The organism is Saccharopolyspora sp. 7B (assembly GCF_020177435.1).
Lineage (GTDB): Bacteria > Actinomycetota > Actinomycetes > Mycobacteriales > Pseudonocardiaceae > Saccharopolyspora_C > Saccharopolyspora_C gregorii.
This window is the reverse complement of the sequence record NZ_JAIUKC010000068.1, coordinates 1-49,180: the sequence shown is the minus strand read 5'-3', so window position 1 is coordinate 49,180 and position 49,180 is coordinate 1. Positions and strand designations below refer to the sequence as shown.

The window sequence follows — 49,180 nt, the reverse complement described above, 5'->3', positions numbered from 1 at the left end:
CCCCCGAGCAGAACGACCACGCCCCCCAGCAATAGAAAGCGCCCCCGCGCTCGACCGGCCTGGGGGTCACCGGGAGCGCGAGGGCGCTTCGTGGTCCACCCCTGGGGGTCAGGTGGACGAAGAACACCTTACCAACTACATCGGGATATTCCTACTCCGCCCGGCCGGTGTCGTAATCGAATCGGAATCAAGCTGCGCCGGCGGTGGTGCCGCGGGCGGCGCGGACGACTCCGGCGACGGCGTCGGCGGAGAGCTCGTCGAGCCGCAGGCAGGCCCCGCCGAGCGCGGTCGCGACCTTGGCGGCGAGGCCGAGCCGCACCACGCCCTGCTCGCAGTCGACGACGACGGAGGCGACGCCGAGCCCGGCGAGCAGTCCGGCGGCGCGCATGGAGTCCTGCACCGCCCGCTTCGCGCGAGCGCGCCCGGTTCCGCCGTCACCGGCGGGAACGGTGGCCTTGCCGTCGGTGAGCAGCACCAGCAGCGGGCGCCGCCGCGGGTCCCGGGTGCGTTCGGTGCCGATGACCTGGTGGACCTTGAGCAGGCCGGTGGCGAGCGGGGTGCGGCCGCCGGTGCGCAGGTCGCGCATCCGGGTGGCGGCGATCTCCACGGAGGAGGTGGGCGGCAGCGCGAGTTCGGCCTGGTCGCCGCGGAAGGTGACCACGCCGACCTTGTCCCGGCGCTGGTAGGCGTCGCGCAGCAGCGAGAGCACGGCGCCGCTGACGGCGGACATGCGTTCGCGGGCGGCCATGGAGCCGGAGGCGTCGACGGCGAAGAGCACCAGGTTGCCTTCGCGTCCTTCGCGGACGGAGCGCCGGACGTCGTCGCGGTGCAGCACCAGGCCGGGGCCGCTGCGGCCGCGGGTGCGCTGGTGCGGGGCGGCGGCGATCAGGGTGGCGGGCAGGTGCACGCCATGACCGTCCACTGTGGATGATCGAACGGTCTGCCCGCTGCGGGAGCGGGCGCGGGACCGCCGGCCGGGGGCGCCTTCGCCGACGCCGGGGACTTCGAGCAGCCGGGCGCGGAACGCGGGCGCGGGCGCGGCCGGGGGCTTGTTCGCGGGAGCCTGGCCGGGGCCGTCCTCGCGCCGGGAACCGCCGTCGCCGTTCGGCGCGGGCGATTCCGGCGGGGTGGGGGCTTCGCCGCCGCCGGGCCCGTCGGGTCCGTCGTCCGGTCCGCCGTCGGGCGCGCCACCGCCGCCTCCGCCGGGGCCGTCGTCGGGACCTTCCGGCGGCTCTTCACCGGAGTCCTGGTCGTCGGCGGAGCCCTGGTCGTCGGCGGAGCCCTGGTCGTCACCGGCGTTCCGGTCGTCGGCCGGTTCCTGCTCGGCGTGCTGGGCGGCGTCCTCGAGCGCCTGCTGCAGCTGGTCCTCCTCGACGCCGGGTTCGTCGAACGGGTCGCGGCGGCGCCGGTGCGGCAGCGCGAGCCGGGCCGCGGCCTCCACGTCGGCTTCGGCGACCTCGTCGGCGCCGCGCCACGCGGCGTGCGCCACGGCGGTGCGGGCCAGCACCAGGTCGGCGCGCATCCCGTCCACGTCGAACGCGGCGCACAGCGCGGAGATCCGCCGGAGCTCGGCGTCGGGCAGCCGCACCGATTCCACTGTGGACCGGGCGTCGGCGATGCGGCGGGCGAGCGCGGCGTCCTCGGCGGCCCACCGCTCGGCGAAGCCGGCCGGGTCCGCTTCGAAGGCGAGGCGCCTGCGCACCACTTCGGTGCGGGTGGTGACGTCGCGGGAGGCGGCGACCTGCACGGTGAGGCCGAACCGGTCGAGCAGCTGCGGGCGCAGCTCGCCCTCCTCCGGGTTCATGGTGCCGACGAGCAGGAACGAGGCGGCGTGCGTCACCGACACGCCTTCCCGCTCCACGTGCGCGCGGCCCATCGCGGCGGCGTCCAGCAGCAGGTCCACCAGGTGGTCGTGCAGCAGGTTGACCTCGTCCACGTAGAGCACGCCGCGGTGCGCCGCGGCCAGCAGCCCGGGCTGGTAGGCGCTGACGCCTTCGGTGAGCGCGCGTTCCAGGTCGAGTGAACCGACGAGCCGGTCCTCGGTGGCGCCGACCGGAAGTTCCACGAGTTCCGCGGGGCGCGTCGTCCCGGAGACCTCGGCGTGCGGGCCGTCCGGGCACCGCGGGTCGGGTCGCCGCGGTTCGCAGCCGAAGCGGCAACCGGGCACGACGTCCAGCGCGGGCAGCAGCGAAGCGAGCGCGCGCACCACCGTCGATTTCGCGGTGCCCTTCTCACCCCGCACCAGCACCCCGCCGATGCGCGGGTGCACCGCGTTGAGCAGCAGCGCCAGCCGCATGTCGTCGTGCCCGACCACGGCCGTGAACGGGTACCGCGGGCTCGCGGGAGCAGTCATGCCAGGTGTTCCTTCCTCGGGTCTCGGACGCCCCGATGTCGGCTGCGCCTGGGCGAGGCAGTGTCCTGGCTCCCGGATCAGCGCGGAACTCCGGCCTTCCCAGGCGGCAGCGCCCGGTGGCTCGCGGGGGAGATCCGCTCCCCGGTCACAGTGGCGCCGACCGCACCGGTGTCGCACCGGTTTCCTGACCTGCCCTGGCTGGGACCAGCGAGCATCGTCGCATCCCCGCGACGGGCGAGGAACCGGCGCGGCTCGCTCAGCGCGGCGAACCCGGGTATCGGTGCATGTCGACGTGCGGGATGCCGTCTTCGAGATACTCCTCACCCGAGGGTTCGAACCCGAATCCGCGGTAGAACTCCAGCGCGTAGGTCTGCGCGGACAGCGTCGCCGGCGCGCGCTGGATCTCGGCGAGCGCGGCGCGCATCAGCTTGCGCCCGAGCCCGAGGCCGCGGGCGTCCTTGGCGGTGGCGACGCGGCCGATGCGGAAGGTGCCGTCGGGGTCTTCGAGCAGGCGCAGGTAGCCGAGCACGTAGCCGTCGGCGGAGTCGATCCAGAAGTGCCTGGTGGTGGTCTCCAGGTCCCGGCCGTCCAGTTCCGGGTAGGCGCACTGCTGCTCGACCACGAACACGTCCACGCGCAAGCGGAGCATGCGGTAGAAGTCCTCGGCGTCGAGGTCGGCCGTGTAGGCGCGGTGGACGGCGGTGGCGAGCGGTTGCAGGGTCACCCCAACGGGATATCACATTCCGGCTACGACACCCGGGGTCACCTGCGGTGGAAGTAGCGCACACCACGTCCCGCGCGCCCGGGCGCGCGGGCCTCGGGGCGGGTCGGTGCTGCGCACGGCGACCGGTGCACCGCCGCGGCGCGAGCACCGGGTGGCACCGGCTCGTCCCGCGGTGCGGGACGCCGGGTTCAGAGCCGCGCGGCGACGTCGTCGGCGACCCCGGAGATCCGGGTGTACACGCCGGGTGTTCCGGGACGTCCGCAGCCGGTGCCGTAGGAGACGACGCCGATCAGCCTGCCGTCGGCGACGAGCGGTCCGCCGGAGTCCCCGGCGCACGCGTCCCGGCCGCCTTCGGGCGGGCCCGCGCAGACCCGCGTCCCCGACTCGTAGCCCGGGTAGGCGGCGCGGCAGTCGGCGTCCGCGCTGATCGGCACCTCGACGGACTGCAGCGTCGCCGAGGTGGGCCCGTTCTCGGTGGTGCGCCCCCAGCCGTGCACCCGCGCCGGGGTGCCGGGCCGGTAGCGGGCGGTCTCGTCGGCCCCGGCCATCGGCAGCGGTCGTTCGCGCACCGGTGCGGCCAGGGTCAGCACCGCCACGTCGTGCCCGCCGGTGACGTCGCGGAACTCGGGATGCACCCAGACGTCGCCGACGGGCGTGTCCGCGCCGCCGGTGGTGCGCAGGTCGGGGCGGCCGGTGACGGCGCGCAGCTCCGCCGCGTCGTGGCCGTCCACGCAGTGCGCGGCGGTGACCACCTTGATCTCGGTGACGAGGGTGCCGCCGCAGAACTGGCGCCCGGCCTGGTCGGTGAGCGCGACCACCCAGGGCGCCGCGTGTTCGTCGGTGCCGCCGAGCACGCGTTCCTGCGCGGGGCCGGCGGCGGCCGGTGCGGCGAGCGCGGCGGTGGCCGCGGTGGCGGCGGCAGCACCTCCGGCGGCGATCCGGGCGAGCGGGCTGGATCGGTCGGGCACGGCTGCCTCCTGGACGTGCGGCGTCGTTCGGCGGCACACGGTAGCGGCCCGATCACGCCGGGATGACGAGGGCGAGCTCACATCGGCTCATGATAATTTTTCGTTAAGATGGACTTCGGCGGGAAAAAATCCGGATCACTGCTTCGGCAGAGGTGGTTCGTCCCGCCCACTCAGTCAAGATCTCCGGTGCCCGCGACGACGCGGAACCGAGATCACCCCCGATCCGGTGAAACCTCGACCGGTGGGCCGCGCGCTCACCGGCGCCTCCGCGCGCGCGTCGACCAGGCAAGGAGCGAACTCGTCATGCTGCTGGACCCCACGACCCTGCCGGCGTTCCTGCTCGCCAGCGCAGTGGTGGTGCTGACGCCCGGGGTGGACGCGTTCCTGATCTTGCGGACGTCGCTGCGGCAGGGGATCGGCGCCGGGCTGCGAGCGCTGGCGGGCATCCACGCGGCGAGCATCCTGCAGGTGGCGCTGGTGATCTGCGGGCTCGGCGCGGTGATCACCAGCCACCCGGCGGTGCTGGCGGCGCTGAAGTGGGCCGGCGCCGCGTACCTGGTGTACCTCGCCGCGATGATCGTGCGCGGGTTGTGGCTCACCCGCGCCGAGACCGGCGACGGCCTCTCCGGCGGCGGCGCCACGACCCGGCCGTTCTGGCAGGGCCTGCTGAGCAACATCACGAACCCGAAGATGCTGCTGTTCAGCCTGGCCTTCCTGCCGCAGTTCGTGGGTTCGGCGGCGAACCCGACGCTGCAACTGGTGCTGCTGGGCGCGGTGTTCCTGGTGCTGGCGGCGATCTGGGAGGTCACCATCGTGCTGGGCGCGGCCCGCATCGCCGACCGGCTGCGCCGCCCGCGCTTCGCCCGCTCCCTGGACGTGATCAGCGCGGCGGCCTTCCTCACCATCTCCGCGGGTCTCGTCGCGGCCTGACCCCGCAGCAGAACGGCCCGCTCGACCGCGCGGTGCGGTCGAACGGGCCGTGCGCCTCGGTGGTGGGGGGATCAGCGGAGCTGGGCCTGGACTTCGTCGTGGTAGGCGCCGAGCCTCGTGTAGACGCCGGGCTGGCCGGGGCGGGCGCAGCCGTTGCCCCAGGACACGATGCCGATCAGCTTGTCCCCGGCCACGAGCGGTCCGCCGGAGTCGCCCTGGCAGCTGTCCTCCCCGCCTTCGGGGAGCCCGGCGCACACCTGGCCTCGCGGGTCGTACTGCCCGCCGTAGGCGCGGCTGCAGTCCTGGTCGCTGGTGATCGGCGGGTGTGCCTGGCGGAGCGTGCTGGACGGCGAGCCGCCTTCGGTGGTGGTCCCCCAGCCCAGGACGGTGGTGGCTCCGCCCGGCCGGTACTCGGGGAGGTCACCCGCCGTCGCGATGGGCAGCGGGGTCGCGGTGACGTCGCGGTCCAGCGTGAGCACGGCGACGTCGGCACCGCTGCTGGCGTTCTGGAAGTCGGGGTGCACCCACACATCCCGGACGGCGGTCTCGGTGCCCTCGTCGCTGTTCTTGTCGTCGCGGCCGGAGACGACGGTGATCTCCGGCGGCGCACCCCCGGTGACGCAGTGCGCGGCGGTGATGACCTTGTTCGCGGCCGCGATGGTGCCGCCGCAGAACTGGTTGCCCGCCGAGTCGGTGAGGTACACGACCCACGGGTACTCGCTGGTGCTGGCGTACTCGCCGCCGACGATCCGGGTGCTGATCGGCGCGGCGGCGGGCTCGTCGGCGGCGGTCCCGGCCCCGGCGGGGGTCGTGATCGCGACAGTGGCCAGCGCGGCCGCGGCGAGTGTTCCGCCTGCCGACCACCACCGGGTGTGGGTCCGCCGTGTGCGTGTCATCCCGCTGCTCTCCATCCCCCGGAGCCCCTGCGGCGCGGTCGGGGTGACCGGCCCGCCTCCGGCTCGTGCCAGTGTCGCGGAGGGAGCCGATCACGGCCCGGTCATCGTCCACAACGGCCGAACGTCGTTACCTGATCAGGTGATACATCGGGAGAAAACCGCTCGGCGGCAGCATCAGACCAAGTCCACTTCGGACGGTCGCACGGGCGGCACCGGCCGGTGTTCGCGCAGCCTGCGGGCCACGGCGGCGACCCGCTCCAGCAGTTCCACCGGATCACCCGCCCCCCTTCGGCGCCCCTCTCCTCGGCCCGCCGCAGCCGGTTCGGAGTCACCCGCGCGGCGGAGAAGATCACCGGACCGGCGTAGTCCCCGGCGCCGCGCGAACCGGCAGCGGAGCGGATTTCCGGCGCACGAGCGCGGTCAGTGCTCGGCGAGGACCTCGCGGATCAGGTCGCCCGCCGCGTCGGGGGCGTGGGCGAGCCGCACGATGTCCCGCAGCACCTCCCGGTAGGAACTCACGGTCCGCTCGGAATCCAGGAATGCGGGACCGTGCTGGTTCTCCACGTACACCACGTCCGGCTCTCCGTCATATTCCAGAAGAAGGAATGACCCCTGCAATCCCGGATAGGCGCCCACGGAACGCGGCACCACTCGCAGGCAGACGTGATCGGATTCCATCATCACCAGCAGGTGCAGCAGCTGCCGCTTCATCACTCCCCGGCCGCCGATCGGGCGACGCAACGCGGATTCCTCCAGCACCGCGTGGAACAACGGCGCGCGGGAACGGCTCAGAATGATCTGCCGCGCCATCCGGGTCGCGATCAGATCGTCCAGTTCGTCCTCGCAACGCCCGGGCTCCATCCCCGAGATGACGGCCCGCGCGTATTCCGCGGTCTGCAGCAGGCCCGGGATCAGCATCGGTTCGAAACTGTGCATCCGGACCGCTTTGCTCTCGTAGTCGAGGAAATCCCGCCAGCGGGCGGGGGCCGCGGACGGCCGCTGCCACCAGGCGGAGCGGCCCGCGTTGCGCGCCAGCTCCACCAGCGCGGTGCGCTCCCGCTCTCCCACCTGGTAGAGCCGCAGCAGCGCGGTGACGTCGTCGAGCTGCACCCCGCTGGCGCCGGTCTCGATCCGGCTGATCTTGCTGCCCGAGACGCCCAGCCGGGCCCCCGCCGCCGTGCAGCTGAGCCCGGCGCGCTCGCGGTGGCGGCGGAGTTCCGCGGCCACCTGGCGCGAACGGACCGAAGTGTGGCGATTTCCCGGCATGACTGCGCTATCCCCCAGCATCGACATCCCTGGGCCGGCATCGGCGGAACCCGGACTTTTCCGGTACCGGCGACGACGGCGCATTGGACAGGTGCACCACCGGTTTCGGGGGCGGTTTCCCCTGCTGTTCCGAATCCGGCCGACCGATTCTCGCATTCGGCTTCCGAGCGGTTTCCGGTAGCCGCTCGAAGAACCGGTCATCGTCGTTGTGGGACGTCCGCCCGAAATTGTCCCGGATCCGCTCGACCGCGGTCGCCGACGTGGAGATCGGCGCGCACCGGACCATGATCCCGAGCCTGGCGGGCAGCGACAATAACTCGATCAAGTGAACGCTTGCACGGGTTGCATCAAGGGGGTGACGGAGTGGCGCGGATCGCCCCGCGCGCGAGGCCGCGCACGCGCCCGCGCAGGCCCCACTAGGCTGCGACCGGACGATCCCGAAGATCGTCCGACCCCGCCGCACCCGCCGAGGAGGAGACGAATGAGCCTGCAACGCCCGATCGACCCGGACCCGTACTCGCTGCTGCCCGAGGTCCCCGCGTTCACGCTCACCTCCAAGGACGTCGCCGCCGACGAGCAACTGGACCTCGCGCACGTCCACAGCGGGATGGGCGCGGGCGGCGGGAACCGCTCCCCGCAGCTGAGCTGGGAGGGCTTCCCCGCCGGGACGCAGAGCTTCGTGGTCACCTGCTTCGACCCGGACGCCCCGATCCCGGGCGGGTTCTGGCACTGGACGCTGGTGGACGTGCCCGCCGCGGTGACCGAGCTGGCCACCGACGCCGGTTCCGCCACCGGCTCCGGCGTGCCCGCCGGCGCGTTCCAGGTGCCGAACGACCTCGGCGAGCGCGCCTACGCGGGCGCCGCGCCGCCGCCCGGAGACCGGCCGCACCGCTACCTGTTCGCGGTGCTCGCGCTGGACGTGCCCACGCTGGGGCTGAACGACCAGGTGACGCCCGCGGTCGTCAACTTCACCGCGCTCGGCCACATCCTGGGCCGCGCGGTGCTGTCCACCACCTACGCGCACTGACCGCCGGCAGGAGGTCCCGGTGAGCATCCGGGTGCTGCCCGCGGTGGCCGCCGTCCTGGTGGCGGTGGCGCTGGTGGTGCTGCTGTTCGTGCCCTACGTGGCCCGCGAGCACCGCAAGCGCGGCGAGCTGCGGCCCGGCGCGCTGCTGCTGTTCCTGGCCGCGGTGCTCTACGCGCTCGGCCTGGTGGCGTACGTGCTGGTGCCGCTGCCGCCGATCGGCCCCGGGTTCTGCGAGGCGTTCGGCGACCTGCGGCCGCAGTGGCGGCCCTTCGCCGGGTTCGACGAGGTCCGGCGGCCCGGCGGCCTGACCGAGCTGACCGGGCTGGTCGCGGATCCCGCGGTGCAGCAGTTCGGGTTCAACGTGCTGCTGTTCGTGCCGCTGGGCATGTTCGTGCGCTACCTGCTGCGGGAGGGCTTCGGCGGCACCGCGCTCGCCGGGTTCATGGTGTCGCTGGCGGTGGAGCTCACCCAGCTCACCGGGATCTGGTTCCTGTACCCGTGCCCGTACCGGCTGTTCGACGTGGACGACCTGATCGCGAACACCTCGGGCGCGGTGCTCGGGGCGCTGCTGGCACCGGTGCTGCGGCTGGTCCCCGGTCAGCGCGGCGCCGCCGGGTCCGGGGAGCCGCGGCCGGTCGGGAGCTACCGCCGGTTGCTGGGGATGCTCTGCGACCTGCTGCTGCTGTGGTGGCTGGGCCTGGCGCTGGCCCGCGGCGCGGACCTGCTGCTGCGGGTCGCCGAGGTGCGGCCGCCCGTCGCGGCGCAGGCCTGGTCGGAGGCGGCGGCGCTGTGGTTCGCGCCCGCCGTGCTGCTCCTGATCGCCACCGCGGCGGGGCGCGGCAGCTCGCTCGGCCAGCACGCGGTGCTGCTGCGCGTCGTCGTCGACGGGCGGCGCCCCGGGTGGCGCGCGGTGCTGCGGCGCTGGCTGGTGGGCCTGGGCGGTCTGGCACTCGTCGAGGGCGTGCTCGCGGTGCTGTGGCCCGCGGCGGGGCTCCCGGTCGCGGTGGTGTGGTGCGCGGTGCACGCGCTGGCCGTGCCGCGCAGCGCGCGGTGCCGCGGGTTGAGCGGGAAGGTCGCGGGCACCGAGCTGGTGGACGCCCGCGCGCTCACCGCGACCGACCGCTGATCCGCAGCCCGCGCGGCGACGGGGGCCGCGCGGTCCACTTCGGACGGTGAACGCCGCTCCCGTGGAGCCCCGGACGACCGCTGCGCCGCCGGTCCCCCGCGTCCCCGGAGCCGGGGAGCGCGCACAGCGGCGGCGCGGTCGTGGCCGCGGGCGGTCACGCGGTGGCCTGGTCGCCGTCCAGCCGCGGCGCCGGGCCCTCCGCCGGCCGGAGCGCGTTCTTGCGGGCCTGGGAGCGGCCGATCACGAACCACAGGGCCGCGCCCAGCAGCGGCGCCATCACGACGATCAGCACCCACACCGCCTTCGTCGTGCCGTCCGCCTCGGCGCGGTACAAGCTCACCAGCGCGCCGATGACCAGCGCGGCCAGACCGAGCGCGATCAGCGCGCCGACCACCAGCACCACCCAGCCCCACACCTGCGAGGGCTGCTCGGCGGCGGTCTGGGCGAGGGAACGGGTGACCTCGGACTTCAACATCGGATTCGTCCTTCCGGGAGTGCTTCGGGAGCGGACCGCGGTCGCGGTGCCCGCCGGCTCGACTTCCGCCGTTCGCCGACGAGATCCATGGTGCGCCGCGAGGGGGCCCGCGCACGTCGTCGAACCGGCTCGTCCCGACTTGGCCCGAAGTAGTACGCCGCCCTGACCGGAAGCGGGACGCGATCGGCGGAGCCCGTCGGCCAACCTCGTCACCGGAGAGGAGCAGCATGATCGGACACCTGGTGCCGGACGACGAAGACGACGCCTACCGTGGTCGGGTGCGCGAACGAGGGAAGTGGGCCAGCCGGCTGGCCTGGTGGGACGGCAAGTTCAGATCCCTGCTGCTCGATCTGCTGATCGCGGTGGCGGCGGTGGCCATGCCCGACGATCCGGAGATCTGGCAGCAGTGGGTGCTGCTACCGGCGAACGCGGTGCTGTTCGCCGGACTGCTGGTGCGCAGGCGCTTCCCGTGGATCGCGGTGCTGGCGGCGGCCGCCATCTCGGTGCTGTCCGGGACGGCGGACCAGAGCATGGCCGTCGTGATCGCGCTGTACACGATGGCGAAGCAGCGCGGCCCGGTCGCCTCCACCTGGGGCGCGGCGGCGATCGTCGCGGTGGCGCAGCTGACCCGCATGCTGCTCATGGCCAACGAGAGCCTGTGGTCGAGCGGCATGCTGGGCGTGCTGCTGGGGTTGGGCGCGATGCTGACCGGCTTCGTCGGGATGCCGACGCTGCTGGGCTTGTGGCTGTACCAACGCCGGGACCTGCTGCGCTCGCTGCGGGAGCGGGCGGTGCAGGCCGAGCGGGAGCGGGACCTGCTGGCGGAGCGCGCGGTCGGCGCCGAACGCCGCCGGATCGCCCGCGAGATGCACGACGTGGTGGCGCACCGGGTCAGCGTCATCTCGCTGCAGGCGGGCGCGCTCACGATGACCGCCGCGGACGAGCGCACCGAGCAGGTCGCCGAGGTGATCCGGGTGTCGAGCTCGGCCGCGCTCAGCGAGCTGCGGGAGATGCTGCGCGCGCTGCGCGACGACGCCGAGAACCCGGGCGGCGACCACGCGGCCCCCACCTTGGAGGGGGTGCGCGAGCTGGTCGCGGATTCGGTCGCGGCGGGCGCGAACATCGCGCTGGACATGCCGGCGGAGCTGCCGGAGGCCTCCACCGCCGTCGGCCGCGCCGCCTACCGGGTGGTGCAGGAGGCCTTGACGAACGCGGGCAAGCACGCCCCCGGTTCGCCGGTGCGCGCGTCGGTCGCCGTCGGGCCGGACGGGCTCGCGGTGGAGGTGGTGAACGCGCGCGGCACGGGCACCACGGTGGTGGAGGGCTCCGGCTACGGCCTGATCGGCATGCGCGAGCGGGTCACCCTCGCCGGCGGCACCTTGCAGGTGGGCCGCACCGACGAGGACGGCTACCGGGTGCGGGCGGAGTTCCCGGTGCTGGAGCCCGCCGCCGCGTCCTGACGCCCCCGGTCCCGGGACACCGTGATCCGGTGCGGACCGGACTTGGATACCGTGGGCCCGGCAACGCAGTCGGGCACGGGGGAGTCACGTGGGCATCAGGGTGGTCCTGCTGGAGGACGAGGAACTGGTGCGCGGCGGGATCCGGCTCATCCTCGAATCCGACCCGGGCATCGAGGTGGCCGCGGAGGCCGCCGACGGTTCGGGGGTGGTGGAGCTGATCGCGAAGCACCGCCCGGACGTGGTGGTCACCGACATCCAGATGCCGCGGGTCGACGGCCTGGAGGTGACCAAGCGGGTCGCCGCGCTGCCGGATCCGCCCGCGGTGCTGGTGCTCACGACGTTCGACGTGGACGAGTACGTGCACGCCGCGCTGCAGGCGGGGGCGTCCGGGTTCCTGCTCAAGGACACCCCGCCGCGGGAGCTGGCGGCCGCGGTGCACACGGTGGCCTCCGGGGAGGCGATGCTCTCGCCGCGGATCACCAAGCGGCTGCTCGGCGCGTTCGCGGCGGGCAAAGAGAACTCGGACGCGCGCCGGAGGATCGACCAGCTGACCCCGCGCGAGCGGGAGGTGGCGGTCTCGGTGGCGCAGGGCCTGAGCAACGCGGAGATCGCCGCGCACCTGTACATGAGCCCGTCCACGGTGAAGGTCCACCTCGGCCGGATCATGGGCAAGCTCGGCGCCGCGAACCGCACCCAGGTCGCGATCGTCACCCACGACGCCGGCCTGGTCTGAACCCGGCTGGACGGGCGGCGCGCGGCGGCGGGGGACGACCAGCCCGGATTCGTAGGCGACGACCACGGCCTGCGCCCGGCTGGACACCCCGAGCTTCGTCATGGCCCGGTTCACGTGCGTCTTCACCGTCCCATCGCTGAGCACCAGGTGCTCCGCGATCTCGGCGTTGGTGGCACCGGTCGCGATGAGCCGCAGCACGGCCAGTTCCCGCTGGGTGAGGCCGGACAGCTGGACGGGGATCCCGGAGCCGGGCGGCGGCACCCGCATGTAGGTCTCCACGAGCCGCCGGGTGATGGTGGGACCGAACAGCATTCCGCCGTCGGCGACGGTGCGCACCCCGGTGAGCAGCGTTTCCGGCGGGCTGTCCTTGAGCAGGAACCCGGAGGCCCCGGCCCGCAGCGCCGCGTACACGTAGTCGTCGAGGTCGAAGACGGTGAGCACCAGGATCCCGGGCCGCGGTGGTTCGGCGGCGTCGAGGATGAGCTCGGTGGCGCGCACCCCGTCCATCTCGGGCAGTCGCAGGTCCATCAGCACCACGTCGGGCCGCAGCCGCGCGGCGAGGTCGACGGCTTCGCGTCCGTTGGCGGCCTCACCGACGACGTCGATGCCGTCGGTGGCGCGCAGCAGCGCGGCGAACGCGGCGCGCAGCAGGTCCTGGTCGTCGACGACGAGCACGCGGATCATGCGGTGTTCCCCCGGCCGATCGGCACCCGGCGGCCCGGGGCGCGGCCGGTCAGCTCTCGGCGCGCGGGATGCGCAGCACCACTTGGAACCCGCCTTCGGGACGACGTCCGGTCTCCACGCTGCCGCCGTACATCTTCGCCCGTTCGCACATGCCGATCAAACCGTGCCCGGAGGGCTTGCGGTTCTTCGGGGGCGGTGCGCCGTGGTCCCGGATCCGCACGGTCACCGCGTCGGGGTGGTGGTGCACGTGGACTTCGGCGGTGGCGGTGGGCGCGTGCTTGAGCACGTTGGTGAGGGCCTCCTGCACGACGCGGTAGGCGCACAGCTCGGCACCGGGCGACAGCGCCCGCGGTTCCCCTTCGACCCGCAGTTCCACCGGCACCCCGGACGAGCGGACCCGTTCGAGCAGCACCGGTAGCTCGTCGAGACCGGGTTGCGGCAGGAACCGGGTGCCGCCGCCGGGCGGTTCTTCGAGGCTGGGCCGCAGCACGCGCAGCAGCCTGCCGAGCTCGTCGAGCGAGCTGGAGGTGGTGGCCGAGATGGTCCCGAGCGCTTCGCGGGCGGTCTCCAGGTCGGAGTCGAGCACGTAGCGGGCGAGGCTGGCCTGCACGGCCACCACGGACAGGTGGTGGGCGACGACGTCGTGCAGTTCGTGCGCGATGCGCATCCGCTCTTCGGTGACGGCGCGCTCGGCTTCCAGGTCGCGTTCGTGCCGGAGCTGTTCGGCCTGCCGGCCGCGGATCCGGATCGCCTGGCCGAGCGCGAGCGCGATCACCGCCTGGGTGCTGCCGAACAGCAGCCCGGCGAACAGGTCGGTGGACCACCGGAAGTGGGCGAGGCCCGCGACGGCACCGCTGCTGATGACGAGGACGCCTGCCGCGGTGAGCGGCGCGGAGCGCGTCAGCGGGTGGTGGACGCCGACGGTGTAGATGGCGACGAGCGGCCCGAGCAGCCCGAGCGAGGTCTTGCAGCCGGTGCTGTAGAACACGCACAGCGCCGCCGCGACCACGGCCAGCACGAGCACCGGGTACCGCCTGCGCAGCGCCAGCGGCGCGCCGCCGAGCACGGCCGCGGTGTGGGCGACCGGCCCGGGATCGCCGCTGTCGAGCACGTCGCCCGGAGACATGCCCAGCAGCGCCAGGTAGGTGACGAAGACCGCGAGCACCGCGTCGGCGATCCGCGGGTACCGCTGCGGCAGCGCCGCCCACCGTGCTCCGTCCACCACGGGAACCTAACCGCCCGCCCGCCGGGCCCCGCCGCGAGGCGGTACGGGCGGTCCGCGCGGCGGTGCGGGTTGCTGCGGGTGGCGCAACGCGGCGGTGAGCCGATCTCGCGGGTTCTGCCGCGAATTCGTGTGCTAGACCGGCCTTCCGGGGAGTTCCGGGGTGGTGCTCGGCTAGTTTTTTGGCGGGTTCCTACAAAGTCTCGGCTCCGGCATGCGCCGGTGCGGACATTGGTACACCCGCGTGTGACGGAGCAGTGTGTAGGGCAGGTGCAGGCGACGCTCCGGGGACGGGACGTCGCCTGTTGTGCGTGGCAATCAGGAGGCTCATCCGGTGTTCAGTCGTGTCGCCATCGTCAACCGTGGAGAGGCTGCGATGCGGCTCATCCACGCCGTGCGGGATCTGTCCGCGGAGACCGGCAAGCGGGTGGAGACGGTCGCGCTCTACACCGACGCCGACCGGACCGCGACGTTCGTGCGGGAGGCCGATGTGGCCTACTCGCTGGGCCCGGCTTCGGCCCGGCCCTACTTGGACCACGCGGTGCTGGAGCGGGCGCTGCTGGAGACCGGCGCGGACGCGGCCTGGGTGGGCTGGGGATTCGTCGCCGAGGACCCGGCGTTCGCGGAGGTCTGCGAGCGGATCGGCGTGACGTTCATCGGCCCGAGCGCGGAGGCGATGCGCAGGCTCGGCGACAAGATCGGCGCGAAGCTGCTGGCCGAGGAGGTCGGCGTGCCGGTGGCGCCGTGGTCCCGCGGCGAGGTGGCGTCCGCGGCGGAGGCGCTGGCCGCGGGTGAGCGGATCGGCTACCCGCTGATGCTGAAGGCGACCGCGGGCGGCGGCGGTCGCGGCATCCGCAAGGTGACCTCGGCGGCGGACCTGGCGGACGCCTACGAGCGCACCAGCCAGGAGGCGCTGCGCTCCTTCGGTTCCGGCGTGGTGTTCCTGGAGCGCCTGGTGACCGGCGCCCGCCACGTGGAGGTGCAGGTCATCGCGGACGGCCAGGGCACCGCGGTGGCGCTGGGCGTGCGGGACTGCTCGGTGCAGCGGCGCAACCAGAAGATCATCGAGGAGTCGGCCTCGCCGGTGCTCTCCCCGGAGCAGACCGCGGAGCTGAAGGCCTCGGCGGAGCGGCTGGCGCTGGCGGTGGACTACCGCGGCGCGGGCACCGTGGAGTTCCTGTACCACCCGGGCGAGGAGCTGTTCGCGTTCCTGGAGGTCAACACCCGCCTGCAGGTGGAGCACCCGATCACCGAGATCACCACCGGCACCGACCTGGTGAAGCTGCAGCTGCACGTGGCCGCGGGCGGCTCGCTGGACGGGCTGTGCGCCTCGGAGAGCGGGCACGCGGTGGAGGCGCGGCTCAACGCCGAGGACCCGGACCGCGATTTCGCCCCCTCCCCCGGGCGCATCGCGCGCCTGCTGCTGCCCGCCGGCCCGGGCATCCGGGTGGACACCGGGGTGTCGGAGGGCGACACGATCCCCGCGGACTTCGACTCGATGATCGCGAAGATCATCGCGTTCGGGCGGGACCGGGACGAGGCGCTGGCCCGGCTGCGCCGCGCGATGGCCGAGACCACGGTGATCATCGACGGCGGGGCGACGAACAAGAGCTTCGTGCTGGACCTGCTGGACCAGCCGGAGGTGATCGACGGCAGCGCCGACACCGGCTGGATCGACCGGGTGCGCGAGGACGGCCGGCTGGTGCTGCACCGGCATTCGGCGATCGCGCTGGCGGCGGCGGCCATCGAGGCCTACCAGGACGAGGAGGAGGCGGCGCGGCAGCGGCTGCTGTCCACCGCGTTCGGCGGCAGGCCGCAGGTGCAGCACGAGACGGGTCGCCCGCTGGACCTGAAGCTGCGCGGCGTCGGCTACCAGGTGGGCGTCGCCCGGGTCGGGCACAAGCGGTTCCGCGTCGCGATCTCCGGTGGCGGCCCGGTGCACCCGGCGGACGTGGAGATCGACCGCTTCGACGAGCACAGCGGCCGGATCACCGTGAACGGCCACCGGTTCCGCCTGGTCACCGGCACGCACGGCCCGATCCACCTGGTGGAGGTGGACGGGGTCGCGCACCGGATCACCCGGGACGAGGGCGGCGTGGTCCGCTCCCCCGCGCCCGCGCTGGTGGTGGCGACTCCGCTGGCCGTCGGCGACGAGGTCGAGGCGGGCGCGCCGATCCTGGTGCTGGAGAGCATGAAGATGGAGACCGTGCTGCGCGCCTCGTTCCGGGCGCGGGTGCGGGAGCTGCCGGTGTCCACCGGCAGCCAGGTCGAGACGGGCGCGCCGCTGATGCGGCTGGAGCCGCTGGCCGACGACGACGCGGCCGAGGAGGCCGACGAGTCCGCGGCGGTGGACGTGGAGCTGCCCGCGGAGCCGACGAGCGTGTCGGCCGCGCAGCGCGCCGCCGCCGGATTGCGGGACCTGCGCGGCCTGCTGCTCGGCTTCGACGTGGATCCGCAGGACGGCGAGCGGGTGCTCAGCGGCTACCTGGCGGCGCGCACCGAGCCGGACGCGGCGCCCGGGGTGACCGAGGGCGAGGTCGAGCTGCTGGGCGTGTTCGCGGACCTCTCGGAGCTGAGCCGGAACAAGCCGGCCGGGGACGTGGACGACGAGCCGGGTCCGGTGCACAGCCCGCGCGAGTACTTCCACAGCTACCTGCAGAGCCTGGACGTCGAGCGCGCCGGGGTCAGCAGCGGCTTCGAGGAGCGGCTGCGCCGGGTGCTGGCGCACTACGACGTGACGGACCTGGAGCGGACGCCGGAGCTGGAGTCGGCGGTGTTCCGGATCTTCCTGGCGCAGCAGCGCGCCGCCTCCGACGTCAAGATCATCTCGGCGTTGCTGCGGCGCTGGATCGCCGAGCCGCCGCCCGCGAAGGAGCTGCGGGAGCGCGCCGGGCTGGCGCTGGAGCACGTCATCAAGGCCACCCAGGTGCGCTTCCCCGCGGTGTCGGACCTGGCGCGCGGCGTGGTGTTCCGCTGGTTCGCGCAGCCGCTGCTGCGCCGCACCCGCGCCGAGGTGTACGCCGGGGTGCGCGCCGAGCTGCGCCACCTCGACGAGCACCCGGACGCCGCGGACCGCGCGGAGCGGATCGCGAAGATGGTCGCCAGCGCCGAGCCGCTGGTGCGGCTGCTCGGGCAGCGCATGGGCCGCGGCGGGCACGACCACACCCCGCTGCTGGAGGTGCTGACCCGCCGCTACTACGGCAACCGCGGGCTCTCCGGCGTCACGTCGCGGGAGGCCGCGGGCTGCCGGTTCGTCACCGCCGAGCACACCGGTGCGCAGGGCGTGACCCGGCTGGTCACCACGGCCGTCGACTTCGGCGAGCTGCCGGAGGCGGTGCGCGCGGTCGGCGAGCTGGCCGTGGACCGCCCGGACGGTGCGGACGTGGTCGCCGACCTGTACGTGAAGTGGGAGGGGCAGCCGGACGCGGACGCGGTGGCGGCCCGGCTCGGCGAGGTGTTGGCGGCGCAGCCGCTTCCCGCCGAGGTCGGCCGCATCACCACCACGGTCGCGGGCACCGGCGGTGCCGTCATGCACCACCACTTCACGTTCCGCCGCGACGAGCACGCCGGGTTCGCCGAGGACCGGCTGATCCGCGGCCTGCACCCGCTGATCGCGCAGCGGATGCAGCTGGAGCGGCTGCGCGAGTTCGACCTGACCCGGCTGCCGTCGGCGGACGAGGAGGTCTACCTGTTCAAGTGCGTCGCGCGGGAGAACCCGTCCGACGAGCGGCTGGTCGCGATGGCGCAGGTGCGGGACCTGACCCCGCTGCGCGACGCGGAGGGCCGGCTGGTGGCGCTGCCCGCGGTGGAGGACATCCTCGCCGGGTGCATGGACGCGATCCGCACGGTGCAGGCGCAGCGCCCGGCGAAGAAGCGCTTCGACACCAACCGGATCCTGATGTACGTGTGGCCGCCGACGGAGTTCACCTCGGACGAGCTGAACACCCTGGTGCAGCGGATCCTGCCGACGACGGCCGGCGCCGGGCTGGAGGAGGTCGTGTTCCTGTCCCGCCAGCGCGGGGAGAACGGCGAGCTCACCGACATGGCGGTGCGGATCGACCTGGCCGGTGGCCGCGAACCGCGGCTGCACATCGAGGAGCCGTCGGCGGAGCCGGTGCTGCCGCTGGACGACTACCGGCAGAAGGTGCTGCGCGCGGCGCGCCGCGGCACCACCTACCCGTACGAGCTGACCGGGATGCTGGCCGGGGACGCGGGCGGTTTCGTCGAGCACGACCTGGACGAGGACGGCGTGCTGGTGCCGGTGGACCGGCCGCGCGGGAAGAACTCGGCGGCGATCGTGGCGGGCGTGGTCTCCACCCCGACCGAGCGTCACCCGGAGGGCGTGCGGCGCGTGGTGCTGCTGGGCGATCCGACGAAGGCGCTGGGCGCGCTGTCCGAACCGGAGTGCGCGCGGGTGATCGCGGCGCTGGACCTGGCGGAGCGGCTGCGGCTGCCGCTGGAGTGGTTCGCGCTGTCGGCGGGCGCCCGGATCTCGATGTCCTCGGGGACCGAGAACATGGACTGGGTGGCGGCCGCGCTGAAGCGGATCGTGCGGTTCACCCAGGACGGCGGCGAGATCAACATCGTGGTCGCGGGCATCACGGTCGGCGCGCAGCCGTACTGGAACGCCGAGGCGACGATGCTGATGCACACCAAGGGGATCCTGGTGATGACGCCGGACTCGGCGATGGTGCTCACCGGCAAGCAGTCGCTGGACTTCTCCGGCGGCGTGTCGGCGGAGGACAACTTCGGCATCGGCGGCTACGACCGGGTGATGGGGCCGAACGGCCAGGCGCAGTACTGGGCGCCGAACCTGCCCGCGGCGCGGGACGTGCTGATGGCGCACTACGACCACACCTACGTGGTGCCGGGCGAGTCGGCCCCGCGCGCGGCCGCGACGACCGACCCGGCGGACCGGGACGTCTCGCCCTACCCGCACGAGTTCGGCGGCGACTTCGGCACGGTCGGCGAGATCTTCTCGGCCGAGCACAACCCGGACCGCAAGAAGCCCTTCGACATCCGCACGGTGATGCGCGCGCTGTCCGACCAGGACCACCCGGTGCTGGAGCGCTGGGCGGGCATGGCGGACGCGGACACGGCGGCGGTGCAGGACGTGCACCTGGGCGGGCACCCGGTGTGCCTGCTGGGCATCGAGTCCCGGTCGGTGCAGCGCCGCGGGTTCCCCCCCACCGACGGCCCGGACACCTACACGGCGGGCACGTTGTTCCCGCGGTCGTCGAAGAAGGCGGCGCGGGCGATCAACGCGGCGTCGGGGAACCGGCCGCTGGTGGTGCTGGCGAACCTGTCCGGGTTCGACGGTTCGCCGGAGTCGATGCGGAAGCTGCAGCTGGAGTACGGCGCGGAGATCGGCCGGGCGATCGTGAACTTCGAGGGCCCGATCGTGTTCTGCGTGATCTCGCGGTACCACGGCGGCGCGTTCGTGGTGTTCTCGAAGGCGTTGAACCCGAACATGACGGTGCTGGCGCTGGAGGGCTCGTTCGCATCGGTGCTGGGCGGTGCTCCGGCCGCGGCGGTGGTGTTCTCCGGTGAGGTGAACAACCGCACGGCGACCGATCCGCGGGTCACCGCGCTGCAGGCGAGCGCCGGTGAGGCGACGGGCGCGGAGCGGGCGGCGCTGCACGCGCAGCTGGCGGAGGTGCAGTCCTCGGTGCGGGCGGAGAAGCTCGGCGAGGTCGCCGCGGAGTTCGACCGGGTGCACAGCATCCAGCGCGCGGTGGAGGTCGGTTCGGTCGACGAGATCGTCAGCGTCGCCCAGCTGCGCCCCCGCATCATCGCCTCGATCGAACGAGGCCTGAACGGCTGACGGAAGCAGCGAACGGGGCCCGTGACCAGGAGGTCGCGGGCCCTGCTGCGTTCCCGAGCGGTCTCGTCGTCCTCCTGTCAGCGGCGAAGCCGCTGAGCAGCGACCACGCACACAACCGGACCACCCGCGGGTTCTCAGCTGCTTCCTCGCGAGGACAGCGTTTTCTCCTGTGGCGGAGCCACCGGTGAAAACGATCCCGCAGCGAGGAAGCAGCTGAGGTTCCGCCACTGGCGCCACCGAGCAGAACAACCCGCACCACACCCGAGAAAAGCAGGGATGACACCCCCTGGTGGTCATCCCTGCCTCTCGTGCCTCCCCGTGATCGCTGCGCGGCCGCACCCGTTCCGGCATTGCGCACAGCGATGCGAGGACCAAGTTAGTGATCTTGGTCGGGCGGGGTCGACAGACCAGAGCAGGAGATCCGGGGTAAACCTACGTGGTAGTTAAACAAGGGTCCGGACCGTCCGTTCCGCCCGTTCCGCCCGGCTCGGCTCGGCGGGGCTCGGCGGGGCTCGGCTCGTGGTCCGTGGCAGGCTGCTGGAATCAGCGGGCGCCCCGCGCGGTTGTACGTCGAGGTGCGCCGAGCGCACCGCGCGCCCACGACGAGCACGGGATGGACATGCCTCACTTCGACCTGATCATCATCGGCAGCGGCTCCGGCAACTCGATCCTCGACGAGCGGTTCGACGACTGGAACGTCGCCATCGTGGAGAAGGGCGTCGGCAGCACCGGCAACTACGGCGGCACCTGCCTGAACGTGGGCTGCATCCCGACGAAGATGTTCGTGCACACCGCGGACACGGCGTCGAGCCCGGGGGTGGGCGCGAAGCTGGGCGTGGACCTGGAGCTGCGGGACGTGCGCTGGCGCGAGATCCGGGACCGGATCTTCGGCCGCATCGACGCGATCTCCGACGGCGGCCGCCGCTACCGGGCCGAGGGCGGCTCCAACGTGACGCTGTTCCAGGGCGAGGCGCGCTTCACCGGCGTGAAGGAGCTCACCGTGGCGACCGCGGACGGCCCGGAGACGATCACCGCGGACCGGTTCGTGGTGGCCGCGGGCGGGCGCCCGACGCTGCCGGAGCTGCCGGGCATCGAGCGGGTCGACTTCCAGACCAGCGACAGCGTGATGCGGCTGGACGAACTGCCCCGACGCATGATCATCCTGGGCAGCGGGTTCGTCGGCGCCGAGTTCGCGCACGTGTTCTCGGCGCTGGGCGTCGAGGTGACGGTGGTGGCCCGGTCCGGTGCGCTGCTGCGCGCCGAGGACGAGGACGTGGCGCAGCGGTTCACCGAGCTCGCCCAGGCCCGCTGGGACGTGCGGCTGAACCGGAAGCAGACGTCGGTGGAGCAGGACGGCGACGTGGTGCGGCTGCACCTGGACGGTCCCGACGGCCCGGAGGTCGTGGAGGCGGAGCAACTGCTGGTCGCGATCGGCCGCACCCCGAACTCGGACCTGATCGACGCGGCGGCCGGCGGCTTGAAGGTCCGCGAGGACGGCAAGGTCCAGGTGGACGCCGAGCAGCGGACCTCGGTGGACGGCGTGTGGGCGCTGGGCGACATCAGCTCGGACCACGAGCTCAAGCACGTCGCGAACCACGAGATGCGGGTGGTGCAGCACAACCTCCTGCACCCGGACGAGCTGATCGACTCGGACCACACCTACGTGCCGCACGCGGTGTTCTCCTCCCCGCAGATCGCGGCGGTCGGGCTGACCGAGCAGGAGGCCCGGGAGCGCGGCATCGACTACGTCACGAAGATCCAGGCCTACGGCGACATCGCCTACGGCTGGGCGATGGAGGACTCCACCGGTTTCCTGAAGCTGCTGGCCGATCCGTCGGACGGCACGATCCTCGGCGCGCACGTCATCGGCCCGCAGGCGCCGACGCTGCTCCAGCCGCTGATCCAGGCGATGCAGTTCGGCCTGGACGCGCGCACGATGGCCCGCGGCCAGTACTGGATCCACCCGGCGATGCCGGAGCTCATCGAGAACGCCCTGCTGGGCCTGGAACTGCAGGCGGAGTGACCGTGCGCCTGCTGCTGATCGCCGACACCCACCTGCCGAAGCGCGCGAAGGCGCTGCCCGAGCAGGTGTGGCAGGAGGTGGCGCGCGCCGACGTCGTCTTCCACGCCGGGGACTGGGTGGAGCCGCCGCTGCTGGACGAGCTGGAGTCCCGCAGCGCGCGGCTCGTCGGCGTCTTCGGCAACAACGACGGCGCGGAGCTGCGGCGCCGGTTGCCGGAGGTGGCGCGGGTCGAGTTGGACGGCGTGCGCTTCGCGATGATCCACGAGACGGGTGCGGCGCAGGGCCGGGAACGCCGCTGCGACCGGGATTTCCCGGACACCGACGTGCTGGTGTTCGGCCACAGCCACATCCCGTGGGATTCGACGACGCCGAACGGGATGCGGCTGCTCAACCCCGGCTCCCCCACCGACCGCCGCCGCCAGCCGCACTGCACCTACCAGACGGCGGAGCTCACCGACGGGGTCCTGGCGGGCGTCGAACTCCACCGCCTGCCGCCGCGAACCTGAGCGGCGAGCGCCGGTTTCCGCTAGCTCAGCGTCGCCAGGAACGCCGCCCAGGCGTCGTGGCGCACCGACAACTCGCCACCGTCCGGGTCCTTGGAATCCCGCACCGACACCGCACGATCCGTCAGGCGGACCTCGACGCAACCATTGGACGAGCCCGCGCTGCAGCTGCTCTTGAACCACCCGGTGTCATAGCGCGTCATACAGCCCCCTCACGAGTAACCCACCGCACCTCGATCATCCACCACGATCCCGTCGACGCCCTGCCCTCGCAGGCCGTTTGACCAGTCCACGCCCGTTGGACCAACGGACCGTTCACCCGGTGACGTCGGGCGCGGTGAGGTACCGGAGGAACGCCGACCAGGCCCGGTGGTCGACTGTGAAGTCTCCGCCGTCGGGGTCCTTGGAATCCCGCACCGACACCGCCCGATCGGTCAACCTCACCTCGACGCAGGCGTTGGAAGAGGCCGCACTGCGGCTGCTTGTGAACCATCCGCTGTCGTAGGCCCTCACTTCAGCTCCTTCAGCTTCTCGATGAGCAAGGCACGAGCCGACTCCGAGTCCAGGGCGAGCTCGCGAACGCTCTCCCAAGCCCGGAGCATGGGAGCAGTTTCCAATTCTTGATCGTGGTAAGTACAGGGGCCGTGGGAAGTGGTGCAGGTCATGCGAGGTGCGTTCCCTGCGAAGTCCAATGTGATGAGACCGCCTCCAAGGAGGGGCTTGGAGGTAGCGGCCCGACTCAGCACTCGAACGCTCACCGACGGACGTTCACCTAGCTGGAGAAGGTGGAGGAGCTGGCCACGCATGATCTCCGGGCTCCCGACCACTTCCTCCAGCGCCGATTCGGTCAGCACGAAGTCGATCTGCTTCGGCTCCTCCGCCTCCAGCACGCGTCGCTGCTGCTGAAGCCGGAATGCGACTCTGCGCTCGATCTCGTCCTCCGACGCCTCCCACCAGATCCCATCGGCCGCGCGCATCAGCGCGACGATGTAGTCCTGCGACTGCGCGAGCCCCGGAACGATCCCGGTGTCGTAGAAGCCGATCGCGGCGGCATCGGCTTGCAGGTCGGCCAGCCGCTCGAACGACTTGGGCAGCTGGTCGGTGTAGCCCTTCCCGCGCTGCCGCTTCCGGGCCACCGCGCCCAACGCGAGCACGGTTTCCCGGTCGGCGTCGGACACTCCGTAGCGGTCGAGCAGCAACCCGAGCTCATCGATGCTCAGCGAGGCCTTCGCCGATTCGAGGTGGCTGATCCGGGTGTAGTGCCGGTTGATCGCGCGAGCCGCCTCTTGCTGGGACAGCCCTGCTTCACGTCGGAGTCGGCGGAGCGTCAGCCCCAGCTGGCGGCGCTCGACCGTTTGGCGGCCTGTGGGCACGAAATCTCCTCCGGCTGATCCATTGGCTACCTGATCAGGGGACCGACAATAGACCACAACCTGTGTTCTATTTATCCGGCAAGCCTAACTATGCGGCTTACATGAAGATCTTCCGTGAACTGTACCGATACACCGCAAACCAGGAGGAACCCGGATGCGCGAACAGCGAGCAGTCGAGAGCGATACCTACGTGTGCCTGTCCGAGCACGTGCGGATCTCTTACGAGATCGACACCGACCGCTCGGTGCAGCTGGACTTCCGGGGCCGCGGCGAGGACGGGCTGACGCTCAGCTTCAGCGAGGCGGCGTTCGGCGAGCTCACCCGAGCCGTGGGGCGCAGCAACGCGGAACTGCTCCGCCCGCCCTCCTGACACCGGGACCTCGCCCGCTGAACGGCGCACTCCCACCAACACGAGTGAACGGACCGTCCGTCCAACGAGATGGGACGAACGGTCCGTTCACTCAGTTCACCCTTCGAACCCGGCCGGCGAGCCTCGGTCGTTTCCTGTCAGCGGCGAAACCGCTGAGCAGCGCCCCAGCACGCAGCCCGAGCACTCAGCGACCCGAGTTCAGAGACCCCGGTCAGATCGTGCGCGGGCGGCCGGCGAGCATGCCGACGACCGTCTGCACCACCACGATGATCAGCAACGCCACCAGCGACACCGCCCAGGCCGCCGTCACGTCGTGCAGCATCCCGAACAGGAACGGGCCCGAGGCGGCGATCAGGTAGCCGATGCTCTGCGCCATCGCCGAGAGCTGCCCGGTGTCGGCGGCGTTCCGGGTGCGCAGCGAGATCATCACCAGCGCCAGCGGGAACGCGCTCATCCCGATCCCGATCAGCACCGCCCACAGCACCGGCGCGGCCAGCGGCGCCACCAGCAGCCCCAGCAGTCCGGCGAACATCAGCGCGCCCATCAGCAGCGCCCACCCGGACTGCCCGCGGGTCCGCGTCACCAGCGGCGGCAGCACCATGTTGATCGGCACGCCGATCAGCAGCAGCACGCCCAGCAGCGCCCCCGCCGAGGTCGCGTCCATGCCCGCGCCCTTGAACACCTCCGGCAGCCAGCCCATCACCACGTAGGCGACGGTCGACTGCATCGCGAAGTAGAACGTAATCAGCCAGGCCAGCGGGTTGCGCATCAGCGACCGGCGTTCGCCCTTCGGCGCCGCGACGGCCTTCGAGCCGTGTCCGCGGGTGCCGGGCACCCAGAGGCACAGCGCGGCCAGCGCCACGACCATCCACGTCGCCAGCGACAGCCGCCAGCTCCCGGTCGCCGAGTTCAGGTACGGGGTCAGCGCCGAACCGGACGCGCCACCGGCGGCCATCGCCGTCGTGTAGAGCCCGGTGGCCAGGCCGACGCGCCCGGGGAAGGACTCCTTCACCACCACGGGGATCAGCACGTTGCACATCGCGATCGACGCGCACACCAGCACGGTGCCCGCCAGCAGCGTCCACGGGCCACCGAGCACGCGGGCGATCATCGCGGCGGTCAGCAGCGCCAGCGAGGCGCCCACCACCCGGTTCATCCCCCACCGGCGGGCGAGCAGCGGGGCACCGATCCCGGCGACGCCGAAGCACAGCGTCGGCACCGAGGTCACGATGCTCGCCCACGTGCTGCCCGCACCCAGCGAATCGCGAACCTCGCCGAGGATGGAGGCGAGGCTGGTGACGGCGGGCCGCATGTTCGCCGCGGCGAGCGCCACGCCCGCCAGCAGCAGGCCGCCGCCCGCGACGGCGCGGCCGCGGGGCGCCATCGTCTCGGCGGCGCCTTCGTTGACCAACGCCTCGGCCGCGGCCGGCCTGGAGGCGTCGTCGGCCGGGGTACCGGACACGGCGTGCGCCGCCGTCCTGGCATCCTGGTCGGTCACACGGTCGTCGGGAACTCGGTCGATCGGGGGCTGGGTGTGCGACTCAGGAGACATCGCCGCCTAGTATGGCAAACATAGGATGTTTGGATGAAAGGACCCTTCAGTGCCTTTGGTCACCACCCAGCGCACGGGTCTGGTCGAGCAGGTCATCGCGCAGATGCGCACCCTGGTGAGTTCCGGGGAATGGCCGCTGGGGGAACGCATCCCCACCGAATCGGAGCTCGTCACCGCCCTCGGCGTCGGCCGCAACACGGTTCGCGAGGCGGTGCGCGCCCTCGCCCACGCCGGCCTGCTGGAAGTGCGCCAAGGCGACGGGACCTTCGTCCGCGCCACCAACGAGCTCTCCGGTGCCGTGCGCCGCCTCTGCGGCTCCGAACTGCGCCGCATCCTCGAAGTGCGCCGCGCCCTGGAAGTCGAGGCCGCCCGGCTCGCCGCCGCCGCCCGCACCGACGAGGACCTCACCGAACTGGACGCGCTGCTGACGGCCCGCGACGCGGCGCTGGAGCAGCGGGACCCGGCACAGGTCGTCGACAAGGACACCCGATTCCACCTGCGGCTCGTCGCCGCCTCGCACAACGTGCTGCTGATCGGGCTCTACGAGGGGATCAGCGAGGCGGTGCAGTCCAGCGTCGCCACCACCTTCGACCCGGCCTCGGTCACCCAGGTCTCGCACACCGCGCTGCTCGACGCGGTGCGCTCCGGCGACGCGCACCGGGCCGCGACCGAAGCGGGCGGCTTCCTCGACGAGCTGCTCGACTCGCTCAGCGCTCAGCCGGAGAAGCCGACCTCGCCCGGTGAGTAGTCGGTCCCCACGTCGAACCCGGCGTCCGCGACCGCACCGCCGGCGATCGGCGCCAGCCACGCCGCGGTGAGCACGCCCGCGCTCACCACCTCCGGTGAGCGGCGGGAACCCGCGCGGTGCAGCGCCACCGACGGCGCCCCGAACCGGGTGATGACGATCTCCTCCCCCGATTCCACGCGGTCCAGCAGCTCCTGCAGCCGCGCCTGCGCTTCGTCCGCGGAGAATTCAGTCGCCATGCTCACGACGTTACCCGCGTCACTCCCCGGCACGCATCGCCGCGGGACCGATCACCGGCAACCCGCACGGCGCACCGCGGTCCAGCAACCGCCGCAGCGCACCGGTGTCCAGGTGCCGCTCCACCAGATCGCCGAGCAGGTCCAGCTGCCCCTCGCGCAGCGCCGCGAACGACACGTCCGGCGCGGCGGTGAACCCGTCCCGCCCCGCCTGCGCGGCGACGTGCGCGAGGAACCGGCGGCGGAACGCGTCGTTCTCGAACAGCCCGTGCCAGTGCGTGCCCGCCACCGCGCCGTCCACCGCGCCCTCCGGGCCGGACCCGGTCTCCAGCAGCGGAATCAGCGCGTCGCCCGGCCGCACCGGGACGCCGTGGTGGATCTCGTAGCCGGTGACCGGTTCGCCGAAGGCGGTGCCGCTCGGCGTGCGCAGCGTCTTCTCCGCCGCGAACTCGATCTCCACGTCGAGCAGGCCCAGCCCGTCCACGACGCCGCCGCCGGACTCCACCTCGTCGGTGATCCGCCGCGACAGCATCTGGAAACCACCGCAGATCCCGAACACCGGCAGCCCCGCCCGCGCGTGCGCGAGCACCGCGTCCGCCAGCCCGGTGCGGTGCAGCCACGCCAGGTCCGAGACGGTCGCCTTCGACCCGGGCAGCACCACCAGGTCCGCGTCGGTCAGCCGCGACGGCTCGGTCACGAACCGCACCGCCACGCCCGGTTCCGCGGCCAGCGCCTCGATGTCGGTGGCGTTCGAGATGCGCGGCAGCTTCGGCACCGCCACCCGCAGCCACTGGTCACCGCGCGGCGGCGCCGGGCTGCCCACCACGCCGTCGGCGACGTAGGACAGCGAGTCCTCCGCGTCCAGCCACAGCTCCTCCGACCACGGCAGCACACCCTGCACCGGCCGCCCGGTCAGCGCCTTCACCTGCGCCAGCCCGGATTCGAGCAGCGCCGGATCGCCCCGGAACTTGTTGACCACGAAGCCGGTGACCAGCGCCTGGTCCGCGGCGTCCAGCAGCGCCAAGGTGCCGTAGAGCGCGGCGAACACCCCGCCCCGGTCGATGTCGCCGACCACCAGCACCGGCAAGCCCGCCGCCTGCGCCAACCCCATGTTCGCGATGTCGGTGGCCCGCAGGTTGATCTCCGCGGGCGACCCGGCGCCCTCGCAGATCACCTGGTCGTACTCGCCGCGCAGCTCCTGCAACGTCGCCGACACGACCTCCAGCAGGGCCGCCTTGCGCTCCCGGTACGACAGCGCCGTGACCTCCCCGGCGACCCGGCCCAGCACCACGACCTGCGAGGTGCGGTCCCCGCCCGGCTTGAGCAGCACCGGGTTGAACCGCACCGACGGCGCCAGCCCGCACGCCGCGGCCTGCACCGCCTGCGCGCGGCCGATCTCGCCGCCGTCCGGGCACACCACGGAGTTGTTCGACATGTTCTGCGCCTTGAACGGCGCCACCCGAACGCCCTCCCGCGCCAGCCACCGGCAGATGCCGGCGACCAGCACGCTCTTGCCCGCGTCCGAGGTCGTGCCCGCGACGAGCAACCCGCTCACGGCAGGGTGAGGATCTCGTTGCCGTCCTCGGTGATCAAGATGGTGTGCTCGAACTGGGCGGTCCACGACTTGTCCTGCGTGGTCACCGTCCAGCCGTCCTCCCACAGGTCGTACTCGTGGGTGCCGAGCGTGATCATCGGCTCGATGGTGAACGTCATGCCCGGCTCCAGCACCGTCTGCACCGACGGCTCGTCGTAGTGCAGCACCACCAGCCCGGAGTGGAACGAACGCCCGATGCCGTGCCCGGTGAAGTCGCGCACCACGCCGTAGCCGAACCGCTTCGCGTAGGACTCGATGACGCGCCCCACCACGTTGAGCTGGCGGCCCGGCTTCGCCGCCTTGATGCCGCGCATCGTGGCCTCGTGGGTCCGCTCCACCAGCAGCCGCACCTCCTCGGAGGCCTCGCCCGCGATGAAGGTCGCGTTCGTGTCGCCGTGCACGCCGCCGACGAACCCGGTGACGTCGACGTTGACGATGTCGCCGTCCTCGATCACCGTCGAGTCCGGGATGCCGTGGCAGATCACCTCGTTCAGCGAGGTGCAGCAGGACTTCGGGAAACCGCGGTAGCCGAGCGTCGACGGGTACACCCCGTGGTCCACGAAGAACTCGTGCACCACCTCGTCCACGCGGTCGGTGGTCACGCCCGGCTGGACCGTCTTGCCCGCCAGCTCCAGCGCCTGCGCGGCCAGCCTGCCCGCCACGCGCATCGCCTCGATCACCTCGGGCGGCTGCACGTCCGGGTCGGTGTTGCGCCGCGGAGCGGGCTTGTCGACGTACTCGGGCCGCTCGATCGTCACCGGCACCGGCCGGCGGGGCGTCTGGACTCCTGGCTGCAACGGTGCGCGTACGGGCATGCCCTTCACTCTAGAGCGTGCCACTCGGCCCCGACCGCCCCGCCCCGGGCACGATCTCCGCTGGTCAAGCCCCCGGCGATGCGGTGGCGAGACCTTCCTCCGCGGCGGCGGCCAGCAGCGCCCCGTCGTAGGAGACGTAGGCGTGCAGGCCCTCGCGGAGCTTGCAGGCGGAGGCGAGGTGGATCGCCTCCAGCGGGCTCACCCGCGACCGCAGCGCGGCCGCGCCGTCCAGCACGTCCTGCTTCACCGGCAGCCGGTCCAGCTTCGACAGGACGATCGTGGCCAGGTCCTCGATGGCCGGTCCCTGCTCGCGGAACGTGCGCAGCACGTCCACCTGGGAGATGGCGCTGGTGATGCGGGGCTGCTCCAGGCGGGCCCGCACCCATTCGCTCAGCGCCACGCTCTCCGGCTCGGGCGCGATCAGCTTCACCAGCGCGGAGGAATCGAAGTAGATCAATGCCGCTCCCGTTCACCTCGGTCGTCGCCGAGCGGACCGTCCGCGTCGAGCGGTTCCGGCAGCTCACCGCCGTCGCCGGGGATGAGCTCCCCGGCGGCGATCAGCTCGTCGTAGAGCGAGCGCTCGCGCGACGGCGGGTTGAGCACCGCGACCGTGCGTCCGCGATCGGTGATCAGGATCGATTCCCCGGTCGCCACCCGGCGCAGGTACCGGCTGGCGTTCTGCCGCAGCTCGCGCACCCCGATCCGCTCCATGCGCTACAAGGTAGCACCTGAAGATCGACCGCGGACTCACTCGAACGGATGATCTCGACGTCCGCCGCGCGGCCGGTCAGGGCACGTTCGACAGGAAGCTCTGCGCGACCTGCACCGCGGGCTTGGACTCGCCCGAGTCCTCCAGCAGCACCGCGAACGCCAGGTCGTCGCGGTAGCCGACGAACCAGCCGTGCGAATGCGTGCCGTCGCCGAACTGCGCGGTGCCGGTCTTGCCCGCGACCTCGCCCTCCCCGGCTACGGCGGTGGCCGTCCCGGACAGCACGACCTCCCGCATCATCGGCCGCAACTGGTCCAGGACCTGCGGCGACAGCGGAGCCACCTGCGAGTCGGCCTTCGTCTCGGCGCCCTCGATCAACTTCGGGATGGGCATCGACCCGTTCGCGACCGTCGCCGAGGCCAACGCCATCCCGAACGGGCTGGTCAGCACGGCGCCCTGCCCGAAGCCGTTCGCGGCGCGGCCGGTGGTGTTCTCCCCGGGCGGCGCCTGGCCGGTGATCGTGGTGATGCCCGGGACGTCGAAGTCGACGCCGATGCCGAGCCGCTTCGCCATGTCGGTCAGCGCCTGCGCGGGCAGATCCACCGCGAGCTGCGCGAACGTGGTGTTGCAGGACTTCGCGAACGCGGTGCGCAACGGCACGACGCCCAGGTCGAAGTCCTTGTCGTTCGGGATGGTGCGGCCGTCGAAGACCTTGCTGGCCGGGCACTCCACCGGCTGGTCGACGGTCACCTTGCCCGCCTCCAGGCCCGCCGCCGCGGTCATGATCTTGAAGGTGGATCCGGGCGGGAACTGGCCGGTCAGCGCCGGGGCGCCCTGGGCGTCGGCCGGGTCGTTCTGCGCGACCGCCAGCACGTCGCCGGTGGAGGGCTGCATCGCGACGATCATCGCGGCCTGCGGCACCGGGTCCAGGGCCTGTTCCGCGGCCCGCTGGGTCCGGTCGCTGAGCGTGGTGCGCACCTGGTCCACCGGCCGGATCGGCTGCTCCTGGAGGACCTCGATCGGGGCACCGTTCGCGTCCGCGGTGTGCACGTTCCAGCCCGCGTTCGCGGTGATCTGCTCGTCGACCTGCTCGGACACCCCGGACAGGGCTTGCGCGGCGTACCCGCGCTCCTCGGCGACCAGCTTCGTCTGCGCCGGGAACCGCACCCCGGGCAGGTCGTAGATCGCCGGGCGCACCCGGTCGTAATCGTCCTGGCGCAGCGACACCACCACGTACGGCTGGCCGGCTTCGGTGGCGTTCACGCCGTCGACGATGGTCTGCCGGGTGATCTCCGGGTCCACCGGCTGCAACCCGGCGGCGAGCTGCTCGGCCACGCCGGGCAGGTCGCCCGCGGCCTGCGGGTCGAGGGTGACGGTGACGATCTGCTCGGGCCGCATCAGCTCGGTGCCTTCGCGGTCGAGCACCGGCTGCGGTTCCGGGCGCTGCTCGTCGAACGCGAGCCGCTGGCCGTCGGCGAGCTTCGGGTGCAGCACCGACGGCGCCCAGTGCACCTTCCAGCCCTGGTCGGATTCGCTGAGCTCCAGCGCGCCCCGGTACTGCCAGGCGCGACCGTCACCGAGGTCCCAGTTCGCGTCGAAGGTGGCGCGGGCGGGGGCGCCGCCCTCGTCCTCGACGACCTGGGTCACGTTGAAGTTGATCGCGCGCGGGGACAGCTCGCCGCGCGCGTCGTCCAGGGCCTGCCGGGCCTTCTCCGGGGCGTCGGTCCGGCCGGCCGCGCCCGCGGTGTCCCCGGCGGCGACGGTGTTCAGGAACGCCGTGGCGACCTCTTGGGCGGACGGCCCGGAATCGAACAGGCCGCAACCCGAGACGGGCAGGGTCATCGCCAGTCCGGTGCACGCGGCGAGCAGCCTCGCCCGCGGGCGCCGCTGGGGGAAGATCCGTGAAGAACGCACCCCCGGAAGTATGCCTAAGACGATGACAGCTCCGAACCCACCACCCGTTCCCCCGGACGAGGTTGGCCCGTTCGCGCAATTCGTGGGGTCCGATGGGGCAACGTCGTCCCGCGATCGGCGCCCGCGTCCGGCCGGTGGCGGCGGCGCCGGGAGTCCCGCCCGGACTCAGAGCAAGATCGTGCTGAAGGTGCCTAACTGCTGGAAACCGACCTTGTTGTAGGCGATCCGGGCGGCGATGTTGAACCCGTTGACGTAGAGGCTCGCGGCGCGCCCCAGCCCGCGGACGAGGCGGTCGGCGACGGCGGCGGTGCCCGCGGTGCCGAGCCCGGAGCTGCGCTTGTCCGGGTGCACCCACACCCCTTGGATCTGGCCGGCGGCCTGGGACATCGCGCCGATCTCCGCCTTGAACACGACTTCGCCGTTCTCGAACCGGGCGAAGGCGCGACCGGCGGCGATCAGCTCGGCGACGCGCGCCCGGTACCCGGCGGCACCGCCGTCCCGGGACGGGTCGATGCCGACCTCCTCGGTGAACATGGCGATCGCGGCGGGCAGGTACCGGTCCAGCTCGTCCGGCCGGACCTGGCGCACCTGCTGGTCGGGGCGGACCGCCGGGGCACCGGTGAGCACCAGCAGCGGCTGCTCCTCGCGGATCTCCCGCGCGGGCCCCCACTGGCCGGCGAGCTCGTCCCACAGCGCCAGCACCTGCTCGGCGGGACCGACGAGCGAGGAGCACACCCGGCGGCGGCGCAGCACCCGGTCGGCGAAGGCGCGCATCGCGTCGGGCCCGCCGGACAGCGGGATGAGGTTGACGCCGGAGAAGCAGAGCCCTTCGAGCCTGCTGCCGTAGCCCCACACCTCGGCGCCGAGCCTGCTGGGCCGCAGTCCCGCCGCTTCGACGCGGGAGGCCACCATGCAGGCCGCGACCGGGTCCCTGCCCAGCGCGGTGCGGACCTGGGGCGCGTCCCGATCCTCCAGCAGGCGGGCTCCGACGAGCTTCAGCACGGGTAAAGACTGCCAGACCGGACCGCTCGCAGGCTCCCCTACCCGACGTACCCAGCACAATCCCTCCGGGTATCACCCGGATGGCGCAGCGACGGCGCGGTCATCGGGGCCACCGATGACGCTCCGTGCCGAGCAGCCCGCCCCTGACTCCGGACGAACCGCCCACGAACGAGCCAGGCCCGCCGGATCTCCCGACGGGCCTGCAGTGCTCCGCGGACATCAGGCCGCCACGGTCGCGGTGGATCGCTCCCGCCGCGGGCCCGTGGGCCTGCGGTCAGCCGACGGTGACGACGGGGGCGCCCTCGCCCTGCTCCTCGGCGCCCTCCATCGTCTCGGCGATGCGCATGGCCTCCTCGATCAGCGTCTCCACGATCTTGGCCTCGGGCACGGTCTTGATGACCTCGCCCTTCACGAAGATCTGGCCCTTGCCGTTGCCGGAGGCGACGCCGAGGTCGGCTTCGCGGGCCTCGCCGGGGCCGTTCACGACGCAGCCCATGACGGCGACGCGCAGCGGCACCTCCATGCCCTCCAGCCCGGCGGTGACCTCCTCGGCGAGGGTGTAGACGTCGACCTGGGCGCGACCGCAGGACGGGCAGGAGACGATCTCCAGCTTGCGCGGGCGCAGGTTCAGCGACTGCAGGATCTGGGTGCCGACCTTGATCTCCTCGACCGGCGGCGCGGACAGCGAGACGCGGATCGTGTCCCCGATGCCCTGGCGCAGCAGCGAGCCGAACGCGACCGCCGACTTGATCGTGCCCTGGAACGCGGGACCGGCCTCGGTGACGCCGAGGTGCAGCGGGTAGTCGCACTGCTCGGCGAGGATCTCGTAGGCGCGCACCATCACGACCGGGTCGTTGTGCTTCACCGAGATCTTGATGTCGTGGAAGTCGTGCTCGGCGAACAGGCCCGCTTCCCACATGGCCGATTCGGCGAGCGCCTCCGGCACGGCCTTGCCGTACTTCTTCATCAGCCGCGGGTCGAGGGAGCCGGCGTTGACGCCGATCCGGATCGGCGTGCCGTGGTCCTTGGCGGCCTGCGCGATCTCCTTGACCTGGTCGTCGAACTTGCGGATGTTGCCCGGGTTGACCCGGACGGCCGCGCAGCCCGCTTCGATGGCCGCGAACACGTACTTCGGCTGGAAGTGGATGTCGGCGATCACCGGAATCTTCGACTTCTGCGCGATCGCGGGCAGGGCTTCCGCGTCGTCGGCGCTCGGGCAGGCCACCCGCACGATGTCGCAGCCGGACGCGGTGAGCTCCGCGATCTGCTGCAGCGTGCCGTTGATGTCGGCGGTGTTGGTGGTGGTCATGCTCTGCACGGAGATGGGGTGGTCGCTGCCCACTCCGACCGCACCGACCTGCAGTTGCCGGGTCTTGCGCCGTTCGCCCAGTGTCGGGGCGGGTGCTGCGGGCATGCCCAGATCGACGGTCATCGATTCCTCTCCACCTTTGCGCTGCGCGGATGCGCTCGTGAGTGTCAGCGGGACGAGGCGGTTCGTACCGCGCCCCGCGGCCGGAACGGCTCGGCGACGAGCCCGTCACCACCGCTCCGGGAAAGCCCCCGGGTGGCCTTCCGGGTACCCGGCGCACGCCGTTCCCCGAACCACGATACCGATAGCCACTCCCCCGGACGGGCAAGGTTCACCCCTGGACTGATCACCCGGCGTGATCGACGGAGGGCACTCGGCGCGATGCCGCCCGGGGTTCACCGGCGGTTCACCCGGCAGCGCTACATCAGCGTCACCGGGTTCACCACGTCGGCGACGAGCACCAGCAGCGAATAGGCGATGAAGACCAACGTCACCCCGTAGGCCAGCGGCATCAGCCGCGCCGTGTCGAACGGGCCCGGGTCCGGCCTGCGCACCAGCTTCGCGAAGCCGCGGCGCACCGATTCCCACAGCGCACCGGCGATGTGCCCGCCGTCCAGCGGCAGGATCGGCAGCATGTTCATCACGAACAGCGAGAGGTTCACCGCGGCCAGCAGGTTCAGCATCGTGATCAGCCGCGCGCCCACCGACACCTGGTCCATCGACAGCACCTCGCCGCCGATGCGACTGGCCCCGACGATGCCCACCGGCGAATCCGCGGACCGCTCGCTGCCGCCGATGGCGGAGATGAGGTCCGGCACCCGCTGCGGCAGCTCCACGATCTTCTGCGCGGTGAGGCTGACGAACCCGCCGATCGTGCGGACCACGCCGCCGACGTCCTGGCGGACCATGACCTGGTCCGGGGTGAGCCCGAGGAATCCGACGACCTCGGTCCGCTTCGGGTCGTCCAGCGCGGGCCGCCTGTCCTGGATCAGGTCGGCGTGCAGGGTGAGGCGCTGGTCACCGCGTTCCACCACGATCGGGACCGAGCCGGCGGAGCCGCGGATGGCCTTCTGCAGCTCCGTCCACGAGCCATAGGGCTTGCCGTCGAACTCGACGATCTTGTCGCCGGGCCGGAACCCGGCGGCCGCGGCGGGCGACGGCGGCGCCCCCGGCGGGCAGGTGCCCTTGTCCTGCGCGTCGGCGGACACCACGCACTCGCTGATCGACGAGACCGAGGTGGTGAGCTCGGCCTTGCCGTAGCCCATCAGGATCCCGGCGAAGATGAGCACCGCGAGGATCAGGTTCATGATCGGCCCGGCGGCCATAACGATGATCCGCTTCCACGGTTTGCGCTGGTAGAACTGCCGGTGCGCGTCCTCGGGGGTGACCTCCTCGGCCGCGGCCTCCCGGGCGTCCTCGATCATCACCCGCCACGGCGCGGAGGAGGCGGTGCGCCCGTACTCCTCGTCCCGCTTCGGCGGGAACATGCCGATCATGCGGATGAAGCCGCCGAACGGGATCAGCTTCACCCCGTACTCGGTCTCCGCCGTCTTGCGCGACCAGACGGTCCGGCCGAAGCCGACCATGTACTGGGTGACCTTGACGCCGAACATCTTCGCGGTGAGCAGGTGACCGAGCTCATGCCAGGCGATGGACAGCAGCAGTCCGACGAAGAACAGGACGATGCCGACGATGACCAGCATCACTGCACCTTCCCTGCCGCTACGAGCTCGCGGGATTTCACTCGGGCCCACTCCTCTGCTGCGAAGACCTCGTCCACGCCCTGCGGTTCACCGCGCCACTGGTCGGCCGCCGCGAGGGTCCGCTCCACAGTCTGCACGATGCCGGTGAAACCACTGTTCCCTCCGACGAACGCGGCCAGCGCCTCCTCGTTCGCCGCGTTGAAGATCGCGGGCAGGCAGCCGCCGGTGGAACCGGCGTGCCGGGCCAGCGAGACCGCGGGGAACGCCTCGTCGTCGAGCGGTTCGAACGTCCACGAGGACGCCTCGGTGAACGACAGCGGCGGCGCGGCCTTCGCTATCCGGTTCGGCCAGTCCAGGCCGAGCGCGATCGGCAGCCGCATGTTCGGCGGGCTGGCCTGCGCCAGCGTCGAGCCGTCCACGAAGGTGACCATCGAGTGCACGATCGACTGCGGGTGCACCACCACGTCGATCCGGTCGTAGCCGACGTCGAACAGCAGCCGCGCCTCGATCAGTTCCAGGCCCTTGTTCACCAGCGTCGCCGAGTTGATCGTGACGACGGTGCCCATCGCCCAGGTCGGGTGCTTGAGCGCCTGCTCCAGCGTGACGCCTTCCAGCTCCGCGCGGCTGCGGCCGCGGAACGGCCCGCCCGAGGCGGTCAGCACCAGCCGGTCCACCTCGTCGGCCCGGCCGCCCGCCAGGCACTGCGCCAGCGCGGAGTGCTCGGAGTCCACCGGCACGATCTGGCCGGGCTTCGCCGCCCGCAGCACCAGCGAGCCACCCGCGACCAGCGATTCCTTGTTCGCCAGCGCCAGCGTCGCGCCCGTCTCCAGCGCGGCCAGGGTCGGCTTCAGCCCGCGCGAGCCGTCCACCGCGTTGAGCACCACGTCGGCCGGGGTGCTCTGCACCAGCTCGGTCGTCGAGTCCGGCCCGGCCAGCAGCCGCGGCATCCGGAACCCGCCGGTGGAGTAGCCGAGCCGCTGCGCCTCCGCGTACAGCGCCAGCTGTACGTCCTCGGCCGCGGTGCCCTTGGCGACGGCGACCGCCTCGACCTCGAACTCCAGCGCCTGCGCGGCCAGCGCGGCCGGGTCGCTGCCCCCGGCGGCGAGGCCCGCGACGCGGAACCGGCCGGGGTTGTTCCGGATCACGTCCAGCGCCTGGGTCCCGATCGACCCCGTGGAACCGAGGATCAGCACGCTGCGCGGAGTCCCGCGCGCGGCGTTCGACTCGGCGGCGCCTGCCTGGCCGCTCGCGGGGACGGGGGATTCGGGGCGCGCGCTCGAAGCGGGGGTCGCGGTGTCCATCACCGCCCATTCTCCCCGAAGCAGGTGGTCGCCGGTCGCTCGCGGTGCGCGAATCCGCGATCAGCGTCACGATCGGGGGGTAGGCCCCGAGCACCGGACGCCTGAACCAGCGGTCCGCGCCGCTGGCACAGCGTTCACACACCAGGCAGGAAGGGGTAGCGCCATGGGCATCATCGGATGGATCGTTCTCGGGCTCATCGTGGGCGCCATCGCCAAATTGATCATGCCGGGCAAGGATCCGGGCGGGATCCTCGTCACCTTGCTGCTGGGCGTGGTCGGGGCTTTCGTCGGTGGCCTGATCGGGAACTGGGTGTTCCACGTCGGACTGGGCAGCTTCTGGTCGTGGCGGACGTGGCTGCTGGCCATCGTGGGCGCGATCATCGTGCTGGGCATCTACCGGTTGATCGTCAGCAGGACCGGGAAGGCCGCCAAGGGGGGCTAGCGCTCTCCGTCCACTCCCAGGAAGCCGCGGAACGGGTTCGCCCGTTCCGCGGCTTTGCGCTGTGCCGGGGCTGCGCCACCAGCGCACCGGCGCGCGCTCGAGCTATGCGAAGATGGGCTACGCGTGGCGCGTGCCGCGCCGAGTAGCAGGTTCAACCGCCCCGGTGGCGGGTTGTGGCGCAGGAGGGTACGTGGCGAGCACGGAACTGGACACCAAGCCCAGTCAGGCCATCGACCCGGCAGACGAGCCGTCGGTCGAGTGGGGCTGGCACGGCGGGTTCCCCAAGGGCACCCAGATCGCCGGCTGGTTCACCGTCTTCGCCCTGCTGATCATGCTGGTGGGCAACCACCAGGGCATCCTCAGCGGCGGCCACGCCTTCAAGACCGAGGACATCTGGCTGATCGGCATCGCCGTGATCGTCGCGATCGGCCTGCTGGCCGACCTGCGCCGCCGCCGCAAGGGCTTCCGCCGCTGACGCGGTGCGTCACCCGGGGACTTGCCCCGGTTGGGACGTTCGAGTGGCACCCGGCACCCGCTCGGCGGAGCGGACCCCGACTCGACCTGCGATGATGATCAGCGGTTGAGCAGAGGTCGCCCGATCGGGTTTGCCACGGGAGGTCTACGTTTCGCTTCGTGGGCCATTACCCGGAGCCGCAACTGCACCGGTGGGTCTTGGCACGTCTGGGGGCGGCGGGCGAGGAGCTCGCCGGATTGCTGGGTGCCCGGGGCCGCGACCGGATACCGCACGAGTTCCTGGCCGATCCCGCGCGGATCGACGCGCACGCGCTCTGCCTGGAGCTGGACGAGCTCAGCGCCGTCCGCTCCCTCCGGTTGCCCGACTCCTTCCTGGACGAGGTGGGTGGGGACCGGGCGCCGGAACGGCTGCCCGAGGTGCTCCACGAGATAGAGCGCCTCGACCGGCTGCGGGAGCTGCGGCTGCCACCGGACGTGTTCGCCGACGTCCCGCTCGAAACCGTCGACTGCTGGCGGCACCGGGCGCTGAACGGCTTGCCCACCGAGTCGACGAACGCCCGGCTGTCCCTGCTGGCCGCGCTGTGCTGGCACCGGCAGGGCGAGCTGACCCGCGAGCTGCTGGGCGTGCTGCTGACCCTGATCGACGAGCTGCGGTCCCGCGCCGGCGCCCGGTTGCGCGCCGCGGGCGCACCGCCCGACGGGCGCTGGCGGCGCTGGTCGCCCCCCGAGGAGCACGCGGACGCGCTGCTGCGGCGTTCCGCCGAGCCGGACCGGGGACGGGCCGCGCGGGCCGCGTTGCACATCACCTACACCTCCGACCACCGGCAGCTGCTGTCCGCGCTGCTGCACGTCCTGGACTTCCGCAGCAGCGACCGGCGCCGGTGGCCGCTGCTGGCGGCGCTGGGGGAACTGGTCGACGGCCCCACCCGGGTGTGGGGCGAGGGCCGCTACCTGCCGTCCGGCCTGGACGTCCCCGTGCGCGGCGTGGTGCCCGCGGGCTGGTTGGAGGGCGTGGTGGACCGGACCGGCCGGGTGGACCGGACCGGCTACGAGCTCTGCGTGCTGCTGGCCTTGCGGGAGGCGCTGCGGGACGGCGCGGTGACGGTTCCCGGTTCGGCCGAGCCGCGCGCGGGCATCGGCGACGCGATCGGCGAGTGCATCGCCTGGCCGCCGGACGCGGCGACGCTGAGCACCTCCGGCAGCGCTCCGCCGCACGGGTGACCGCGGCGTCCCACCACGTGGCGTGCCCTTGCGCGCACCGCTCGTAGCGCCTGGAGTGGGCGCATGACCGGTGCGGTGCTCACCCCGTTCTGGCCGACCCGGCGCGGATCGCTGTTCGACCAGGCGTGTCGGCGGGGCGCGCAGCGAAGTGCGCGGCCGCTCCCGCTCGGCACGCCGGCCATCCAGCACGACGAGGAGGTCACCGATCATGTCGGTCACCGATGAACTGCTCCGCAACAACGAGGTCTACGCCGCGGGCTTCGAGGGCCCGCTCCCCCTCCCGCCGTCCAAGCACGTCGCCGTGGTGGCCTGCATGGACGCCCGGCTGGACGTCTACCGCGCGCTCGGCCTGCGCGAAGGCGAGGCGCACGTGATCCGCAACGCGGGCGGGGTGATCACCGCGGACGAGGTCCGGTCGCTCGCGATCAGCCAACGCCTGCTCGGCACCGAGGAGATCGTGCTCGTCCACCACACCGACTGCGGGATGCTGACGTTCACCGACGAGGAGTTCGCCGCCACCCTCCGGCAGGAGGTCGGGGCCGAACCGGAGTGGGCCGCGGAGGCGTTCGCCGACGTCGCCGAGGACGTCCGGCGCTCGCTGCGGCGGATCCTCGACGACCCGTTCATCCCGAAGAAGGGCTCGGTGCGCGGGTTCGTCTTCGACGTCGCCACCGGGAAGCTCGCCGAGGTGAGCTGACCCGGACGGGAGGCCGGCCGGACAGTGCGGTGCGAGGGGAAGGGAGCACTGTCCGGCCGGCGACGGCCCCCAGCCCGGGGGGGGGGGGGGCCCACGGGGCGCGGCCGCCCCCCAACCCCGGGGCCCGCCCCGCCCGAACTGCCCGCCGGCCGGGGTTTACGAGGGGCCCCCCCGGCGCGGCCCGCGCGGGGGGGGGGGCCGCGGCGGGGGGGGGGGGGGGGGGGGGCCGCCCCCCCCCCCCCCCCCCCCCCACGGCCCGATGCCGGTCGGGGGGTCTCGACATCGGGCCGAGCGATCCGGCATCGCCGGGACCACGACCAGCATGATCTCCGCGCGGCGCGTTTTTCCAGAGGCCCCACACGGTCGATGGACACCCCTTGCGCGGGGTGCGCCGATGTCCTCCCGGCTGCGGAGGTGCGGGTGTCGCAGCGGCTCGCCCGGCACCGTCCGCGCAGGTCAACGACGGGCGTTCGACACCGGGCGAGTACGTGCGGCGGCAACCACACCGGTGGCGCGGTGCTCCGCGGCTCCACCGATCCGGATCATCCGACTTGATGAAGCGGGGCGGCGACGGTCTCCGGCGGAGGTGATCCGGGCTCGCGCGCGGCGGGCATCGCGGCGGTCGGCCGAGCACGGCTCACCGCGCGCGAGGCCGCCGGGAATCGCCGAGGTCAGGCCTCGGCGGCGAGCTGCCCGCAGGCCGCCGCGATCTCCTGGCCGCGGGTGTCGCGGACGGTGCACGGCACGCCCGCGTCCCGGACGCGCTGCACGAACTCGCGCTGCACCGGCTTCGGCGAGGCGTCCCATTTGCTGCCCGGCGTCGGGTTCAGCGGGATCAGGTTCACGTGCGCGAACTGGCCGAGGTGCTTGTGCAGCAGCTTGCCCAGCAGGTCCGCGCGCCACGGCTGGTCGTTGATGTCCCGGATCAGCGCGTACTCGATCGACACCCGGCGACCGGTGTGGTCGGCGTAGCCGCGCGCCGCCTCCAGCACCTCGGCGACCTTCCAGCGGTTGTTCACCGGCACCAGCGTGTCCCGCAGCTCGTCGTCCGGGGTGTGCAGCGACACCGCCAGCGTCACGTGCAGCTGTTCCTCGGTCATCCGCTTGATCGCGGGCACCAGGCCCACGGTGGAGACCGTCACCGAACGCTGCGACAGGCCCAGGCCCTCCGGCGCGGGGTCGCAGATGCGGCGCACCGCGGAGATCACCCGCTTGTAGTTCGCCAGCGGCTCACCCATGCCCATGAACACCACGTTGGACAGCCGGCCCGGTCCGCCGGGCACTTCGCCGTCGCGCAGCATCGCGGCCGCGGTACGCACCTGGTCCACGATCTCCGCGGTGGACAGGTTCCGCTGCAGCCCGCCCTGCCCGGTCGCGCAGAACGGGCAGGCCATGCCGCAGCCCGCCTGGCTGGAGATGCAGACGGTGGCGCGGTCGGTGTAGCGCATCAGGACGCTCTCGATGAGCGTGCCGTCGTGCGCCCGCCACAGCGTCTTGCGGGTGGTGCCCTCGTCGGTGTCCAGCGTCCGCACCTGCGTGAGCAGGGTGGGCAGCAGGTCCGCGCCGAGCTTGGCCCGGCTCGCCGCGGGGATGTCGGTCATCGACTCCACGTCGGCGTTGAGCCGGCCGAAGTAGTGGTGCGCGAGCTGCTTCGCGCGGAACGGCTTCTCCCCGAGCTCGCCCACCGCGGCGCGGCGCTCCTCGACCGACAGGTCGGCGAGGTGACGAGGGGGCAGGCCGCGCTTGGGCGCGTCGAAGACCAGCGGAAGTGAAGTCGACATAGCGCCCACCAGTGTCCCACGGCCCGAGGCGAGCCCCGTCGGCACGTCCGGGTCGGCACGCCGGGACCGGCGGCCCTGGTCCGCCCGGAGCGCGTCCGCTAAGGTTTCGGCATGCCGAAACTTCACTCCCCAGTGTGGCGAACTTTCCGGAGCGGCAGGCGTGCCGCGGCCGGGATCGCCGCGCTGGCCGCCGCGCTGCCGCTCGTCGCCGGGTGCGACGCCGGGCTCGGACGGGCCGAGGACGGCAAGCCCTCGGTGGTCACCACCTTCACCGTCCTCGCCGACATGACCAGGGCCGTCGCGGGCGACCGGATCACCGTCGACTCGATCACCAAGCCCGGCGCCGAGGTGCACGGCTACGAACCCACGCCCAGCGACCTGCTCACCGCCGCGAAGTCCGACCTGGTGCTGGACAACGGCCTCGGCCTGGAGAGCTGGTTCGCCCAGTTCGTCGAACGCAGCGAAGCCCCGCACGTGACCCTGAGCGAAGGCGTCGACCCGATCCCGGTCGCCGCGGGCGGCACCCGCGGCGCCGCCAATCCGCACGCCTGGATGTCCCCGCGCAACGCCAAGACCTACGTCGCGAACATCCGCGACGCGCTCAGCCGGATCGACCCCGCGCACGCCGCCGAGTTCCGCGCCAACGCCGACGACTACACCCGGCGGCTCGACGAGATCGAGCGCTACCTGCGCACCGAGCTCGACCGGATCCCCGCGCGGCAGCGCGCGCTGGTCACCTGCGAAGGCGCCTTCTCCTACCTGACCAGGGACGCGGGCCTGCAGGAGGCGTACCTGTGGCCGGTCAACAGCGACTCCGAAGGCACCCCGCAGCAGATCAAGAACACCACCCGCTTCGTGCAGCAGCGGCAGGTGCCCGCCGTGTTCTGCGAATCGACCGTGAACGACAAGGCGCAGCGCCAGGTGGCCGAGGAGACGGGGGCGCGGCTCGGCGGCACCCTCTACGTCGACTCGCTGTCCGAACCCGGCGGGCCCGTGCCCACCTACCTCGACCTGCTGCGCCACGACGCCGAGACCATCGTCGCCGGACTCTCCGGAGGTGCCCGATGAGCGTGCAGGCCCGGCACGTGACCGTCTCCTACCGCGAAGCGCTCGCCCTCGACGACGTGAGCGTGGACATCGCCTCCGGGCAGGTCTGCGGGCTGCTCGGGGTCAACGGATCCGGCAAGTCCACCCTGTTCAAAGCGCTGATGGGGCTGGTGCGCCCCGACCGCGGCGAGATCCGGCTGCTCGGCCGCGACCCGAAGCGCGCCCGCCGCGACGGACTCGTCGCCTACGTACCGCAGTCCGAGGCGATCGACGCCACGTTTCCCGTCACCGTCGCCGACGTGGTGCTGATGGGCCGCTACGGGCGGATGGGGATCACCCGCCGCGCCCGGCCCGCCGACCGGGCCGCGGTCGCCGAGGCGCTGGACCGCGTCGGGCTCACCGACCTCGCGCGCAATCCCATCGGCGCGCTCTCCGGCGGCCAGCGCAAGCGCGCCTTCGTCGCCCGCGGGATCGCCCAGGGCGCCGAGCTGCTGCTGCTCGACGAACCGTTCGCCGGGGTGGACAAGGGTTCCGAGGCGATGATCGCCGACCTGCTGCGGGGACTGCGCGACGAAGGCCGCACCATCATGATCTCCACGCACGACCTGGCCGGCGCCCCCGCGCTGTGCGACGAGGCCGTGCTGCTGCACCAGCGGGTCCTCGCCCACGGCCCCGTCGACGACGTGCTCGCCCCCGAAGTGCTGGCCCGCACCTTCGGCGTGCCGGGAGGAGTCCGATGAACGACCTCGCGATCTGGCTGCTGGAACCGCTGCAGTTCGGCTTCATGCGGCGCGCGCTGCTGGTCAGCGTGGTGGCGGCACTGGTGTGCGCCGTGCTGTCCTGCTGGGTGACGCTGATCGGCTGGTCGCTGCTCGGCGACGCCGTCTCGCACGCCGTGCTGCCCGGTGTGGTGCTGGCCTACGTGTTCGCGCTGCCGTTCTCCGTCGGCGCGTTCCTGTTCGGCGGCCTGTCCGTGGCCATGATCGGTGCGGTGCGCGGCACCACGAAGCTCAAGGGCGACACCGCGATCGGCGTGGTGTTCACCGGGCTCTTCGCGCTGGGCGTGGTGCTGATCTCGCGGATCCCCAGCCAGGTCGACCTCAACCACATCCTGTTCGGCAACGTCCTCGGCGTCACCGACGGCGACATCGCGCAGGTGCTGGTGATCAGCGCGATCACGCTGGCGGTGGCGGTGCTGAAGCGGCGCGACCTCACGCTGTACGCGTTCGACCCCACCCACGCGCACGCCATCGGGCTGCAGCCGCGGCGGATCGGCGCGCTGCTGCTGACGATGCTGGCGCTGACCGTGGTCGTCGCGCTGCAGGCCGTCGGCGTCATCCTGGTGACCGCGATGCTGATCACGCCAGGGGCGACCGCGTTCCTGCTGACCAGGCGCTTCCCCCGGATGCTGGCGGTGGCCGCGGCGCTGTCGGTCGGCAGCGGGATCGCGGGCACCTACCTGAGCTTCCACCTGGACACCTCGACCGGCGGGATGATCGTGTGCTGCCAGGCCGCGCTGTTCCTGCTCACCTACCTGTTCGCACCCGGGCAGGGGCTGTTCCGGGAGCTGCTGCGGCGGCGCGCGCGGCGCGCGGAGGCCGCCACCGCCGGATAGTCCACCCACTCGTGGCACCACCCGGTCTCCTATCGTGGGGGCCATGACGAGCATGGCCGAACGCCCTTCGGCGTCCGTGGAGGACTACGTCCGGGCGATCTACGGGCTCACCGAGCGCGGGGTGGCCGTGACCAACGCGACGCTGACGCAGCGGCTGGGGCTCAGCCCCTCCTCCGTCTCCGGGATGATCACCAAACTGGCCCAGCTGGGGCTGGTCACGCACATCCGCTACCGCAGCGTCGAACTCACCGCGGAAGGCCGCAGGCTCGCCTACGACGTGCTGCGCAGGCACCGGCTGCTGGAGCTGTTCCTGGTGGAGGTGCTCGACTACACCTGGGACGAGGTGCACCCGGAGGCCGACGGGCTGGAGCACGCCGTCTTCGACGAGCTCATCGAGCACATCGCCGCGAAGCTCGGCCACCCCACCCACGACCCGCACGGCGACCCCATCCCCACCGCGGACGGCGTCGTGGAGAAGCCCACCACCCGGCTGCTGGACCAGGTCGAACCGGGCACCGTCGGCACCATCGCGCGGGTCTGGGACACGGATTCGGAGCTGCTGCGCTACCTCACCGACCACGGGATGATCCTCGGCGCGCGCATCGAGGTCGTGGAGCGCAAACCGTTCGGCGGCCCGCTCGTGGTGCGAGTGGGGGAGCCGGCGGAGGCCGAGACGCACTTCCTCGGCACCGAGATCGCGAGCACGCTGTCCATCCGCAGCTGACCCCCGGTCAGGAGGCGCGGCGGTCGTGCTCGGCCCGCGGCTCCTCCCCTTCCGCCCGCTCGTCCTCGGACGTCCCCGAACCGTAGAGCTCGTCGGCGAGGAGGCGGTCGTGCAACTGGTCGGTGCGGTGCGCGCCGAGCACCGCGAGCAGCAGGTCGAACCGGTGGTCGGTGAGCACGATCGCGACGTGCGCGAAGCCGCCCAACCCGCCGAGCACCAGCACCGACACCCACCGCGCCGGCACCTCGTCCTGCACCAGCAGCACCACCGCGACCGCCAGGGCCAGCACCGAGGTGAACGCGACGGCCCTGGCCAGCATCAGCCGCCGCCACAACGTCCGGAAGGTCGGGTGCTGCCGGGACAGCTCCCGGACGAGCCCGGCTCGTTCGCGCCGGTCCATCCGCGCGACCTGGCTCAATCCCGCGGTGACCGGTCCGCCCGCGTGAAAGGCCATCTGGTCGCTCCTGTTGCACGTGTTCGCGGCGGGATCCGGCCGGTTCCCGGCCACTTCGGAGTTCGCCCCGAGACCGCGATCGAGGCCCGGCCGCCGCACCGCGGCCCGCGGTGGGGTCGTCGCCGGATCAGCCCGGCGGGCACCACACTCCGTCACCAAGACAAGTCGATCACGACGGAGCGCTGCGAACAAGGCGTCATTCGGGGGCGCCCGAACCGCGGTCCGGACACCTCGGCGTGACTGCGACCGAGTGCACGACAAGTCTTGATCGTCCGGTCGGTTGGTCTTGCCAGCCGTTCGGGAAATGTCGCTACTTTACGTGTCGGCACCCGCGCGTTGATCACCCGGCACGCGCTCCGACCAGGTGTTTTGCCGACACTGCGAGTGCCGGTCGGTATTCGGAAGAAATCTTCGAGCACCGCGAATCGGCAATGCCGGCGCACCGGTTCAAAAACCCCGGACCAGCCCCACCGGACGAGCGCGAATGCGCACCCGATAACCCACTTCGAACTCGCAGCCGGAGATCTGCCGCAACGCCCGGCGCGCCACCTTCGGCGAGAACTCGATCCCCAGCACCGCCGCCAGCTCGGCCCGGTCCGCGAACCGCCACACCGCGCGCACCGACTCGCTGCGGAAACCGTGCAGCTGGAAGAACCGCTCCACCGCGACCGGGTCGAACCGCGGTGAATCCGCGCGCATCCAGTCGCCGTACGGCGAGCACGACCCGTCCAGGTCGACGATCGCGAGCGTGCCACCCGGCCGCAGCACCCGCTCGGCCTCCACCAGCCCCGGTTCGCAGCCCGGTCCGAAGAAGTACGCGGTCCGGGCGTGCACCAGGTCCGCGCAGGCACCGGCCAGCGGCAACCGCTGCGCAGGAGCCTGCAGCACCGCCACCCCCGGCATCCCGGCCACCCGCGACCGCGCTCGCTCCACCAGCGGCGGGTGCGGTTCCACCCCCACCACCGAACGCGCCGACTCCGCGAAGACCCCCAGGTGGAACCCGTCGCCGCAGCCCACGTCCACCACGTCGCCGCCGGACCAGTCGCAGCTCGCGCGCAACGCCGCCCACAGCGCGCCGGACACGTCCTGCGCGCGGTTCTCCCGCTCGTAGACGTCCGGCCAGTGCCAGATGTTCGGACTCGGCGTGATCCGGGCCGGATCGCCCGACCCGATCACCGCACCGACCCGATCATTGCGGGAGCAGCCAGAACAACATCATCCACGCCACCACCGCGGACGGCAGCAGCGAATCCATCCGGTCCATCAGGCCACCGTGACCGGGCAGCATGTTGCCCATGTCCTTGATCCCCAGGTCCCGCTTGATGACCGACTCCATCAGGTCGCCCAGCGTCGCGCTGCACACCAGCGCGGCGCCGAACAGCGCGCCCTGCCACCACTCGCCGCCCAGCAGCAGCACCACCGACAGCACGCCCGCCACGGCGCCCGTCAGCATCGAACCCGCGAAGCCCTCCCAGGACTTCTTCGGGCTGATCGACGGCGCCATCGGGTGCTTGCCCAGCAGGACGCCGAACGCGTAACCACCGGTGTCCGAGGCCACCACACCGATCATGAAGCACAGCGCGCGGAACGCGCCGTCCGACGGCACCGCCAGCATCGCCGCGAACGACGCGAACATCGGGACGTACGCGGCGGTGAACACCGACGCCGTCACATCGCGCAGATAACCGTCCACGCCGAACCGGAACCGCCACGCCAGGCAGCCCAACGTCGTGATCGTGAACGCCACCAGCAGGCCGCGCAGCCCGAACGGCCAGGACAACCAGATCATCAGCTGCCCGCCCACCAGCACGGGCAGCATGCTCACCCGGATGTCCGCGCCGCGGCGCAGCGCCCCGGCCAGCTCCACCGTGGACACCGCGGCCGCCACCGCGACGATGCCGATGAACAGGTGCCGCAGCATCAGCAACGACAGGATCACCGCGGCGCCCAGCACGACGCCCACCGCGATCGCCGCCCGCAGATCACGACCCGCCCGGGAGGGACGCGACGGCTCGTCCGGTGCGGAAGCGGACATCCCGGACTCACCTTCGCGCTGGCTGGTCGTCACCGAAGGTCGCCCGGGTCCAGCACACCCGGCACCCGGGCGGCCTGCGGCCTGACCCCGGGCGGACACGAGCGGAAACGACCAGACGCCCACGCGGGCGCCGCCGGCGAAAGCGGCCCGGCAGCCGCGAACCACAGTTGCAAGACAGCCTCTCAAACTTCGAGGAGCTCTGCTTCCTTGTGCTTGACGAGCTCATCGATCTGGGCCGTGAAGCGGTGGGTGAGGTTGTCCAGTTCCTTCTCACCGCGCGTGCCCTCGTCCTCGCCCGCGTCGCCGTCCTTGACCGCGCGGTCGATGCCTTCCTTGACCTTGCGCCGGATGCCGCGGATGGTGATCTTGCCTTCCTCGCCCTTGTGCTTGGCGAGCTTGACCATCTCCTTGCGGCGCTCCTCGGTCATCTGCGGGATCGCGATCCGGATCAGCTGACCGTCGTTCGACGGGTTCACGCCCAGGTCCGAGTCCCGGATGGCCTTCTCCATCGCCGCGAGCTGGCTGGAGTCGTAGGGCTTGATGACGACCAGCCGGGCTTCGGGCACGCTGACGCTGGCCAGCTGGTTCAGCGGCGTCGGCGAACCGTAGTAGTCGACGACGATGCCGGAGAACATCGCCGGGTTGGCACGGCCGGTGCGAACCGTGGCCAGATCGTCCTTGGCCACGTGCACCGCCTTCTCCATCTTCTCCTCGCCGTCGAGGAGGGCCTCGTCGATCACGGTTGCTCCTTAGGTGTGGCGGCCGATGTACGTGCAGTGCGCGCCGCGCGACGCGGTGAAGCGTCGTCAGCGGACCCGATCAGGATCTCAGCAGCGTCACGCAGACGCTGCGGCAGGGGTGCTGACCAGGGTTCCGATCTTCTCACCGCGAACCGCGCGGGCGATGTTGCCCTCCTGCAGGAGGTTGAACACCAGGATCGGCATGGCGTTGTCCATGCAGAGGCTGAACGCGGTCGCGTCGGCGACCTTCAAGCCCCGCTCCAGCACCTCGCGGTGGCTGACCGCGTCGAAGCGCACCGCCGTCGGGTCCGTCTTCGGGTCCGCGGTGTAGACGCCGTCGACGGCCTTCGCCATCAGCACGACCTCGCAGCCGATCTCCAGCGCGCGCTGGGCGGCGGCGGTGTCGGTGGAGAAGTACGGCATCCCGGTACCGGCACCGAAGATGACCACGCGGCCCTTCTCCATGTGCCTGCTCGCGCGGCGCGGGATGTACGGCTCGGCGACCTGGCCCATCTCGATCGCCGTCATCACCCGGGTGTCGATGTCGTGCTCGCGCTCCAGGAAGTCCTGCAGCGCCAGGCAGTTCATCACCGTGCCCAGCATGCTCATGTAGTCGCCGCGGGCGCGTTCCATGCCGCGCTGCTGCAGCTCCGCACCGCGGAAGAAGTTCCCGCCGCCGATGACCACGGCGACCTCGACCCCGCTCGCGACGACCTCGGCGATCTGCCTGGCCACCGTTCCCACCACGTCCGGATCGACGCCGACGGCGCCACCGCCGAACATCTCACCGCCCAGCTTGAGCAGCACACGCCCGTAGCCGTCTTCCGACGTGCCGTCGTCGGTCACTGGGTTCCTCCTGGAGGGCCGTTGTTCCACGGTGATCGTGCAGCACCACCTGTGCTGCGCTGCGCGAACGCCCCGCCCTCCCACTGGGCGGAGGCGGGGCGTGCGGGTCGCGAACCCCGCCACCGGGATCGTCCGGTGGCGGCGACGCGGAACCGGGGGGGGGGGGGGGGGGGGGGGGGCGCCGCCGGGGCCTGGTCGGCGCCGGGGCGAGCACCACGACCGCGACCGGCCGGGAGGCCGGCGGCCCGCCGCCGGGCAGGCCGCGGG

The 49,180-nt window shown here is 72.4% G+C and carries 46 protein-coding genes, 1 pseudogene and 1 riboswitch; of the genes and pseudogenes, 19 read left to right on the top strand and 28 right to left on the bottom strand.

Annotation, left to right across the window (positions count from 1 at the left end; genetic code table 11):
• Nucleotides 1-187: 187 nt before the first annotated feature.
• The 3 genes from LCD33_RS12765 to LCD33_RS12755 all read right to left on the bottom strand — a co-directional run bounded on the left by LCD33_RS12765 (nucleotide 188) and on the right by LCD33_RS12755 (nucleotide 4,045).
• Entirely contained in the window at nucleotides 188-2,353 is a 2,166-nt protein-coding gene (locus LCD33_RS12765; protein ID WP_224977884.1) for a putative cobaltochelatase, read from the bottom strand.
• 58 nt (nucleotides 2,354-2,411) lie between these two features.
• Nucleotides 2,412-2,541: riboswitch (cobalamin riboswitch) on the bottom strand.
• A gap of 68 nt (nucleotides 2,542-2,609) precedes the next feature.
• Nucleotides 2,610-3,077, bottom strand: coding sequence for a GNAT family N-acetyltransferase (locus LCD33_RS12760; RefSeq protein ID WP_224956804.1), 468 nt, complete (start codon nucleotides 3,075-3,077; stop codon nucleotides 2,610-2,612).
• 188 nt (nucleotides 3,078-3,265) lie between these two features.
• Nucleotides 3,266-4,045 carry a trypsin-like serine protease gene (locus LCD33_RS12755; RefSeq protein WP_224977883.1) on the bottom strand — a complete coding sequence of 260 codons (780 nt, stop codon included), beginning with the start codon at nucleotides 4,043-4,045 and terminating at the stop codon, nucleotides 3,266-3,268.
• A gap of 303 nt (nucleotides 4,046-4,348) precedes the next feature.
• Here LCD33_RS12755 and LCD33_RS12750 point away from each other — a divergent pair, with 303 nt between their 5' ends.
• The gene (locus tag LCD33_RS12750; protein WP_224956808.1) at nucleotides 4,349-4,975 is read left to right on the top strand and encodes a LysE family translocator; all 627 of its coding nucleotides are present in this window, start codon (nucleotides 4,349-4,351) and stop codon (nucleotides 4,973-4,975) included.
• Between the two features lie 71 nt (nucleotides 4,976-5,046).
• On the opposite strand, the gene LCD33_RS12745 is transcribed toward LCD33_RS12750, so the two are convergent.
• The gene (locus tag LCD33_RS12745) at nucleotides 5,047-5,871 is read right to left on the bottom strand and encodes a trypsin-like serine protease (protein WP_224956810.1); all 825 of its coding nucleotides are present in this window, start codon (nucleotides 5,869-5,871) and stop codon (nucleotides 5,047-5,049) included.
• Nucleotides 5,872-6,291: 420 nt separating this feature from the next.
• A complete protein-coding gene (locus tag LCD33_RS12740; RefSeq protein WP_224956811.1) occupies nucleotides 6,292-7,098 on the bottom strand; it encodes a helix-turn-helix transcriptional regulator in 807 nt (268 codons plus the stop codon).
• 520 nt (nucleotides 7,099-7,618) lie between these two features.
• Here LCD33_RS12740 and LCD33_RS12735 point away from each other — a divergent pair.
• Both LCD33_RS12735 and LCD33_RS12730 read left to right on the top strand, forming a co-directional pair.
• A complete protein-coding gene (locus LCD33_RS12735; RefSeq protein WP_224956812.1) occupies nucleotides 7,619-8,164 on the top strand; it encodes a YbhB/YbcL family Raf kinase inhibitor-like protein in 546 nt (181 codons plus the stop codon).
• 19 nt (nucleotides 8,165-8,183) lie between these two features.
• Entirely contained in the window at nucleotides 8,184-9,290 is a 1,107-nt protein-coding gene (locus LCD33_RS12730) for a VanZ family protein (RefSeq protein WP_224977882.1), read from the top strand.
• Between the two features lie 154 nt (nucleotides 9,291-9,444).
• On the opposite strand, the gene LCD33_RS12725 is transcribed toward LCD33_RS12730, so the two are convergent.
• Nucleotides 9,445-9,765 (bottom strand): PLD nuclease N-terminal domain-containing protein, encoded by a 321-nt coding sequence (locus LCD33_RS12725; RefSeq protein WP_224977881.1) that lies wholly within the window; start codon nucleotides 9,763-9,765, stop codon nucleotides 9,445-9,447.
• Between the two features lie 227 nt (nucleotides 9,766-9,992).
• Between LCD33_RS12725 and LCD33_RS12720 the strand changes: the two genes are divergently transcribed.
• Nucleotides 9,993-11,225 carry a sensor histidine kinase gene (locus tag LCD33_RS12720; RefSeq protein WP_224977880.1) on the top strand — a complete coding sequence of 411 codons (1,233 nt, stop codon included), beginning with the start codon at nucleotides 9,993-9,995 and terminating at the stop codon, nucleotides 11,223-11,225.
• An 88-nt stretch (nucleotides 11,226-11,313) separates the two neighbouring features.
• Nucleotides 11,314-11,958 (top strand): response regulator transcription factor, encoded by a 645-nt coding sequence (locus LCD33_RS12715; RefSeq protein WP_224956815.1) that lies wholly within the window; start codon nucleotides 11,314-11,316, stop codon nucleotides 11,956-11,958.
• 30 nt (nucleotides 11,959-11,988) lie between these two features.
• Here LCD33_RS12715 and LCD33_RS12710 read toward each other — a convergent pair.
• Both LCD33_RS12710 and LCD33_RS29385 read right to left on the bottom strand, forming a co-directional pair.
• A pseudogene (locus LCD33_RS12710) lies at nucleotides 11,989-12,642 on the bottom strand (response regulator); the annotation flags it as partial.
• Between the two features lie 49 nt (nucleotides 12,643-12,691).
• Nucleotides 12,692-13,864, bottom strand: coding sequence for a sensor histidine kinase (locus LCD33_RS29385; RefSeq protein ID WP_224977879.1), 1,173 nt, complete (start codon nucleotides 13,862-13,864; stop codon nucleotides 12,692-12,694).
• A gap of 334 nt (nucleotides 13,865-14,198) precedes the next feature.
• Between LCD33_RS29385 and LCD33_RS12700 the strand changes: the two genes are divergently transcribed.
• The 3 genes from LCD33_RS12700 to LCD33_RS12690 all read left to right on the top strand — a co-directional run bounded on the left by LCD33_RS12700 (nucleotide 14,199) and on the right by LCD33_RS12690 (nucleotide 22,217).
• Nucleotides 14,199-19,688, top strand: a complete 5,490-nt coding sequence (locus LCD33_RS12700) for a biotin carboxylase N-terminal domain-containing protein (protein ID WP_224977878.1) — start codon at nucleotides 14,199-14,201, stop codon at nucleotides 19,686-19,688.
• A gap of 619 nt (nucleotides 19,689-20,307) precedes the next feature.
• A complete protein-coding gene (locus LCD33_RS12695) occupies nucleotides 20,308-21,711 on the top strand; it encodes a mycothione reductase (protein ID WP_224977886.1) in 1,404 nt (467 codons plus the stop codon).
• Nucleotides 21,712-21,713: 2 nt separating this feature from the next.
• Nucleotides 21,714-22,217: a metallophosphoesterase gene (locus LCD33_RS12690; protein WP_224977877.1), complete on the top strand. Its 504-nt coding sequence runs from the start codon at nucleotides 21,714-21,716 to the stop codon at nucleotides 22,215-22,217.
• Between the two features lie 20 nt (nucleotides 22,218-22,237).
• On the opposite strand, the gene LCD33_RS12685 is transcribed toward LCD33_RS12690, so the two are convergent.
• The 3 genes from LCD33_RS12685 to LCD33_RS12675 all read right to left on the bottom strand — a co-directional run bounded on the left by LCD33_RS12685 (nucleotide 22,238) and on the right by LCD33_RS12675 (nucleotide 23,587).
• Nucleotides 22,238-22,417, bottom strand: coding sequence for a DUF397 domain-containing protein (locus LCD33_RS12685; protein ID WP_224956823.1), 180 nt, complete (start codon nucleotides 22,415-22,417; stop codon nucleotides 22,238-22,240).
• Between the two features lie 112 nt (nucleotides 22,418-22,529).
• Entirely contained in the window at nucleotides 22,530-22,727 is a 198-nt protein-coding gene (locus LCD33_RS12680) for a DUF397 domain-containing protein (RefSeq protein WP_224956824.1), read from the bottom strand.
• Nucleotides 22,724-23,587: a helix-turn-helix transcriptional regulator gene (locus LCD33_RS12675; protein ID WP_224956825.1), complete on the bottom strand. Its 864-nt coding sequence runs from the start codon at nucleotides 23,585-23,587 to the stop codon at nucleotides 22,724-22,726. Before LCD33_RS12675 ends, LCD33_RS12680 begins: the two co-directional genes overlap by 4 nt.
• 154 nt (nucleotides 23,588-23,741) lie before the next feature.
• On the opposite strand from LCD33_RS12675, the gene LCD33_RS12670 reads away from it, so the two are divergent.
• Entirely contained in the window at nucleotides 23,742-23,957 is a 216-nt protein-coding gene (locus tag LCD33_RS12670) for a hypothetical protein (RefSeq protein WP_224956826.1), read from the top strand.
• A 211-nt stretch (nucleotides 23,958-24,168) separates the two neighbouring features.
• Here the strand turns inward: LCD33_RS12670 and LCD33_RS12665 are convergent, their stop codons facing one another.
• Nucleotides 24,169-25,455 (bottom strand): MFS transporter, encoded by a 1,287-nt coding sequence (locus LCD33_RS12665; RefSeq protein ID WP_224966994.1) that lies wholly within the window; start codon nucleotides 25,453-25,455, stop codon nucleotides 24,169-24,171.
• A 103-nt stretch (nucleotides 25,456-25,558) separates the two neighbouring features.
• On the opposite strand from LCD33_RS12665, the gene LCD33_RS12660 reads away from it, so the two are divergent.
• Nucleotides 25,559-26,257, top strand: a complete 699-nt coding sequence (locus LCD33_RS12660; RefSeq protein ID WP_224966995.1) for a FadR/GntR family transcriptional regulator — start codon at nucleotides 25,559-25,561, stop codon at nucleotides 26,255-26,257.
• Here the strand turns inward: LCD33_RS12660 and LCD33_RS12655 are convergent.
• From LCD33_RS12655 to dxr, 10 genes are all read right to left on the bottom strand, one after another.
• A complete protein-coding gene (locus LCD33_RS12655; RefSeq protein ID WP_224956829.1) occupies nucleotides 26,224-26,493 on the bottom strand; it encodes a type II toxin-antitoxin system Phd/YefM family antitoxin in 270 nt (89 codons plus the stop codon). The genes LCD33_RS12660 and LCD33_RS12655 overlap by 34 nt on opposite strands.
• A gap of 19 nt (nucleotides 26,494-26,512) precedes the next feature.
• A complete protein-coding gene (locus LCD33_RS12650; protein WP_224966996.1) occupies nucleotides 26,513-28,045 on the bottom strand; it encodes a cobyric acid synthase in 1,533 nt (510 codons plus the stop codon).
• Nucleotides 28,042-28,899: a type I methionyl aminopeptidase gene (map, locus tag LCD33_RS12645; RefSeq protein ID WP_224956831.1), complete on the bottom strand. Its 858-nt coding sequence runs from the start codon at nucleotides 28,897-28,899 to the stop codon at nucleotides 28,042-28,044. The genes LCD33_RS12650 and map overlap by 4 nt, the downstream gene beginning before the upstream one ends.
• A 64-nt stretch (nucleotides 28,900-28,963) precedes the next feature.
• Nucleotides 28,964-29,356 (bottom strand): PIN domain-containing protein, encoded by a 393-nt coding sequence (locus LCD33_RS12640; RefSeq protein WP_224956832.1) that lies wholly within the window; start codon nucleotides 29,354-29,356, stop codon nucleotides 28,964-28,966.
• Nucleotides 29,353-29,610: a type II toxin-antitoxin system Phd/YefM family antitoxin gene (locus LCD33_RS12635; protein WP_224956833.1), complete on the bottom strand. Its 258-nt coding sequence runs from the start codon at nucleotides 29,608-29,610 to the stop codon at nucleotides 29,353-29,355. Before LCD33_RS12635 ends, LCD33_RS12640 begins: the two co-directional genes overlap by 4 nt.
• A 76-nt stretch (nucleotides 29,611-29,686) precedes the next feature.
• Nucleotides 29,687-31,522: a penicillin-binding transpeptidase domain-containing protein gene (locus tag LCD33_RS12630; RefSeq protein ID WP_308011270.1), complete on the bottom strand. Its 1,836-nt coding sequence runs from the start codon at nucleotides 31,520-31,522 to the stop codon at nucleotides 29,687-29,689.
• A gap of 165 nt (nucleotides 31,523-31,687) precedes the next feature.
• Complete coding sequence (locus tag LCD33_RS12625; RefSeq protein ID WP_224956834.1) at nucleotides 31,688-32,524, bottom strand: DUF4081 domain-containing GNAT family N-acetyltransferase; 837 nt, start codon at nucleotides 32,522-32,524, stop codon at nucleotides 31,688-31,690.
• 274 nt (nucleotides 32,525-32,798) lie between these two features.
• Complete coding sequence (gene ispG, locus LCD33_RS12620; RefSeq protein WP_224956835.1) at nucleotides 32,799-33,956, bottom strand: flavodoxin-dependent (E)-4-hydroxy-3-methylbut-2-enyl-diphosphate synthase; 1,158 nt, start codon at nucleotides 33,954-33,956, stop codon at nucleotides 32,799-32,801.
• Nucleotides 33,957-34,252: 296 nt separating this feature from the next.
• A complete protein-coding gene (locus LCD33_RS12615; RefSeq protein WP_224956836.1) occupies nucleotides 34,253-35,536 on the bottom strand; it encodes an RIP metalloprotease in 1,284 nt (427 codons plus the stop codon).
• Nucleotides 35,536-36,729: a 1-deoxy-D-xylulose-5-phosphate reductoisomerase gene (dxr, locus tag LCD33_RS12610; RefSeq protein WP_224956846.1), complete on the bottom strand. Its 1,194-nt coding sequence runs from the start codon at nucleotides 36,727-36,729 to the stop codon at nucleotides 35,536-35,538. Before dxr ends, LCD33_RS12615 begins: the two co-directional genes overlap by 1 nt.
• A gap of 271 nt (nucleotides 36,730-37,000) precedes the next feature.
• Here dxr and LCD33_RS12605 point away from each other — a divergent pair, with 271 nt between their 5' ends.
• The 5 genes from LCD33_RS12605 to LCD33_RS12585 all read left to right on the top strand — a co-directional run bounded on the left by LCD33_RS12605 (nucleotide 37,001) and on the right by LCD33_RS12585 (nucleotide 39,671).
• Nucleotides 37,001-37,279: a GlsB/YeaQ/YmgE family stress response membrane protein gene (locus LCD33_RS12605; RefSeq protein WP_224956838.1), complete on the top strand. Its 279-nt coding sequence runs from the start codon at nucleotides 37,001-37,003 to the stop codon at nucleotides 37,277-37,279.
• Between the two features lie 190 nt (nucleotides 37,280-37,469).
• Nucleotides 37,470-37,754, top strand: a complete 285-nt coding sequence (locus LCD33_RS12600) for a DUF2631 domain-containing protein (protein ID WP_224963274.1) — start codon at nucleotides 37,470-37,472, stop codon at nucleotides 37,752-37,754.
• 197 nt (nucleotides 37,755-37,951) lie between these two features.
• Nucleotides 37,952-38,974, top strand: a complete 1,023-nt coding sequence (locus LCD33_RS12595; RefSeq protein WP_224963276.1) for a hypothetical protein — start codon at nucleotides 37,952-37,954, stop codon at nucleotides 38,972-38,974.
• Between the two features lie 63 nt (nucleotides 38,975-39,037).
• The gene (locus tag LCD33_RS12590) at nucleotides 39,038-39,199 is read left to right on the top strand and encodes a hypothetical protein (protein WP_224963278.1); all 162 of its coding nucleotides are present in this window, start codon (nucleotides 39,038-39,040) and stop codon (nucleotides 39,197-39,199) included.
• Nucleotides 39,183-39,671 (top strand): carbonic anhydrase, encoded by a 489-nt coding sequence (locus LCD33_RS12585; RefSeq protein ID WP_224963280.1) that lies wholly within the window; start codon nucleotides 39,183-39,185, stop codon nucleotides 39,669-39,671. The genes LCD33_RS12590 and LCD33_RS12585 overlap by 17 nt, the downstream gene beginning before the upstream one ends.
• Nucleotides 39,672-40,342: 671 nt before the next feature.
• Here the strand turns inward: LCD33_RS12585 and rlmN are convergent.
• Nucleotides 40,343-41,452: a 23S rRNA (adenine(2503)-C(2))-methyltransferase RlmN gene (gene rlmN, locus LCD33_RS12580; RefSeq protein ID WP_224966998.1), complete on the bottom strand. Its 1,110-nt coding sequence runs from the start codon at nucleotides 41,450-41,452 to the stop codon at nucleotides 40,343-40,345.
• A gap of 132 nt (nucleotides 41,453-41,584) precedes the next feature.
• Here rlmN and LCD33_RS12575 point away from each other — a divergent pair, with 132 nt between their 5' ends.
• From LCD33_RS12575 to LCD33_RS12560, 4 genes are read left to right on the top strand one after another with little or no spacing between them, the layout of a single operon-like run.
• Nucleotides 41,585-42,520 carry a metal ABC transporter substrate-binding protein gene (locus tag LCD33_RS12575; protein WP_224966999.1) on the top strand — a complete coding sequence of 312 codons (936 nt, stop codon included), beginning with the start codon at nucleotides 41,585-41,587 and terminating at the stop codon, nucleotides 42,518-42,520.
• On the top strand, nucleotides 42,517-43,239 hold the full coding sequence (locus LCD33_RS12570; protein WP_224960015.1) for a metal ABC transporter ATP-binding protein: 723 nt from the start codon (nucleotides 42,517-42,519) through the stop codon (nucleotides 43,237-43,239). Before LCD33_RS12575 ends, LCD33_RS12570 begins: the two co-directional genes overlap by 4 nt.
• Nucleotides 43,236-44,114 carry a metal ABC transporter permease gene (locus LCD33_RS12565; RefSeq protein WP_224960013.1) on the top strand — a complete coding sequence of 293 codons (879 nt, stop codon included), beginning with the start codon at nucleotides 43,236-43,238 and terminating at the stop codon, nucleotides 44,112-44,114. Before LCD33_RS12570 ends, LCD33_RS12565 begins: the two co-directional genes overlap by 4 nt.
• 52 nt (nucleotides 44,115-44,166) lie before the next feature.
• Nucleotides 44,167-44,838, top strand: a complete 672-nt coding sequence (locus LCD33_RS12560) for a metal-dependent transcriptional regulator (protein WP_374228463.1) — start codon at nucleotides 44,167-44,169, stop codon at nucleotides 44,836-44,838.
• Nucleotides 44,839-44,845: 7 nt separating this feature from the next.
• Here the strand turns inward: LCD33_RS12560 and LCD33_RS12555 are convergent, their stop codons facing one another.
• The 5 genes from LCD33_RS12555 to pyrH all read right to left on the bottom strand — a co-directional run bounded on the left by LCD33_RS12555 (nucleotide 44,846) and on the right by pyrH (nucleotide 48,913).
• Nucleotides 44,846-45,292 (bottom strand): hypothetical protein, encoded by a 447-nt coding sequence (locus tag LCD33_RS12555; protein WP_224967001.1) that lies wholly within the window; start codon nucleotides 45,290-45,292, stop codon nucleotides 44,846-44,848.
• Between the two features lie 447 nt (nucleotides 45,293-45,739).
• Nucleotides 45,740-46,468, bottom strand: coding sequence for a class I SAM-dependent methyltransferase (locus tag LCD33_RS12550; RefSeq protein WP_224960009.1), 729 nt, complete (start codon nucleotides 46,466-46,468; stop codon nucleotides 45,740-45,742).
• A gap of 13 nt (nucleotides 46,469-46,481) precedes the next feature.
• Complete coding sequence (locus LCD33_RS12545; protein ID WP_224960008.1) at nucleotides 46,482-47,327, bottom strand: phosphatidate cytidylyltransferase; 846 nt, start codon at nucleotides 47,325-47,327, stop codon at nucleotides 46,482-46,484.
• A 182-nt stretch (nucleotides 47,328-47,509) separates the two neighbouring features.
• A complete protein-coding gene (gene frr / locus LCD33_RS12540; protein WP_224960007.1) occupies nucleotides 47,510-48,067 on the bottom strand; it encodes a ribosome recycling factor in 558 nt (185 codons plus the stop codon).
• 96 nt (nucleotides 48,068-48,163) lie between these two features.
• Nucleotides 48,164-48,913, bottom strand: a complete 750-nt coding sequence (gene pyrH / locus LCD33_RS12535; protein WP_224960006.1) for a UMP kinase — start codon at nucleotides 48,911-48,913, stop codon at nucleotides 48,164-48,166.
• Nucleotides 48,914-49,180: the final 267 nt, after the last annotated feature.

Excerpts from the sequence above, each read along its gene's own strand:
- LCD33_RS12615 (WP_224956836.1), bottom strand. The coding sequence starts at position 35,536 with ATGCTGGTCATCGTCGGCATCGTCCTGTTCTTCGTCGGACTGCTGCTG.
- LCD33_RS12720 (WP_224977880.1), top strand. The coding sequence starts at position 9,993 with ATGATCGGACACCTGGTGCCGGACGACGAAGACGACGCCTACCGTGGT.
- rlmN (WP_224966998.1), bottom strand. The coding sequence starts at position 41,452 with ATGTCGACTTCACTTCCGCTGGTCTTCGACGCGCCCAAGCGCGGCCTG.
- ispG (WP_224956835.1), bottom strand. The coding sequence starts at position 33,956 with ATGACCGTCGATCTGGGCATGCCCGCAGCACCCGCCCCGACACTGGGC.
- LCD33_RS12570 (WP_224960015.1), top strand. The coding sequence starts at position 42,517 with ATGAGCGTGCAGGCCCGGCACGTGACCGTCTCCTACCGCGAAGCGCTC.
- LCD33_RS12605 (WP_224956838.1), top strand. The coding sequence starts at position 37,001 with ATGGGCATCATCGGATGGATCGTTCTCGGGCTCATCGTGGGCGCCATC.
- LCD33_RS12655 (WP_224956829.1), bottom strand. The coding sequence starts at position 26,493 with ATGGCGACTGAATTCTCCGCGGACGAAGCGCAGGCGCGGCTGCAGGAG.
- LCD33_RS12765 (WP_224977884.1), bottom strand. The coding sequence starts at position 2,353 with ATGACTGCTCCCGCGAGCCCGCGGTACCCGTTCACGGCCGTGGTCGGG.
- LCD33_RS12585 (WP_224963280.1), top strand. The coding sequence starts at position 39,183 with ATGTCGGTCACCGATGAACTGCTCCGCAACAACGAGGTCTACGCCGCG.
- LCD33_RS12635 (WP_224956833.1), bottom strand. The coding sequence starts at position 29,610 with ATGGAGCGGATCGGGGTGCGCGAGCTGCGGCAGAACGCCAGCCGGTAC.
- LCD33_RS12560 (WP_374228463.1), top strand. The coding sequence starts at position 44,167 with ATGGCCGAACGCCCTTCGGCGTCCGTGGAGGACTACGTCCGGGCGATC.
- LCD33_RS12565 (WP_224960013.1), top strand. The coding sequence starts at position 43,236 with ATGAACGACCTCGCGATCTGGCTGCTGGAACCGCTGCAGTTCGGCTTC.
- LCD33_RS12670 (WP_224956826.1), top strand. The coding sequence starts at position 23,742 with ATGCGCGAACAGCGAGCAGTCGAGAGCGATACCTACGTGTGCCTGTCC.
- LCD33_RS12590 (WP_224963278.1), top strand. The coding sequence starts at position 39,038 with ATGACCGGTGCGGTGCTCACCCCGTTCTGGCCGACCCGGCGCGGATCG.
- LCD33_RS12750 (WP_224956808.1), top strand. The coding sequence starts at position 4,349 with ATGCTGCTGGACCCCACGACCCTGCCGGCGTTCCTGCTCGCCAGCGCA.
- LCD33_RS12695 (WP_224977886.1), top strand. The coding sequence starts at position 20,308 with ATGCCTCACTTCGACCTGATCATCATCGGCAGCGGCTCCGGCAACTCG.
- LCD33_RS12725 (WP_224977881.1), bottom strand. The coding sequence starts at position 9,765 with ATGTTGAAGTCCGAGGTCACCCGTTCCCTCGCCCAGACCGCCGCCGAG.
- map (WP_224956831.1), bottom strand. The coding sequence starts at position 28,899 with ATGCCCGTACGCGCACCGTTGCAGCCAGGAGTCCAGACGCCCCGCCGG.
- LCD33_RS12545 (WP_224960008.1), bottom strand. The coding sequence starts at position 47,327 with ATGTCCGCTTCCGCACCGGACGAGCCGTCGCGTCCCTCCCGGGCGGGT.
- LCD33_RS12685 (WP_224956823.1), bottom strand. The coding sequence starts at position 22,417 with ATGACGCGCTATGACACCGGGTGGTTCAAGAGCAGCTGCAGCGCGGGC.
- LCD33_RS12555 (WP_224967001.1), bottom strand. The coding sequence starts at position 45,292 with ATGGCCTTTCACGCGGGCGGACCGGTCACCGCGGGATTGAGCCAGGTC.
- LCD33_RS12735 (WP_224956812.1), top strand. The coding sequence starts at position 7,619 with ATGAGCCTGCAACGCCCGATCGACCCGGACCCGTACTCGCTGCTGCCC.
- LCD33_RS12745 (WP_224956810.1), bottom strand. The coding sequence starts at position 5,871 with ATGACACGCACACGGCGGACCCACACCCGGTGGTGGTCGGCAGGCGGA.